At 38.1% G+C, this 42374-nt stretch carries 33 protein-coding genes; all 33 read left to right on the top strand.

All coding sequences use genetic code 11. The annotated features are described in order from the left end of the window. Positions 1 to 743: 743 nt before the first annotated feature. The 33 genes from NFS18_RS14085 to NFS18_RS13925 all read left to right on the top strand — a co-directional run bounded on the left by NFS18_RS14085 (position 744) and on the right by NFS18_RS13925 (position 42278). The gene (locus tag NFS18_RS14085) at positions 744 to 1574 is read left to right on the top strand and encodes a hypothetical protein (protein ID WP_251391286.1); all 831 of its coding nucleotides are present in this window, start codon (positions 744 to 746) and stop codon (positions 1572 to 1574) included. A gap of 435 nt (positions 1575 to 2009) precedes the next feature. Then, the gene (locus tag NFS18_RS14080; RefSeq protein ID WP_251391284.1) at positions 2010 to 2321 is read left to right on the top strand and encodes an eCIS core domain-containing protein; all 312 of its coding nucleotides are present in this window, start codon (positions 2010 to 2012) and stop codon (positions 2319 to 2321) included. A 430-nt stretch (positions 2322 to 2751) separates the two neighbouring features. Then, positions 2752 to 3924, top strand: a complete 1173-nt coding sequence (locus NFS18_RS14075; protein ID WP_251391282.1) for a DUF262 domain-containing protein — start codon at positions 2752 to 2754, stop codon at positions 3922 to 3924. After that, positions 3908 to 4942, top strand: coding sequence for a DUF3696 domain-containing protein (locus NFS18_RS14070; protein ID WP_251391280.1), 1035 nt, complete (start codon positions 3908 to 3910; stop codon positions 4940 to 4942). The genes NFS18_RS14075 and NFS18_RS14070 overlap by 17 nt, the downstream gene beginning before the upstream one ends. Before the next feature lie 36 nt (positions 4943 to 4978). Beyond that, positions 4979 to 5839, top strand: coding sequence for a hypothetical protein (locus tag NFS18_RS14065; RefSeq protein WP_251391279.1), 861 nt, complete (start codon positions 4979 to 4981; stop codon positions 5837 to 5839). A 166-nt stretch (positions 5840 to 6005) separates the two neighbouring features. Next, positions 6006 to 6176, top strand: a complete 171-nt coding sequence (locus NFS18_RS19760) for a hypothetical protein (protein WP_334301866.1) — start codon at positions 6006 to 6008, stop codon at positions 6174 to 6176. Positions 6177 to 6353: 177 nt separating this feature from the next. After that, on the top strand, positions 6354 to 7793 hold the full coding sequence (locus NFS18_RS14060; RefSeq protein WP_251391277.1) for a hypothetical protein: 1440 nt from the start codon (positions 6354 to 6356) through the stop codon (positions 7791 to 7793). Between the two features lie 14 nt (positions 7794 to 7807). Further along, positions 7808 to 10330 carry a hypothetical protein gene (locus NFS18_RS14055; protein ID WP_251391266.1) on the top strand — a complete coding sequence of 841 codons (2523 nt, stop codon included), beginning with the start codon at positions 7808 to 7810 and terminating at the stop codon, positions 10328 to 10330. 342 nt (positions 10331 to 10672) lie between these two features. Next, positions 10673 to 10828, top strand: coding sequence for a hypothetical protein (locus NFS18_RS14050; RefSeq protein WP_251391265.1), 156 nt, complete (start codon positions 10673 to 10675; stop codon positions 10826 to 10828). 383 nt (positions 10829 to 11211) lie between these two features. After that, the gene (locus NFS18_RS14045; RefSeq protein ID WP_251391263.1) at positions 11212 to 13731 is read left to right on the top strand and encodes a YfhO family protein; all 2520 of its coding nucleotides are present in this window, start codon (positions 11212 to 11214) and stop codon (positions 13729 to 13731) included. A gap of 13 nt (positions 13732 to 13744) precedes the next feature. Then, complete coding sequence (locus NFS18_RS14040; RefSeq protein WP_251391261.1) at positions 13745 to 14689, top strand: glycosyltransferase family 2 protein; 945 nt, start codon at positions 13745 to 13747, stop codon at positions 14687 to 14689. A 21-nt stretch (positions 14690 to 14710) separates the two neighbouring features. Next, positions 14711 to 15145, top strand: a complete 435-nt coding sequence (locus NFS18_RS14035) for a GtrA family protein (protein WP_251391259.1) — start codon at positions 14711 to 14713, stop codon at positions 15143 to 15145. 364 nt (positions 15146 to 15509) lie between these two features. Then, a complete protein-coding gene (dltA, locus tag NFS18_RS14030) occupies positions 15510 to 17024 on the top strand; it encodes a D-alanine--poly(phosphoribitol) ligase subunit DltA (protein WP_251391257.1) in 1515 nt (504 codons plus the stop codon). Continuing rightward, positions 17024 to 18178 carry a D-alanyl-lipoteichoic acid biosynthesis protein DltB gene (gene dltB / locus NFS18_RS14025; protein WP_251391255.1) on the top strand — a complete coding sequence of 385 codons (1155 nt, stop codon included), beginning with the start codon at positions 17024 to 17026 and terminating at the stop codon, positions 18176 to 18178. Before dltA ends, dltB begins: the two co-directional genes overlap by 1 nt. Positions 18179 to 18206: 28 nt before the next feature. After that, positions 18207 to 18449 carry a D-alanine--poly(phosphoribitol) ligase subunit DltC gene (gene dltC / locus NFS18_RS14020; RefSeq protein ID WP_251391248.1) on the top strand — a complete coding sequence of 81 codons (243 nt, stop codon included), beginning with the start codon at positions 18207 to 18209 and terminating at the stop codon, positions 18447 to 18449. 3 nt (positions 18450 to 18452) lie between these two features. Continuing rightward, on the top strand, positions 18453 to 19658 hold the full coding sequence (gene dltD, locus NFS18_RS14015; protein ID WP_251391246.1) for a D-alanyl-lipoteichoic acid biosynthesis protein DltD: 1206 nt from the start codon (positions 18453 to 18455) through the stop codon (positions 19656 to 19658). Positions 19659 to 19786: 128 nt separating this feature from the next. Beyond that, the gene (locus tag NFS18_RS14010) at positions 19787 to 20884 is read left to right on the top strand and encodes a DUF3048 domain-containing protein (RefSeq protein WP_251391244.1); all 1098 of its coding nucleotides are present in this window, start codon (positions 19787 to 19789) and stop codon (positions 20882 to 20884) included. 303 nt (positions 20885 to 21187) lie between these two features. Then, positions 21188 to 22441: a CDP-glycerol glycerophosphotransferase family protein gene (locus NFS18_RS14005; protein WP_251391237.1), complete on the top strand. Its 1254-nt coding sequence runs from the start codon at positions 21188 to 21190 to the stop codon at positions 22439 to 22441. A 1-nt stretch (position 22442) separates the two neighbouring features. Further along, on the top strand, positions 22443 to 25205 hold the full coding sequence (gene yidC, locus NFS18_RS14000) for a membrane protein insertase YidC (RefSeq protein WP_251391235.1): 2763 nt from the start codon (positions 22443 to 22445) through the stop codon (positions 25203 to 25205). A 23-nt stretch (positions 25206 to 25228) separates the two neighbouring features. Further along, positions 25229 to 26104, top strand: a complete 876-nt coding sequence (locus NFS18_RS13995) for an NTP transferase domain-containing protein (protein ID WP_251391233.1) — start codon at positions 25229 to 25231, stop codon at positions 26102 to 26104. After that, positions 26104 to 27006 (top strand): choline/ethanolamine kinase family protein, encoded by a 903-nt coding sequence (locus tag NFS18_RS13990; RefSeq protein ID WP_251391231.1) that lies wholly within the window; start codon positions 26104 to 26106, stop codon positions 27004 to 27006. The genes NFS18_RS13995 and NFS18_RS13990 overlap by 1 nt, the downstream gene beginning before the upstream one ends. A gap of 28 nt (positions 27007 to 27034) precedes the next feature. Then, a complete protein-coding gene (locus NFS18_RS13985) occupies positions 27035 to 27298 on the top strand; it encodes a hypothetical protein (RefSeq protein WP_251391229.1) in 264 nt (87 codons plus the stop codon). 129 nt (positions 27299 to 27427) lie between these two features. Continuing rightward, on the top strand, positions 27428 to 28351 hold the full coding sequence (locus tag NFS18_RS13980) for a site-specific integrase (protein ID WP_251391228.1): 924 nt from the start codon (positions 27428 to 27430) through the stop codon (positions 28349 to 28351). A 136-nt stretch (positions 28352 to 28487) separates the two neighbouring features. After that, complete coding sequence (locus tag NFS18_RS13975; RefSeq protein ID WP_251391220.1) at positions 28488 to 29522, top strand: S-layer homology domain-containing protein; 1035 nt, start codon at positions 28488 to 28490, stop codon at positions 29520 to 29522. A 136-nt stretch (positions 29523 to 29658) separates the two neighbouring features. Beyond that, on the top strand, positions 29659 to 31059 hold the full coding sequence (locus NFS18_RS13970; RefSeq protein ID WP_251391218.1) for a CAP and S-layer homology domain-containing protein: 1401 nt from the start codon (positions 29659 to 29661) through the stop codon (positions 31057 to 31059). Positions 31060 to 31237: 178 nt separating this feature from the next. Then, positions 31238 to 32275, top strand: a complete 1038-nt coding sequence (locus NFS18_RS13965; RefSeq protein ID WP_251391216.1) for a glycosyltransferase family 2 protein — start codon at positions 31238 to 31240, stop codon at positions 32273 to 32275. Further along, the gene (locus NFS18_RS13960; RefSeq protein WP_251391214.1) at positions 32256 to 33854 is read left to right on the top strand and encodes a glucosyltransferase domain-containing protein; all 1599 of its coding nucleotides are present in this window, start codon (positions 32256 to 32258) and stop codon (positions 33852 to 33854) included. The genes NFS18_RS13965 and NFS18_RS13960 overlap by 20 nt, the downstream gene beginning before the upstream one ends. Positions 33855 to 33874: 20 nt before the next feature. Continuing rightward, positions 33875 to 34927: an acyltransferase family protein gene (locus NFS18_RS13955; RefSeq protein WP_251391212.1), complete on the top strand. Its 1053-nt coding sequence runs from the start codon at positions 33875 to 33877 to the stop codon at positions 34925 to 34927. Between the two features lie 80 nt (positions 34928 to 35007). Continuing rightward, positions 35008 to 36711, top strand: coding sequence for a dTDP-4-dehydrorhamnose reductase (gene rfbD / locus NFS18_RS19545; protein WP_331477702.1), 1704 nt, complete (start codon positions 35008 to 35010; stop codon positions 36709 to 36711). A 75-nt stretch (positions 36712 to 36786) separates the two neighbouring features. Next, positions 36787 to 37863 carry a dTDP-glucose 4,6-dehydratase gene (rfbB, locus tag NFS18_RS13940; RefSeq protein ID WP_251391210.1) on the top strand — a complete coding sequence of 359 codons (1077 nt, stop codon included), beginning with the start codon at positions 36787 to 36789 and terminating at the stop codon, positions 37861 to 37863. A 190-nt stretch (positions 37864 to 38053) separates the two neighbouring features. Next, a complete protein-coding gene (locus NFS18_RS13935) occupies positions 38054 to 39934 on the top strand; it encodes a rhamnan synthesis F family protein (RefSeq protein WP_251391208.1) in 1881 nt (626 codons plus the stop codon). A 20-nt stretch (positions 39935 to 39954) separates the two neighbouring features. Beyond that, on the top strand, positions 39955 to 41058 hold the full coding sequence (locus NFS18_RS13930; RefSeq protein ID WP_251391206.1) for a polysaccharide pyruvyl transferase family protein: 1104 nt from the start codon (positions 39955 to 39957) through the stop codon (positions 41056 to 41058). A 5-nt stretch (positions 41059 to 41063) separates the two neighbouring features. Beyond that, positions 41064 to 42278: a glycosyltransferase gene (locus tag NFS18_RS13925; protein WP_251391204.1), complete on the top strand. Its 1215-nt coding sequence runs from the start codon at positions 41064 to 41066 to the stop codon at positions 42276 to 42278. Positions 42279 to 42374 lie beyond the last annotated feature (96 nt).

The raw sequence follows: 42374 nt of genomic DNA, 5'->3' as shown, positions 1-42374 counted from the left end.
TTCCAATCTTTTTTGAATACGTAAAATTTTTATATTTTATACCTTTTCAAAAATTTCCTTAAGTTGCCAACTTAAGGGTGGGGGAGTAGTGGTGGGCACAGACAGGACAGATTTGTTCTATGGAAGCGCCGCGGTTATTATACAGTGTCTATAAAATGATTGGTGTTCTTTTATGCTATATAATAGGTATATTGAGAATAGAAGAAAAGCTAAGCAAGAGCTCTGGAAAGGTATGACAAAAAAATGTAAAATGCGAAACTTAAAACAAGAAGTGATGAACATGCTTTATTATAAATTATGTAAACACTATTTTAAAATTTTGCCAGAAAATATAGGGGGTCAAAATAAATATGTATCAATATGCAAAGAAAGAACGGAGAAAAGAGAAACAAATTATTCAAAGGAAAGTTGGCATGGAATTTCAAACAGTTGAAGGGGAGCCAAATATCATTAAATCAGGTATGAAAAAAGTTATCCCTTTTGAAGAGAATATAATTCTGAGAAAAAATGGTTTTAGAGTTACCTGTGACGGTAATGATTTAGAGTACGTAACAGATCCTGTTAATCCGGATACAGATCTTGTGACCATAGTAAGAAATATTGTGTTTTTCCATGATAATATTTATAAAGATGATAAGAATGCGGATAGGACAGAAATTTTAGGCACACTGAACGAACATGGATTTGTATTGAATCCTCTGGGAGAGAGAACGGCCCATCCACAGGCAAGCATGGGTGTCCGTATGGAAAAAATAGATGAATTCATAAAGAAGGTTCTGGAAGAAAACATCCCTAAATTTGGATGTTCCATTCCTAATCCGCAGAACAGCACAATACAAAGAGATGTACATAGTAGAATCTATAAAGATATTGAAGAAAAGTTTGCAAGAGAAAATCCCAATATTAAAGGATTTGTACAGTTGTTTTTTCAATATTATGCGGGCACTGCTATAAGAGCTATTAATGAAAATATAGCAAAAATAAATAATAAGGAAATAAAAATAATGTATGCAAAATCCTTTTTGCCCGTTATGTCGCGAACATCGTTGTATAATTTATACCAACTGCTAGGTGGGGATGGGGCACGGGCTATTGAAATTATAAGAAGTTGCATTAGGGAAAATACTTTGGACAGCAGTGAGACATCCGATTCGTCAGGAAAGCAAAGTACAGGAAGTGGCATAGAAAGAGTACATAATCTTTCAAAAACGAATTTTTTTATGCAGTGCGGCGCTAGGGAAGGTGAGGAGGATAAACCATACATTATGTTTGAGGATATGTTGGGTGCGCTGGAAACAGGGAAGGATTTGATAGTAGAAAGGGGAATCAGGGGCGTATCTGAACTGTATAAACCTGCAGAGGGGGCTACTTTACTAGAGGAAGCTCAACTGGAATATAGACAAGAACGAATGCAACAGGTCTTTCAAATGGCTTCACCAACGGAAATCAGCGCAAATCCTCAAATTGAAGGCGCAATTATCGAACTGAGGGCATTGGAACGAAAGGTTCAGCCGGACAAATGGGTGGAGATCGCCACACATGTGGATCATTTGGCAAAATGGGCGGAAAGCTAAAGCCGGAGTGAAAGATCCGTCTAATAACGGTTTAGCAAATCATAATATTATTCACAAATAAAAATTCCAAAGATACCTGCAATTTGGTGGTATGCCCGTTCTAAGAGAATATCATTTCAACGAGACGAGAAGTAATCAGGTGCCGGAAGGCATCTATTCAACAGTTATATTGTGTGATGTTCTGCAGTGCAACAAGCAAGCTAATCAGGGAATGCTGCAGAAATCATAATGTTCCTTTGAAATATTATTGAAAATATTGAGCCAAATGATAAGCTGTATATCCAAGCAAAGAAGAACTGCAGTAGTTAATGAATAAGAAAAAAGAGACGGAAATATTAAAAATATGAATATGGGAAATGTGTATTTTTACTTTATTGTATAATGTTATTAGATATAAAAAAGTTAAGGAATTCACCTCATAAGGAGGAGACAATCATGTATGAATATCAAGAAAAAAATAAAACGGGCATTCCATCTCCAATGAAAAACTATTTTGAAAATAAAAGCGGCTACTCTTTTGATGATGTACGCATTCACTATAATTCCTCAAAACCTGTACAGCTTCAAGCACTTGCTTACACACAGGGAACCGACGTCTATATCGGTCCCGGGCAGGAGCGGCATCTAAGTCATGAACTGGGACACGTTGTCCAGCAGATGAAAGGCATCGTACCTTCTACTTGTACCATTAACGGACACCAAGTGAATGATGACGCCAGAATGGAACTGGAGGCAGAACGATATTAATAGTATTCCGTTAAGTGTGAAAGAATTTATTTCCCGTACATCGAGCATGATTTCAAGGCAAGCCTCAGGAAGTGTATCCAGAGTGACGTTTTGCCGGAGATTTCTAAATTCAAGCGGAATGCCTTTCTGATTTCTGTTTAATGGATCATACGTTTCATCTGGATTGGCAAAGGTATTGCCGCTGGACAAGACTTGCAGTTCTTTTTGGGTTCCGGTCAGTACACTTCGAATACTGTCAATATCTATTACAGTTACTCTTGGAGATCTGAAATTTATGGCTTTCGGATCAGATATCCCGGTTATTTTTTGAAAGAGTTCTGTGGAAATGTAATAGAGAAAACCTGTTGTACTTTTAAGAATACCAAAGATATGTTATGATATAATACATAGGTAAGAGTAAAGGTATTATTAGAATAAAAGAGGGAATCCTATGTGTAAGTATGAAGATAAAAAAACAGAAGAAATCAATGATTTAGAAGATTACAATACTGTTGAGGTTGAAAAGGAAGAATCACAAATTGAGAGTCAAGAAGATTATCCTAATCTGAGCATTAAAATCGAGCAAGTACAATATTCTATATTTGAATTGAAGAGAAAGTATGATCGTAACTTAATCTGTATAGATCCGGATTTTCAGAGATTGGATGTGTGGGGGAGTCGGCAAAAGTCAGAGCTTATTGAATCGGTGATTATGGGGATTCCATTACCGCTGATATATCTTGCAGAAAATGCAGATGGAAAACTTATTGTTGTTGACGGGCGTCAGCGGTTAAATACTTTTTTTGAGTTTTTGGATAATAAATTTAAACTGAGAAATTTGAAGATTTTGAAGCAGGTTAATGGGATGAATCTTCAGGAATTAAGTAATAATATTCACTATTCCAGATATGTGACGATGATAGAGGATACGCAGTTAGTCATTCAGATTATAAAGTATCCTACAAAAGACAGGGTTCGCTTTGATATTTTTGACAGAGTTAATCGAGGAGGAACTCCGTTAAACAAGCAGGAGATGCGTAATGCTTTGTATCAGGGAAATGCAACTAATCTATTAAATCGTTTAGCGGCAATGGATAGTTTCAAAAATGCAACAGGCAATGCGATTTCAACAAAGCATATGAAAGATAAATATATTATACTCCGTGCGCTTTGTTTTTATCTTTTATACACAGGGGAAATGTTGGATTCAGAGAAGAAAAAGATAGAGTACCGCAGTGACATGGAAGAATTTTTAGGAGAGGGCATGCAGTTTTTTAATGTTATGTCTTCCGAACAACTGCAGAATCTTGAAAGACTGTTTGATCAGACGATGGAAAGGGCGTATGAGTGTCTTGGAGAGGATGGATTTCGTATTCCATCAAAAGGAAAGTTGAAAAGACCGATTAGTATGACTTTGTTTGAAACATTATTTTATTATTATGCATTGTTTGATGATGGTAATATTAGTTATGGAGAAATGGCAAGAGGTATAGATGAATTATTATTGGATGAAGAGTATCTACGGAGTCTCCAGCACTCAGTGGACAGTTCAACAAACGTGAAAATAAGATTTGGAAAGGTATTTGGAAAATATAAGGAGATTAACAATGCTCAAAAAAATTAAAATCAATGGCTTTAAATGTTTTGATAATGAAGAAATTTTATTGAAAAATTTCACATTGTTAACGGGAGTGAATTCATCGGGGAAATCCTCATTGATTCAATCTATATTATTTTTGCTGCAGCAGAAAGAAAAGGGGCAGAATCCTTTAAATGGGAAATATGTACGTTTGGGATTGATTCAGGATATAAGAAATACAATTACGAATTCTAAGGCGATTGAGATTACAGTTGAGAATGAAACTGGTGATATATGCAAGGTCAGTCTGAATACAGATGGAAAATGTGAGATTAAGAAAGATAAGGTTCTTGATGATGTGGATTTTGTTTACTTATCAGCAGAGAGAGTAGGAGTAGAAGATGTTTATCAGCAGAATTTGACAAATGAGTATAGAATTGGTATTCATGGAGAATATTCTTTTGATTATTTGAGTCAGGAACGTATGAACGAATTGGCAGAGCCTGCATTCCGATTTCCGGGTACGGGTGCCAATCTGGGAAATCAGGTGGACTCTTGGTTGAATTACATTACCGGATATTATGTAACATCAGAACAGGTTGCGGGAACGGAAGTAGTAAAGGTTTCTTACCGCAAGAGTATAAATGGCAGTAGAGAAGCCAAGCCACATCATGTTGGTACAGGAGTGAGTTATGTGGCCAATATAATTACAGCAGCGTTGTCCTGTAAACAAGGAAGCCTTTTTATAGTGGAAAATCCGGAAATACACCTGCATCCGGGAGCGCAGTCAAAATTGTTAGAGTTTTTCTGTTATTTGTCAGCGCGTGGACTCCAGGTTATCGTGGAAACGCATAGTGATCATCTTTTTAATGGCTTGCGGAAGAATGTGAAAAGAAAAGTTATATCAGTTGAACAGGTAGGAGTGTACTTTTTGAAACTGGATGAAAATTATTTGAGCAGACCGGTTCTTATTAGATTGGATGAGAATGGAAGTGTAGGAAACCATGAAAAAGGGCTTTTCGATCAATTTGATAAAGATCTAGATGATTTGCTTGGACTATAATGGCAGTTGCACATATGATAAATGCGGAGGGTGAATATGGAGAAGGTTTATATGAACGAGTTGTCTATAGATGGACAGTTTGAAAGTATGGACGAATTTTCAGAAGCAGCAATTCCGGTGATGAAGTGTTTAAAGTATATCAAAGAACATGAAGGAAAGATATATAAATATTCTGGGTTTTTTAATTGTAATATAACAAAGACTGAGACATGGAATGACCTGAGAAAAATACGTGGCGATAAATTAACACGGCTGAAGAGTCTGTTGCTCAGTACTACAGAAGAACCGCCATACTGGGATTTGCAAGATGATTGGCTGCAGGACGTGGAAGCACAATATAAGTGTGATGGTATAGATGTTACGATGTCTTCTATTGCAGAGGCAGCAGAGGCGGGAGCATTGTTGGTTTCTTTTCCAATGGAAAGATATCAGGACAAAAAATTACAGGTTGTGAAGAATGATAATAGGGAATTTGAGCTTCCATCAGCGGTTACATTAAAATTTTTAGTAGATTCTCTTAAAGATAAAAATCAGATAGATATTGATGAGTATCTTTGCGACAAATATGCAGGAACTCGATTGGATTTTTCAAAGATGGAATCGCGGTATGGACTACATAAATTTGAAAAAGAGGAAATAGAAGATTGTTTGCGAACGTTTGATAAATTTGTACAATTGGAGAATTGGAACGCTGTTTTTAGAGATGAAAGTTTGAAATACAAAAAATATTCTCCCTCATCGAAAGATGATGACTGGTTTTTAAACGGTGAATATGCGGATAAAGAAATAGATAAATTCCGCTGTGTAAATCCAAAGCGTTGTTTTGGATACAGAGAGGGAGAAGTGTTTTATGTTTTAAGGATGGAACGTGATCACAAAATAAGCGATAAAGGATAAATATATATTTGATAAGGCGGTAAAAGATGGATAATGGTAGATAAAATAAGAAAATATCTAACTATGTGGTGGGAAGTATAGTCAGTTATTTCCTGAATAAGTATTTTACATTCCAGAGTAAAGAAAATCATGGAAGCAGATAAGCAAGTTTGTTTTGAATATTACGGTGTGTTATTTATTGGCTTATGGAATGGCGAAGCCGTTGGTTTCCTTTGTTTTAAGCGGCTTTAATGAGAAAATCCAAGGTAATGTTTTGATGTTGTTTGGAATGGGATTTTTTGTTGTTTTGAACTATTTGGGACAAAGATTATTTGTTTTTAAGAAAAGTCAGGAGTGATTATAAAATAGTTCATGAAACAGGTTCATGAAACAACCCTGAGCTCAAGAAAAATATCTAGAAAAAAATGTAAAATAATGATATTATAAATATGAGGTGAAGTTTTCTGGCAGGTGATAGGAGAACTTTGCCATTTTTTGCTTCCAGGCATGCGAAGGAAACGTCCAGTGGACGTTTTTGAATTGTCATGAATGCGATACAATTTACCGGACTGCTTTGAGTTCTGAAGAAGAGGATAGAAATATACAGAGACTGAGGGAGTATGGGGCAGAGATGAAAATAAAGAAAATATGTAGAAAAATATGGAATAAAGTAATATATTATGCATTTCCAACGATATATTCTTGGATATTATTTGGAGTGCTGTTAGTGGGCGGCTTGCTTTTAGTTACATTGTATAATGAAGACGGGGGACAAGTCCTCAAAGCAGAAGAATTATTAGTTACGTATACGGACTTAGGCGGAAATCATTTAGAGATGCATTTAAGCCAAGAGCAAGGATCGTCAACATGGATTGAATTATATTCTGGGTTTTGGGGAATCGTGATTGCTATCGTAGTTTTTTTGCTTGAAATTAGCGGGAATTACAAGTATGGGATAACCTTGAAAAGGATTGTGATTTTTTCCATAGGTCATTTTATGCCAGTGGGTGTCGGAATCGTTTTTCTCTTGTTGTGTCCTTTGGCATATAAATGTCAGGATACATATAGATATAAAACATTATTTGCAATTATTGTTTTTTCTTTTGTGTTTTTTTGCTTGGGTATAGGGTTTCTGGTAAGGATTTCTATGAGAAAATATATTCGAAAGTTAATTGAAAAACGTTCCAGACAGCAGATTCTTCAAATTAGAGGGGACTTTTCTTCAGAGAGTATTCCGCGTTTAAATGATTCATTATTACTTCGCGAAGTGATTGAACATACGGAGTATTCAAATATCAGCGAGTGGGAAAATATGACAGCGGTTATAAGTCGGTGTATAACGAATAGGAATGTGAAAAGTTGTTTGATAGGAACATTGGCTGAACATACTTTATTAAAGGCAATGACAAAGCATATCATATATAAATCAGGGTTAGAATCGGAATATGTATTGATTCAGACGGTAGATATTTTAGACAGACTTTTGGAAAAATTAATCCGAGAGCTGGAGAATAATTTTTGTAAACAATCGAATAAAGGTTTATCGGAAAGAGAGAAGGAAAAGACTATTATTTCTTTTACATTACAGGTGATGCTGCCTTTGTTTGATTATAATTCCCATAACAGTATAAAAGCATTTCTGGATTTATGGGGAAGGTATGGGCAATATCAGATGGATATAATTTCATATATATATCTTTATTTGTATTATAGAAGTCTTTATGGGAATGGTATTTCAAAAGGGTACTGGGAGATGATTTGTCAGAATAGAAACTGGAAAGATTGTCTGGAGCATCGTAATTACTGGAATATAGACGAAGTGTTAGCATTGGAATTATGGATGGATTGGGAGCAGTATAATGGAAATGGAACGGTGAAAGGTCTGATGGAATGTTATGATTTTGTGAATAAATTGAAAGATCTTCAGATTTGTTCAAATAAAAATATTAACATTATTATACCAGAATACCTGTAAAGGGGGAATGAGGAATGATGATTAAGATAAGAAACCTTAAGAAAAGAAAATATACAACATTTAAGAGAAGTATATATCGAAGGATAGATATGATGACATGTTGTTATAAAAAAGAAACAGATACCGGGAATTCACGTTTGGAATATATTTTTATAGATAAAGTCAAAAGTCATAGAGATAAGAAGCTTTCGAAATCTTATGGGAACATTAATTTTGCAGATTTCTGGCTTGAAACTGTAATAGATAATTTGGAAGACCGAAACAGGGATTCAGGCGATGAGTTCCACTTTAAAAGATATATCAGTCTTTTGAGTGATGAAAAAACGGAGAACCAGCAACAAAATTTTGGGACGTCTTTTCTAAAAGAAAATGTTTTGTTTATTGAAATATGTTTAAATGAAACTAATCATCAGACTGAACTGGGGGCAGAGCTGCAGGAGTTGATAAATAAAACAGGCAGAGTGTTTTATACACTGGGAAATGCAGATTTAATTATAGCTTTAGCCCATGATAAAAGTTCAGGGGAGGAACAGATCATTCAGAAAATTTCTGGAATAGTTCATAGAGATTATGTTCATAGTTGTAATGTATTATTTGGGAAAAGAAGATATATCAATGACGAAGGAAGAATACGAATTAGTACAGATTCAGAATATGCGAAAGAACAGAAGCGCATAAAGAACAGACTAGAAATAAAGAATCCCGGGGATAGAAATCCTGTCCTGAAATTGCAGGGTATTGAATTAGATTTAATGGATAATATGAAAAAATATTCAGATAACCGGAATAAAAAAATGCTGGCATTCTCACAATCGCTGCTCCGAATTATTCATATTATGAGGCAGCAATATAAAAAGGGAAATCATAAAAATATTTTTTACATTTTTTATCCCCAGGTGGTATTGTTTGTACAATTATTTGGAGAAGGAAAGAAACAGCTGGAAACAGAGAAGGAACAACATTTAAGGAATCTGGAGAGTATTAATAGGCTTCCATACGAAGAATGGCAAAAAAAATCTGAAGCAGAAGCAGAAGTAAGACTGTATAATGAAAAAAAGTATCAGATCATAGGAGAAATCGAACAGGCTTTTCGTGACTTTATTGATATAACGGAAATCCTTTTACATCAAATAGGACATAGCAGTGAAAGTGTATTTGAAGATAAGAGCCAAGATTTATTTCTGGATGATATTCCAATTAAATTGTGTTTTTTATATATAGCATATATGCATGAGGTGACATATCTTTTAAATGATAATCCCCAAAATGAATATCGGTACTGTTTGTCACCGCTTGCATATTCTGTTCCGGAGACAGAGTGCTTTGAGTTCGGATTACTGCCTGAAAGCCGCTTAATCAAAGTGATGATCTCCAGGCATATGATGTTTACTCCAAGGTCTTTATTTATTATACTTTCACATGAGGTGAGTCATTATGTGAATGATCGAATTAGAAGCCGTGTATTTCGTTCCAGGTGTATGGAAAAGATACTGGGAATAGTATTTACAGAAATTTTTTATAATATAGATATATCAGAGAATGTTCCAGAGGATGTTAAGAAGTATTACAGGTGGTCTAAAAAAAATACGAAAGAATTTATCAACAAAAAGATAGATGCTTTGATGAAGGAAAAGAAAAATGCAAGCAATCTTGAGGCGGTATGGTATCACTTTCGATATTATTATAAAGATCTAATCCGTACGGAGAAAGAAATCTGGTATGATAAGGATTGGGAGTTAAAAAATATTATAAATGAATTGCCGCATGAGCTTGCATCGAATATCAGAGCAAATCCTAAGATGGATTCTATTATGGTAGAAATTATAAAGATCCAGCAGGATGTTCAGAGACAGGTTGACAATATGATGGCGGGCGCCGATGATGAAGTGCAAAAATTTTTGGAATCTATGAAGAGGATTATGAAAGAAGTAGTTGCAGACATGAGTGGGATTATGCTTTTAGAGAATTCTGTTTATGATTATTTGGAAGCATTTGTTACATCAGAGGGAGAAGTGCCGGATAAAGATACTATTACAGTAGAGCTTATTAATCGTATTGCTATGGTCGTAACTGTTTTAACTGAAAATGATTATAAAAGATGGAGAAAAGATTGTGGTAATCTAGAGGCTGTTTTATTGGAAGACTACATGAATGGGAACAATAAGGAAGCAAGTACTTATTTAAATGATTTATGGGAAAAAGTAAAAAGGTTTAGTGATCAAATTGTTTCGAGGATAAAAGGACCAGATGAAGAGCCTGAGAAAAATAATACGGAAGAAGGTCTCCATGCAGATGATTTTTTTGGTAATTTAGGGATAATAAAAGCGGAGAAAGAGTATTTTCAAAAATGTTATGAAAAAGCAGCTGACCATTTAAAAAAAATAGGAAAGGATTCGGAAAAGAAACGTAGAAGAGAAGAAATATTAACTCTTTATAGAGACTTTGCTGCAAAAGAAAAGGGAAAAGATAACAGTATCGATTTATTCTTTCAATCATATAATAAAATTGTCAAGGAATATATAAATCATATTGTTTAAGGACTGAATAAGTAACCGGAGCAGCCATAGGGTGCTCCGATTACAGTGTAACAACGCATTCGTAGAACTGCATCTACGGTGATTTTCGCTGTTTTACAGCTGTTTTTGTTCATAAATGGGCGAACTGTTACTGAAATATATGTAACAGTTCAGCCATAACAGCTCGAATAAGCTTACCAATTCGTTTTTGCAGATTTGTGCATGGCTGAACTGTTGCGAAATATTAAGAAATTCATATATTTCTATTGAAAAAAAATGGAAAGATAATTATAATGAGATAGGTAGGTTTGGTTTATTATACGAATTTAAAGTGCAAGCACTATTTCAGGTGGAGGAAGGTCGATGAAAAAGTTTAATGTTGGACGGAAGTCCAAAAAGGAACCGAAATTTTCTGTTCACGCTTTAAAAGACACAGAAAAGAGTTCGTTTTCAAATCTCCAAAGGGGAGCTGTGAGATATGCCCCGGCTAAGGAAATCAAGATATGGGGAAGTAAATAAAACGGAGCTGTTACGTTGATCAAATTTTGGCGTGACAGTTCCGTTTTATTTACTTCCCATGACCTTTTGACTGATAGAAGTAACAGTTCAGTATAGGAGTTTGCACTTGCTGCAAACTCTGTAAAAATGTATGATGGGAAAACAGAATCCGCCCTTTCACCGCAGGTGAATTTAAAATAGGGTGGATTCAGTAACAGTGCAGCCGAAAGGCTGAACTGTTACTGACATATGTTACTGACATAAAAATATATCTTGGGCTAAATCATTGTGTTTTGACCAGTGATGCTTTATAATGTTCAAGAAAAATTATATAAAGAGGGGAAATCAATAGGGGATTAGTATTTATTAAATGCCTGTGTATTGATACAATTAGGAGAATAAGAATGGAAAAAAAGATTTCATTAAAACAAAGTGGAAAAATTTTATATGGCATAATAAGTATAGGGATTGTATTGACAATTATCTGTATGGTGTTTTGGAAACAGGGAATTTATCCATTTGGAGACCGGACACTTGTATATAATGATATGCAATATCAATATTTGGATTTTTTTATGTGGTTTCGTAATGTTTTGCATGGAGAAGATAGCTTTACATATTCTTTTTATATGGGACAGGGTGGAAATAGTGTTTCATTGGTTGCATATTATCTTGCATCACCGCTCAATTTGTTATGTTTTTTTGTTAAGCCGGAATATATAGCGGAATTTCTTACGTTGCTGGTTTCATTAAAACTGGCTCTTTGTAGTCTGGCAGCATATATATACCTTGAAAAGAGATTTCAATTGGATTCATTTTATAATTGTATTATTGCTGTAAGTTATGGTTTGATGGGATATAATATATTGCAGTGCAGTAATGTTATGTGGCTTGATGGAGTAATAGTACTGCCTTTTTTAGCTTTGGGAATTTATACATATATATGGGAAAAGCGGTCTGTTCTTTATTTTGTTTCATTATTTTATGCTGTTTTTAGTAATTGGTATATAGGTTATATGCTGTGCCTTTTTGCTGTCCTTTATTTTTTATTCGAATTTATATATCGTAGTTTTGTAATTAGAATGCTTCATATATTAAAAGAGTTTCTAAAGTTAGTATTAGGATTTGCAGCCATCTCTTTGCTGGCAGTTGGAAGCACTTTTTTCTTGTTCTTACCACAGACATTGCATATGGTGAATGATGGTGAAAAATTTGATACCTCTATTTTCATACCTCAATTTGGTTTTTCTGTTTTGGATGGATTTAGAGATTTTTTTCTGGAGCCTGATAAGCTTACTTGGAGCGAGGGAAGTCCGCCGATTTTTATAGGAAGTTTTGTATTGGCTTTTGCAGTACTTTTTTTTGTGTCAAAGAAAATTAATTATAAGAAGAAATATCTGGGAGGAGTTTTTCTTGGCGGATTAATGCTTGTATTCAACTTTAGACCATTAAATTATGCATTTACTCTTTTTAAGATACCATCTTCACATACTTATAGATATGCGTTTATATTTTCTTTTTTTATGATAGTTGTTGCGGCGCTTTGTATAAAAGAAATTGGTGAGATTTATAGCATAGAAATTCAGAAGGCAGTTTGCATTCTCATAAGCATATTGATATTACTAGATTATGTAAAGCCATATTTAATCAGGGGAAAAGCATATTTGAGTGGATTGTTAATAATATTGGTAGGAGCAGCAGTATTGGGATGCGTCAGAAAGAAAGCTTTATTGTTAGCCAATATTGTCATTTTGGTTTGCACTGTTACAGAATTTTATCAAAAAATGAATATGGAATTTGAAGATCATAATTTTCAGGCATCAGTGTCCAGTGAATATAATAGGTGTATGCAAGAGTCTGTTGCGGATGTGAAAAAGCAAGAGGGTGGTTATTACCGCATAGATAAAACATTTTCAAGAATGCTCGGCGGTGGAGAGTGCAATAATGAAGGGATGGCATTTGGTTATAGCTCTATATCAAGTTATACTTCTACCAATAATGTGAAAGTTGCAGAGATGATGAAAGCATGCGGATACACAGGAGATACGACGGTAGTGTCTTATATGCCTATTCTTGCAATGGATTCATTGATGGGAGTGAAATATATTTATTCTGATCGGACTTGGCCGGGATGTGAGCTCTTTCAGGAAAATATTATGGAAGGAAAAAATCTATATAAAAATCCGTATGCACTTTCTATCGGGTATTCTGTGGCTGGCCGGCAGGATATTATTCAGTGGGAAGAAAACCCGCTGCATAACCAGGAGCTTCTTTATGAAAAAATCTTAGGGAAAAAGACAGATTTGTATGTTCCCGCAGAAGTGCTTTCTGTAAATACAGATTCCTTGAATTATGTACAGTGGAAACTTCAAGTAAATGAAACTGGTCCATTGTATGTATATTTTTCGAATGGACAGAGTGGAATGCAGGTTTATGTAAATGATCAATATGTATCTACTAATACATGGTATAATAATCAGATTGAATATATGGGTGAGTATAAAAAAGACGATATAGTAACAGTAGAGGTAAAAGTGGGCGCTGGAGAATATCAAGAGGATTATGGAATCTGCTCAGGAACATTAGAGATGGAGGAGTTTCAAAATTCTATTAAGGCAATTCAGGCAGGACAACTGGAGGCGAAAGAAGTTGAGAAAAACAGGGTTGTATTAGAAAAAGAAAGTTCTGACAGAGAAACTGCAGTGCTGACGATTCCGTATGAAAAAGGATGGGAGATTAAAGTCAACGGAAAAGATATATCATATTTTAAAGGACTGGATTCTTTTATAGGATTAAACCTTCCATCTGGCAAGTGCGTAATTGAAATGGAATATAATGTCCCGGGACAGAAAGCGGGAATGTTGATTTCCGTTTTCTGTATAATGACTTATATGATTTTGAGAAAGAGCAGTAAAAATACATAGGAGTAAAGAGGAAATGTTATCAATTGTATTACCGGCTTATAATGAAAATACAAATGTTGTAAGGGCTTATCATGCAATAAAAGAAATTTTAACTAAAGAGGAGATTCCATTTGAATTAGTTTTTGTAAACGATGGATCAAAAGATGACACATGGAGTGAAATCCGTAAAGTAGTGGAAACAGCTAAAAAAGAGAAAACAAACGAAATAGTAGTAAAAGGTGTTGATTTTTCCAGAAATTTCGGGAAGGAAGCTGCAATACTTGCAGGACTCGCTAATGCACAAGGAGATGCCGCTGTGGTTATGGACTGTGATTTGCAGCATCCACCACAGGTTTTAATAGAAATGTATAAACTTTGGCAGAATGGATATGAAGTTGTAGAAGGTGTAAAGAGAAGCAGGGGAAAAGAAAATCCGGTTTATAAAGCTGGAGCAAAAATTTTCTATGGTATGATGACAAGGGCAACGAAAATTGATATGTCCAGAGCTTCTGATTTTAAACTTCTGGATAAAAAAGCAGTAAAGAGTATTCTATGTATGCCGGAAAGAAATATGTTCTTCAGAGGCCTTTCAGCATGGGTGGGATTTAAAAAGACAGAGATAGAATTTGATGTACAGGAAAGAGTGGTAGGAGAATCAAAGTGGTCAAAGTGGTCATTGGTAAAGTATGCAGTGAAGAACATAGCGGCATTTTCTACAGCTCCTATGCAATTAGTTACGATAGCCGGAGGACTGACCTTTATAGGAGCAGTCATTCTTGGAATACAGACATTGGTAAAATATTTTATAGGACATGCAGTACAAGGGTTTACAACTGTAATATTGCTGCTATTGATTATAGGAAGTGTAATTATGATGAGCCTTGGAATCGTGGGGTATTATATTGCTAAAATTTATGAGGAAGTAAAGCGAAGACCGGTATATATTATCACAGAGATAATACAGAATCAAAATATGTGAAAAGGCGGTAAAAGTTGGATAATGGTAGATAAAATAAGAAAATATATTGATATCACAACGGTTAAGTTTTTAATTGTCGGCGTTATTAATACGATGGTAGGAACAGGGGTTATGTTTGTTTTTTACAATGTTTTTTCTTTGAGTTACTGGATCTCTTCTGCATCTAACTATGTGGTGGGAAGTATAGTCAGTTATTTCCTGAACAAGTATTTTACATTTCAGAGTAAAGAAAAATCATGGAAGCAGATAAGCAAGTTTGTTTTGAATATTACGGTGTGTTATTTATTGGCTTATGGAATGGCGAAGCCGTTGGTTTCTTTTGTTTTAAGCGGCTTTGATGAGAAAATCCAGGGTAATGTTTCGATGTTGTTTGGAATGGGATTTTTTGTTGTTTTGAACTATTTGGGACAAAGATTATTTGTTTTTAAGAAAACTCAAGATGTAAGTCCTGTTTAGGGTGAAGGAATATTACTCAGAAAAAAGAGGAAGGTCGATGAAAAAGTTTAATGGTGGACGGCAGTCAAAAAAGGAAAGATACAGAAAAGAGTTCGTTTTCCAATCTGCTAAGGGGAGCTATGAGATATGCTCCTGTTAAGGAAATCAGGATATAGGGAAGTAAATAAAAAGGAACTGTTACGTTGATTTTTTTTACGTAGCAGTTCCTTTTTATTGTAATGAAGTGCAAGGTGTCGTGTGAACAGCAACCGATCATCATCATTTCTTTGTTTGCCGGCAATGGATTCATTGACACAAATTTATCTGAGTGCTAAAATATATCTGATATACACGTATGAAGATGAATTATTGGAGGAATGAGAACATGTGGATTCTGGACGAGCTTAAAAAGCGCTCAGACAGTGATGTAACTGCATTGATTCACAGAGAGAGGGATATATCTTTTCAAGAGCTATGGAAGCAGTCAGAGATTATGGCAGAGTATTTTAAACAGCATTGTCAGACGAAGGCTCCGATTGTGATATATGGGAATAAAGATATTGAGATTACTGTTTTGATGTTAGCGGCATTGAAGTCCGGGCGGGCGTATGTGCCGCTTGATATTACATTTCCCGCTAATCGTGTAGAGACGATTATGCAGGATGTGGAAAATGAATTGTTATTTAATTTTTCCGGGGAAACGGTGAATTTACCGGAAGAGTGCCGGGAGATTGGAAAAAGGGAGCTGCTGAGTTTGCTGCAGGGAAACCCTGAGGGGACTATCATACCGGAACAGGATTATGTTCAGGGTGAGGATAATTGTTATATTCTTTTTACTTCGGGAAGTACGGGTAAACCGAAAGGGGTACAGATTAGTAAGAAGAATATTGTGAATTTTACATCATGGTTTGCAAAAGCGTGTGAGTTATCAGCAGATAAGCAGGTTGTGCTGAATCAGGTGTCATATTCTTTTGATGTATCTGTGATTCCGCTGTATATTTATCTTGCCATGGGTAAGACCTTATTTAGCATTGATAAGGAGATGCTGGATAATACAAGGCTGTTGTTTCGTTATTTGAAGGAAAGTCATATTGCGGCATGGGTATCAACTCCGGCATTTTTGGAAATCTGCAGTTTTGATGACAGTTTTGATGAAAAGATGCTGCCGGAATTGGAAAATATTATTCTGGCAGGAGAAGTTCTGACTAAAAAGCTGGTATCGGTATTACATAAAAAGTTTAGCGGGGCGAAAGTAATCAATGGATACGGACCGACGGAGGGAACTGTACTGTTGAGTGCTTGTGAGATTACGGAAGAGATGCTTGCAAATGAGAAAAGTCTGCCTATTGGCATGATTCTGGATGACGGATATTATGAAATCCAAGATGACAAAAATCATCCGGTTGCTGTTGGTGAGTCCGGGGAGCTTGTTGTTGTAAGCGACAGCATCAGTAAGGGATATTTTAAAAATCCGGAGCAGACTGCCAAAGCGTTTTTTAAAGCAGAAGATGGACGGATGGGATATCGGACAGGTGATCTTGTATTTGAGGAAAATGGTCTGCTGTACTATATTACACGTAAGGATACACAGATTAAGCTGAATGGATTCCGAATCGAACTGAATGACATTAGTTCTAATCTGAATCTTTTGGATATTGTTAATAACAGTGTAGTATTGCCTGTGTATAAAGAGGGAAGGGTTGCTTATCTTACAGCTTTTGTAGTATTGAATTACAAATCAGAGCTGTCAGATTTGAAAACAGGAATTGCAATTAAGAAAGAATTGAAAGAGAAGATTCCATCTTATATGATTCCGAGAAAGATTGTCATCTTGGAGAAGTTCCCGATGAACATCAACGGTAAGATTGACAGAAAAAAATTAGCGGAGGATTATTTGTAATGATTTTTTCACAATATGGAAGTATATTCAGTGTTGTGATGTTCTCACTTCTTTTGATTCCAGCAGTAATTATGAATCTGTCTGGAAAGAGGATTAAGTATTATGGAATCTTGCTGAATATTCCTATGTTGATTTTTCTGTTTGGATTAAAAAGCTTGCAGATGCTTCAGTTTGTTGTATTTATTGTATGCGAATTTATTCTTTTATATGGATTTTACTATCTGCGGAAGAAGGTGAAAGCAAACTGGCTGTATTATATTGTGCTTGCATTGTCTATGGTGCCTATTATTGTGATCAAATTATGTGTATACACACCATTTAATATGCTTGGATTTGCAGGGATTTCTTATATAAGCTTCCGAATCTGGCAGTTGGTCGTAGAGATGCATGATGAACATATAGAAGAGTTGAAGTTTCTGGATACGATATATTTTGTGACTTTTTTTCCTACGTTAAGTTCAGGACCGATTGACCGGTATCACAGATTTTTACAGGATCTGAATAAGGTGGTTCCGCAAAACGATTACATTGAGAATTATCTGATGTTTGGTCTGGGAAGAATTGGGAAAGGAATGATCTATAAGTTCGGACTGGCGTTCATGATTAATCAATATGTTATGACACCGCTTCCAGAGGAACATACGATCTGGAGTACGATTGTGTACATGTATGCTTATACATTATATCTGTTCTTTGACTTTGCGGGATATTCACATTTTGCAATTGGAACGAGTTATATTCTGGGTATTAAAGTGGGAGAGAACTTTAATATGCCGTTTCTGGCACATAATATGAAGGAATTTTGGGAAAGATGGCATATCTCCCTGTCGCAGTGGTTTGGGGATTATATATATAAAAGATTTGTTCTGAATACATTGAGAAACAAAGTATTTAAGAGCCGTAAGACGGCGTCTCGTGTTGGAAATATGGTTACAATGCTTGTGATGGGAATCTGGCACGGTCCATATTTGTTTTATATCGTGTATGGACTTTATGAGGGGGCGGCGCTTGTCGTAACGGATATTTATTTGAAGAGCAAAACATACCGGAAGTTTAAGCAGATGAAATGCTATGATTTTGTCAGCAGAGTTGTGTGCTTTCAGGTGATTGCATTTGGTATGTTGTTGTTTTCAGGATATTTATTTTCTTTTTAATTAATTGGAAATATGGGAGGAAATTGACATGGAAAATCTAAAAGAACTGGCGCTGGATATTATGGAGGCGGCATGTGAAACAGATGAAGTGAGAGAAGATCTGGATCTTGACTTGTTTGAGGCGGGACTGATTGATTCACTGGCGGCGGTTGTTGTGCTGGTTGAATTAGAAGAAAGAACAGGAATTAAGCTTCAGCCTACAGATATGGAACGTGAGGATATCAGTACAGTGAATCATTTTATTGATTTTCTGGAGAAAAAGGTGGGCTAACCTGTGAAAAAAAGAGTAATGAAAAAGCTGATCGTTGTGACAGCAGCGATTGCTACAGTAATTGCTGCCGCGATGATATTTGAATCATGGCTGGATAATCAGATTGATAAAATATATAATGTATCGGCGTATACGAAACCAATCAATCTGCAATATGATGATTATTCAAAAGATAAAGGTCAGTTGATTCTGGAAAAAAGCGCAGAGAACGGCAATGTGATTTTAATGGGATCTTCAGAGCTGAATTCCTGGGTGGGGCAGAATCCGGTTAATATGTTCCCAAATACAACTCTGAATGATGATCTGACAATTGTTGGACAGGCATATGTACAAAGTCTTCTTCATTCAATGAAAGCAGGAACTCCGGCATTGGAAGGCGCAAAAAAATTGGGGATTGTTGTTTCATTGCAATGGTTCTATGGGGACGATATTGATACAAATGGATTTGCGGCGAATTTCTCAGAATATCAGTTTTATCAGTGTATGAAGAATGACAGGCTGAGTGAAGAAAGTAAGAATTATATTTGCAGCAGAACAAGTGAGCTTCTGAAAGAGGTTGAAGGATATGATGATATCAAGGTCTATGCATGGCTGCATTCACGGGATTCGATATTTGCAAATGCAGCATTTACAGTTCTGAGTCCGTATTATAATCTGCGTGAAAAAACACTGGAAATCAAAGACAAGTGGGATACATATCAACTGCTTAAGAAAACATCAGGTGATGCAAGGGAACCTGATGTTCTGGATCTGGACTGGGATAAATCAATGCAGGATGCGAAGGCAGAGGGTGCGGCATTTTGTACAAACAATGAATATTATGTGGCGGATGAATACTATGACACTTATCTGCGGGACACAATTGATACGTTAAGAGATGCTGAAGCAGAGACAACATTGAATTCTAAGGAAATGCAGGATTTTGAAATGTTTCTTCAAATCTGTAGAGAGAATGGTGTCCGGCCATATGTCATTATTATGAATACCAATGGTCTGTATTATGATTATGTAGGCATGGACGGGGAACGAAGAAACGGTCTGTACGATGAAGTGGAAAAGAGGGCAAAAGTACAGGGCGCAGAGGTTCTGAGATTATCCGAGTATGAATATGAACCATACTTTATGTTAGATGTCATGCATCTCGGATGGAAAGGGTGGTTGTATGTGGATGAGCAGATTTCAAAGCATTATGCTGAAATTAAAGAGTAGCGCTGTAGGTCAGTATCTGCTTCTCGTGATAGTTCTTCTTGTGTTGGCATGGGGATTTATGGAAGCAGATGGAGCAAACGTATCATTTGTATACAATAATTTTTAAGAAAGAGAAGAGGAAAAAGCAAATGAAAAAAATGAGAGTAGTTCTTTTATTGGCAGCGATTCTGGCACTGGGAGTTACAGGCTGTAAGAAAAAAGAGGTTGTTGAGGAACCAAAAGAGCCGGAGAAAAAGGTTGTGAAAGAGGTTGAAGAAGAGCCGGAAGAGCCAGAGGAAGAGATGCCGGCTAATCAGAATCTTTTAACAGGAATTGGAGATTTATCGGAGGGGGCAATAGGAAAGCGCCCTGTTGCAGTTATGGTAAACAATGTTCCAGATGCGATGCCGCAGTACGGTGTTCAGGAGGCTGATATTATTTTTGAAATGCCGGTAGAGGGTGATGCAACCAGATTCATGGCGATGTATGCGGATTATACGCAGGTACCGAGAGTGTGTGCGGTAAGAAGCTGCCGCTATTATTTCCCGGTATTTTCGCAGGGGTTTGACGCATTTTATGTGAACTGGGGAATTGATGACTCTGTAGCTGATTATCTGGCCAGTCTGAATCTGGATCAGTTTGATGGAATGTATGATGGCAATGGATTGTTTGCAAGAGATCAGTCAAGGCTTAATGCCGGATATGCTCTGGAGCATACAGCTTATTTTGAGGGAACTGCATTTGCAAATGTAGTTCAGTCACAGGGAAAAAGACTGGAGCTGGCAGATGATAAGAAGAGGACTGCTTTTAAGTTTAATGGTTTGAATGAACAAGTGAAACCAGAAGGAAAAGATTGTACAAAGGTAGATATTAATTTTGGTGCACAAAGTTCTACATTTACATATGACGCAGAGAAGAAAGTATATCTGAAACAGATTAATGGAACACCTCAGATAGACGGAAATACTCAGGAGCAGCTTGCATTTACAAATGTATTTGTACTGGAAACAGCCATTACTGTGCGGGATGCGGTCGGTCATAAAGATGTAGAATGTATGGGGGGACCTGGTTTTACCGGATATTATGTTTCTAACGGAGGCGTTCAGAAGATCACTTGGGCAAAAGAAGGCGGTATGGGAGAAAAATCGCCGTTGATATTCCGGGATGAAAATGGTGATGAAATCAGAGTAAACAGAGGTAAAAGTTATATTGCTATTAACTATTCATCTCAGACTACATTTCAATAAGAGCTTATAAAGCGGCAAAAAGTTAATTATTTTAGAGATAAGATGGTTTTTAGCGCTGATATAAGACCAGATTGTTAATAAAAGAAAAAGAGTGTGCTTGGAGTATATTTAAGAGTAATCTATAAAAATATACAGTATACAGCACACTCTTTTTGACAGAGGGGCAGGGAATTGACAGGATATGGGGCTGACCAGCGGGAACTGGCAAAGAAATAATCCAAAATATGAATATGTGAGTAAGTAAGTGATGAGATTAGTAACAGAGTATGGCTGTTACAGTGAGGAAACAAAGGAGAAGAGAAGATGGCACTTTATATTGACCCGGGAACCGGAAGTATGCTTTTTGCAATACTGATTGGGCTCATTGGCGCGGCGAATTATCTGTTAAAGGATTGGCTTGTGAAAATTCGTTTTCTGTTAAGCGGCGGCGGACAGAAAGTGGAGGCAGGCGCAACGAAGATTCCCATTGTAATTTTTTCTGATGACAAAAGATATTGGTCAGTATTTGAACCAATCTGTCGTGAGTTCGACAGACGCGGCGCAGATATTGTTTATATGACAGCTTCTTTAGATGATCCGGCATTGGAGAATTCGTATGAACATATCAAAGCGGAATTTATCGGAGAAAATAACAAGGCTTTTGCAAAGTTAAATTTTCTGAACGCAACGATTGTGCTTTCAACAACACCCGGGCTGGATGTCTACCAGTGGAAACGTTCAAAGAAAGTTCAGTATTATGTTCACATGCTGCATGCTGCAAACGAAGTAGCAGGATACCGCATGTTTGGGCTGGATTATTATGATGCTTTGATGTTATCCGGAGAGTATCAGGTGAAGGATACAAGATATCTGGAAGGTATCCGGAATCTTCCAGCTAAGGAACTGGTAAAGATCGGTATTCCTTATATGGACGAAATGTATGCGAGACTGCAGGCTGATAAGGAAAAGAACATACAGTCAAAGAATTATGAACGGACGGTGCTTCTGGCGCCATCATGGGGAAAAAGCGCGATTTTATCAAAATTTGGCGGAAGGATCATTGATATTCTTATAGATACAGGGTATCACATCATTATCCGTCCGCATCCACAGTCATTTACGGCGGAAAAGGATTTGATGGATAAGCTGATGAAACAATACCCAGATTCCGAACAGATTGAATGGAACTGCGATAATGATAATTATGAAGTGCTGAAACGTTCTGATATTTTAATTTCTGATTTTTCAGGTGTTGTTTTTGATTTTGCGCTTGTTCATGAAAAACCGGTGATTTATACAGATACAAAGTTCGATAAGGGACCATATGATGCATGGTGGCTGAAGACGCCATACTGGACTTTTACGGCATTGCCGCGTATTGGAAAGGAATTGAATGAAGATAATCTGGATTCCCTGAAGGAAATGATAGATGATTGTATTTCTGATGAAAAGTATGCGCTTGGACGCAGGGAAGTAATCCAAGAAACATGGGAGCACAGGGGAGAAGCGGCAGTACGTGCAGTGGATTATCTGATGAATAAATATGAGCAGCTTGCAGCGGCAGAGGAGGTAAAATAGCATGTCAATTGGGGCGATATTAGATACACTACTATTCAAACCACTCCAGCTGGTATTTGAAATGATTTATATGATTGCAAACCGTGTGATTGAGAATCCCGGCTTGTCAATTATTGTTCTGAGCCTGGTTATGAATTTTCTGGTTCTTCCACTATATAAACGTGCAGATGCTATGCAGGAAGAAGAGCGGGATATGGAAATGAGGCTCCGTGATGGTGTGGCGCATATCAAGAAAACGTTCAAAGGCGATGAACGTATGATGATGCTTCAGACATATTACCGGCAGAATGATTATAAGCCCACATATGTTTTAAAAGGGGCAGTCTCTCTGTTTCTAGAGATTCCATTCTTTATTGCTGCATATCGGTTTCTGTCAGAGCTTCAGCTTTTAGAGGGGGTATCCTTCGGGGCGATTTCTGATTTGGCAAGTCCAGACGGCCTGCTGGTTATAGGAGGGGTGACAATCAATATTCTGCCGATTATTATGACAGCAGTGAATATGGTCTCTTGTGTAATTTTTACAAAAGGCAGCTCTATGAAACAGAAGATACAGCTGTATGGAATGGCAGTCTTTTTTCTGGTATTTTTGTATACATCTCCGTCAGGGCTTGTATTCTACTGGACATTAAATAATTTGTTTTCTTTAATAAAGACGATTTTTTATAAAATAAAGAATCCAGCCAAAATACTAAGTGTTATGTTTTCAATTACAGGAGTCTGTGTGCTGGTATATGGTCTTTTTTTCTATCATATGCCGACGGTGAAGAGAACATTATTCTTTATAATTTGTAGTGTGCTTCTGCAGATTCCGATTCTTTATACAGCTGCCAAGGATAAGGTACAAGGCAGGTTTAAAATCAATATTGGGAAGCCGAACCGAAGTGTATTTTTTGCAGGGGGATGTTTTATGTCAGTATTGACGGGACTTTTGATTCCCTCAGCTGTTATTCAGGCATCGCCGCAGGAATTTATTGATGTTAATTATTATTATAATCCACTTTGGTTCGTTGTCAGTGCACTTTGCTTTGCCATAGGAGTTTTTGTTATCTGGGCGGGGGTTTTTTACTGGTTGGCAAAGCCAGAGGTAAAGGTTCTGTTTGAACGGGGGATTTGGATTATTGCCGGAATCTCGGTTGTAAACTATATGTTTTTTGGAAAGAACTTGGGGATTCTGAACTCGGAATTAAAATATGAACAGGGGCTTGGCTTTGGCTTCAAAGCACAAATATGGAATGCAGCAGTTATGACGCTTGTAATTGTATTGTTTTGCTTTATGGCAGTACGCGTGAAGAGAATGGTTTTGAATATGCTGGTGATTGCAGCACTTGCGGTTGGCGGAATGAGTGTGATGAATATGGTTCATATAGATTCCGCAATGGAAAGCATAAAAGAACAGGCTGCTGCAAATGGTGAAATACCGGAAATTAGTTTGAGTAAAAATGGAAAGAATGTTGTTGTATTTATGCTGGATAGGGCAGTGGGTGAATACGTGCCGTATATTTTTAATGAAAAACCGGAACTTCAGGAGAAATTTGCGGGATTTACTTATTATCCGAATACAATATCATTTGGTGGATTTACGAACTTTGGGGCGCCGGCATTGATGGGCGGATATGAATATACTCCAATGGAAATGAATAAAAGAAGTAATGAATCTCTGGCTTCAAAACAAAACGAAGCGTTAAAAGTGATGCCGGTATTATTTGATGAGAATGATTTTGACGTTACGGTGTGCGACCCCACATATGCAAATTATCAATGGATTCCGGACTTGAGTATTTATGATGATTATCCGGATATTAAAAGCTATATTACAAAAGGGAAGTTTTCAGATCAGTCAACGAAAGAATACAAGGTGGAAAATAGTAAGAGAAGATTTTTCTGCTATAGTATTATGAAAGTGATACCACTTTGTTTTCAGCAGATGGTCTATGATGAGGGAAATTATAATCAGAGTAATGATGGTTTGGAGGCAGACGGGCTTTATGTGGGACAAACAATAACTGGAATTGCTACAGCAGAAGGATTATATTCGGTTTTTATGGATGCGTATAATGTTCTGGATAATCTTTCTGAAATGACAAGAGTGGAAAATACGAGGGCAGATAAATTTTTACTTATGACAAATGATACAACTCATGAACCAATACTTCTGCAGACACCGGGCTATATACCGCAGGAACAGGTAGACAATACAGAGTATGACGCGGCAAACCAAGAGAGGTTTACTGTTGACGGTGTTACCCTGGATATGGGAACAGACTGGCAGATGACTCATTATCATGCGAATATGGCCGCAATACTCAGGCTGGGAGAATGGTTCGACTATTTACGGGAAAATGATGTATATGATAATACGAGAATTATACTGACATCTGACCATGGACAGAATCTGGATCATGCGAATGAATTTTTACTGGAGGATGGACAAGACAAGAGTCTGTTTAATCCTATATTAATGGTGAAAGATTTTGGCGGAGAGGAGTTTGCTGTTTCAAAAGAGTTTATGACAAATGCGGATGTTCCAAGTATGGCATTGGAAGGGATTATAGATAATCCAGTTAATCCATTTACCGGAAAGAAGATAGACTCCAGTGAGAAGACGTCCCATGAGCAGTATGTATTACTGTCATATGAGTGGGATACAGAGGTGAATAATGGCAATACATTTTTACCAGGAAAATGGTATTCGGTTCATGATGATATGTGGGATAACAGTAATTGGAAAGTGGCAGAAGAGAACGGAGTACTAATGGCAGAATAAACTGTCAGAGAAAGGACGAACAAATGGGATATAAGGTAGACAATGCGATTATCATGGCTGCAGGTGCATCCAGCAGATTTGCGCCGTTGTCATATGAAATTCCGAAGGCTTTGATCACTGTAAAAGGTGAAGTACTGTTAGAGCGGCAAATCAGGCAGCTGCAGGAAGCGGGGATTTCAAAGATCATTGTTGTAGTCGGTTATATGAAAGAACGGTTTTCCTATCTGACAGAGAAGATGGGAGTGAAAATTGTAGAGAATAATGCATTTAATGTTCGGAATAATAATTCCAGTATTTATGCGGTCAGGGAATATCTGGGAAACTCGTATATCTGTTCAGCTGATAATTATTTTACAGTGAATCCGTTTGAAAAGGAAGTAGACGATGCATATTATGCGGGTGTGTATGCGAGTGGAGAAACAAGAGAATGGTGCATGGAAACAGGCAGTGATGGCTATGTGAATCATGTAGAGATCGGGGGTGAAAATGCATGGTATATGTTGGGACATGCATTTTGGAATGAGACATTTAGCAGGAAGTTTAAAGAGATCCTTTTGAGAGAATACGATCTTCAGGAAACTGCAGACAAACTCTGGGAGGCTATATATAAGGAACATTTGGATGAGCTGAAATTGAAAATCAGACATTATGCAGATGATTTTATTTTTGAATTTGACAGCCTGGATGAGCTCAGAACATTTGATTCCAGCTATATCAATGATACGCGTTCAATAATCTTGAAGAGGATTGCATCAGAGCTTGGATGTCTGGAAGGTGAAATTACTGATATTCGTGAGATTAAAGATGAAGCAGGCATACAGGCAGTTGGATTTGAATTTATGTATGGTTCTGATATATATGAATATTTCTACGGGCAGAAAAATTGGAGGAAACGATAATGGCTAAACAAATTGAAACAAAAGATATCAGTGTGGTGAAAGAACTGCTTCAAAAGGTAGCAGGAAAGTCTGAATATGCAGAGATAGAACGTATGGGTGGATTGACCAACCGTACATATAAAGTAATGTTTGCAGATGGGGATCAATACATCGTACGAATTCCGGGTGAAGGGACTGAGAAAATGATCGTCAGAGGTGATGAGCGAGTCAGTACAGAGCTGGCATGTGATTTGGAGATCGATGCTAAATTGTTATATTTTGGCGAAGATGGAGCTAAGGTTACAGAGTTCATTGAGGATGCGGTTACGATGTCGGCGGAGACGATGCGTGAGAAGGAAAATATAAAAGAGGCCGCTGTCATTTTTAGAAAACTTCATACCTGTGGCGTAGATACAAAAGTACCGTTTGAAGTCTTTGATATGGCAAAGTCATATGAGAAAATCATATTTTCTAACAATGTTGATATGTTTGATGACTATGAGGAAATTAAGATAACGGTTATGAAAATAAAGGCAGAGGTTGACAGCATGTGCGATATTAGAAAGGTGCCCTGTCATAACGATGCTTTGTGTGAAAACTGGGTGAAGTCAGGTTATGGACGTATGTATTTGATCGACTGGGAATATGCGGGTATGAATGACGGACTTTGGGATCTTGCGGAAGTTTCGATTGAAGCAGCATACGGGCATAGTCATGATGAGTTGTTTTTAACTGAATATTTCGGAAAAGAGCCATCGGATGCTGATTGGAAACATTTTCTTGCTAATAAGCTGTATGTGGATTATTTGTGGACTTTGTGGGCAAAGACAAGAGTGCCCTTTGACGGACAGCCGATGGAGGACTGGGCAGAAGAACGGTATGAGCGCTTGAAGAAAAATATTGACATTTTTAATGAATTGTAGGGAAGTGTGATGAGGAGGGAAATAGAAAATGGCAGCGGGGATTATTGTGTTGGCAGCTTTTTTTGCTACGGTATCATACCTTTGTTATTATAGGGCAATATCTGAGATCGGAGCATCTAAATCTATGGCGCTGAATGTTACCTATGCTGCATGGGCAATTGTTTTTACTGTTGTGATTTTAAGAGATACAAGTGTTATTACTCCGGTAACAGTTATCTGTTCGGTTGTAGTTATTGTATGTGGGATTTTTGCAGCGGCAGATTTTAAGGAATTGTTTGCAAAAAGAAAATGAATCTGGTTATTATGATTAAGACAACTCCGGCGGTTAGTGACTGCCGGGGTTTTTCTGCAAATCGTGCCAATAGATGTCTTGTTCTGATACGTTATACTGGTAAGTAAAAACGTCAGGAGAGTGGTGGCAATGAAATTTGAGCAGTGGGCAGCAATCTGGCTGGAAAACAAAAGGAATTATGTGAAGGAATCGACATATGCAAATTATCTGGTTGCGATGTATAATCACATTATTCCCGCATTTCAAGGAATTGAGATAGGGGAGATTTCCAATCGTATGCTTCAGGAAAGGATTATATTCTGGTCGAAAAACGGGAAATTGAATGGAAGTGGCGGACTAGCAGTCAAGACAGTCAAGGATATGATTGTGATATTGAAGATGTGTCTCAAGGATTATGAGGAATGTTATGAGCTGGAGGTACGGAACCGCACGATGAAGTATCCTCCCAGTAGGGAAAAAAGTGGAATTAAAGTATGGTCCGGCGAGCAGCAGAAGCAGGTGATGAGGCTGATAAGAAGGCATTTGGATTGCGAAACGCTGGGATATGCAATTTCCTTGTGTACAGGCATGCGAATCGGGGAATTGTGTGCTTTAAAGTGGGAAGATATTGATCTGGCGAATCGATTAATTCATATTAATAAAACACTGCAGCGTATTTATCTAAAGACAGCAGTTGGAAAAGGGGTTACAAAGATAGTGATTACTACACCCAAGTCGGAAAAATCTGTGAGAAATGTACCAATCTCAAATGCCTTGTTAGAGCTATTAGAACAGATGGGAAAGCAGCGGGGAAAATATGTTTTGACAGGCACAACTTCTTATATTGAGCCTAGAGCCTACAGGGAGCATTATCAGAAATTTGTGGAGCAGCATGGAATTCAGCCAATCAAGTTCCATGCACTGCGGCACACATTTGCTACAAGGTGTATTGAAAATGGGGCGGATTATAAAATTGTCAGTGAGCTTCTGGGACATTCGTCTGTCAACCTGACATTGAATCTGTATGTGCATCCGAATCTGGAAGATAAGCGAAGGTGTGTGGAATTGCTGTAATTCCAAATTGACACAATCCCCAAGTAGTGTTATGATACAATTGTTACAGAAAGATGAATAATTATTAAGAAAATACGAAACTGGTAATGTTGCATGATGTGATATTATCAGTTTTCTACAAGAAGAGGATAAATTGATGAAAATACAGAAGTTGTTGAAAACAGCGGGGGCAATTATTTTAGCAGCGGGGTTATCAGTAAACGTCGTTCAAGCGGCGGTATATACAGATGTGAATATGGCAGACTGGTATTATGAGTCTGTTCAATATGTTTCTGATAAGCAGATTATGACTGGGCTGGATTCCGCAACATTCGGACCGGGGCAGCCTTTGGCACGTGCACAGTTTACAGTGATCCTGCATCGTATGGCAGGCTCACCGGAGCCGGCAGTGCCGAGTACATTTTCAGATGTGGAGGCGGGAGAGTGGTATTCAGATGCAGTGGCATGGGCAAGTTCAGCAGGAATCGTAACGGGATATATCGATACCAATACATTTATGCCGGGGCAGTCTGTTACAAGACAGGAAATTGCAGTCATGATGTACCGGTTTGCACGTTATACAGGAAAGGAATCTAAGGCGCGTGCAGATATCAACAATTATCCGGATGCATTGCAGGTCAGCAGTTTTTCTTATGAGGCAATGCAGTGGTCAGTCGCACATGAGCTGGTAAAAGGGGATAAGGGAAACTTGAATCCGCAGGGAACAACGAACAGAGCAGAATGTTCTACGATTATTCAGCGATATCTGGAAAATGACTGGATTCCGACCGGAACTGAAAATAACAAACCGGGGAATCCGTCAGTGCCGGAAGGAACGGAAAAGGGACAGGCTGTTGTGAATTATGCAAGACAGTGGGTAGGAAAGACACCGTACCAATATGCCGGTAATAGTCTGACAACCGGTACGGACTGTTCTGGATTTGTAAAGTTGATTTATGCAGAATTTGGAATTACATTGCCGAGATCTACATGGGAGCAGGAGGTAATCGGGATTGAAGTGGAAGAAAAAGATATGCAGCCAGGGGATCTGGTGTTTTTCAGCGCCTATGAACATGTGGGGATTTATTCCGGTAACGGGAAATTAATTCATATGGCAACAATGGAACAAGGAACTGTTGAAGATGAATTAAAATGGATGGGACCGATCAAGACAATTAGAAGAGTGTTGTGAAAAGTAACAGGGTATTGTATTTATCTGATAAAAGTATTAAAATATCAACAAGATGGTCTGTGCGGATGTGAAGGCACGGAGTGTGCAAATGTATTTGCATCGGTAGAACAATATTAAAAAATCAGGAGGAAAGAAAATGAGAAGGCACAAGAGTATTGCGGGACTGGCGGCGTTCAGCTTATTGTTAGGCTGTGTCACTTTACCGGTGAAGGCAGCAGACATGGAAATCGGAGAAGCATTTACTACGATTCCAGAGGAGGAAGTTCAGGCTTTTAGCGAAGCAGTAATACCGGAAGATCTGGAAGGATTTTCAAGTGAGTTGATCGAGGCGTATGATGCTGAAGAATTCAGTCTCAATGAATATGAGTTGGGAGTACTTTATCTGACGAATAAGATTCGTATGGCAAATGGAATTGCACCTTTATCCATGCAGGCAGGCTTACAAAAAGCGGCAGATATCCGTGAACCAGAGCTTTGGGTCAAGTTTGCTCATGAAAGACCAAATGGTACGGAGTGTTTTACGGCGCTTGATGAGTGTGGAGTAAGCTATGGAACAGCCGGAGAGAATATTGCAGCGGGACAGTTTAATCCCCAAATGGTAATTACCAGCTGGTGGAAAAGTGATGGTCATCGGGAGAATATGCTTACGCCGGGGTTCAGCCATCTTGGTGTGGGATATACTTATAAGGAAGACAGCGAATACGGTCATTACTGGGTGCAGATGTTTACAGGTACCTGTGAGCCGGATAGTATTTCGCTGACAGAAGATGATTCTATTCCGTTTATTATGAAAAATGATCAGACGATAGATGAACTGGGGCTTATGCTTCAGATTGAATGTCATCATGGCACATCCTATATGCCGGTAACGGAGGAGATGTGCAGCGAGGTTGACATGAGTCTGTTAAAACAGAAGCAGACAGTTACTATCAGTTATAAGGGGAAGTCTACAACAGTTGATATTATGCTGCATGAGCCGATGCCGTTTGGCGATGTCAGCCCGGAAAGCTGGTATTATGATTACGTAGAAGAAGTGTATTATAATGAGATTATGACCGGACTGGACGGAACAACTTTCGGACCGGAACAAAATCTTGCCCGTGCACAGTTTGCCGTTATTTTGCATCGTCTTATGGATGTTCCGGAAGTGGAATATAAGGCTGTTTTCCCTGATGTGAAAGATGGTGAGTGGTATACAGACGCAATTCTCTGGGCAAGTGAAAACAAGATTGTGACAGGATATAGCGACACTGGAAACTTCGGACCTGGGGATAATATCAACCGGGAACAGATGGCAGTTATGATGTACCGTTTTGCAAAATTCCTTCAAGAGGATGTAAGTCAGACGGCGGATTACAGCAGATTCAGTGATGCGGGTTATGTAAATGAATTTGCTCAGGAAGCAATGAGTTGGGCAGTCGGTATGGAGATCATCAGCGGTAAGGATGACGGAACGCGGCTTGACCCACAGGGGAATGCAAGCCGTGCGGAATGCGCAACAATTATTATGCGGTTTTTGGAAAAATATGTATTCTAAAATGAAATGGGTAAAAGGGGCATGTCTTGATGATATGCCCCTTTTACATTGTTGTAAAGCACGTAAAAACATATGAAAAGTGTGATATCGAATATATTAGATTGTAATTTTGGCTGAAATGGACTAAAATGTAACAAGATGGTTTTTAGACAAGAGTGAACAGGAAGGATAAGTATAGATGAAACAAAGTATTACACTGGTAGTACCGTGTTATAACGAGGAAGAGGTACTACCGCTATTCTATAAGGAATATTGCAGCGTGGCTGAACGATTGCCGGATTATATCGTTGAGGTTTTGTTTGTTGATGATGGATCGAAGGACAGAACAATTGAGATTGTAAAGAAACTGGCAGAGAAGGATAAGAGGGTGAAGTATTTGTCTTTTTCGAGGAATTTCGGAAAAGAGGCAGCAATCTATGCGGGGCTCCAAAATGCTGATGGTGATTATACAGCGATTATGGATGCGGATTTGCAGGATCCGCCGGCATTGCTTCAGGAGATGCTGGATGCAATTGTAAAAGAAGGCTATGATTCTGCTGCCACGCGCAGAGTGACCAGAAAAGGTGAACCGCCGGTACGTTCTTTTTTTGCAAGATGTTTTTACCGTCTGATGAATAAAATCTCCACAACGGAGGTTATGGACGGTGCCAGAGATTATCGTCTGATGACAAGACAGTTCCGGGATGCAATTCTGCAGATGGGTGAATACAATCGTTTTTCCAAGGGGATTTTCGGCTGGGTCGGATTCAAGACGAAGTGGATTGAGTTTGAGAACGTAGAGCGGCAGGCGGGGGAGACAAAATGGTCTTTCTGGAAGCTGCTTGTATATAGTATTGAGGGAATTCTCGGATTTTCTACTGTGCCGCTGGCGCTTGTTTCGGTGCTGGGGCTTCTTGTTTGTTTTGCGGCATTTGTATTTCTGGCAGTGATATTGGTGAAGACGCTGTGTTTTGGAGACCCGGTAGCAGGATGGCCTTCTACGGTGTGCATTATACTTCTGCTGGGCGGTATCCAGCTGTTTTGCATGGGAATTCTCGGCATGTATTTGTCCAAGGCTTATCTGGAGACGAAGAAACGGCCAATTTATATCTGCGGAGAAACGAATCTTTCTGGAAAGGATGAAGGATATTTACCGGAATTACAACACACTAAGATGAAAAAGACTATACATGCATGCGCAGAATCAGGAGAAGAGAATGAAACAGAAAGAGATTAGTAAGAAGAATTATCTTGGGAAAATGCCGTCAATTAAGAGCTTTATAAAAGAAAATCAGATAAATTGGTGGATTATAGCTGTTTTTTTGCTGATGGTGTATGGAATTAAGATATTTAATGTATCTATATCCCATGATACAGAGGCGATCATTGCAGATGCTAATGGAATCTATGGGAGCTGGTATTCTATTGGCAGATTTGGTTTGGTATTTTTAAAGAAAATTTTAGGAACATATGTGTTTAATCCATATATTGCAGCGTTTTTAATGGTATTTGCAATGTTGTTAAACAGTGTGGTCTGGACATATTTATTTGGATGGCTGGGGAAAAAGGAAACCAGTATTACAGGATGGATTTTTCCTTCTTTTTTCTTTACGTCTATGATTATGGCAGAACAGTCGGGATTTTTGCTGCAGGCATATGAAGTCAATATTGCTCTTTTGATGGTGGGAGCTGCTTTGATATGTTTATTTAAGGCTTTTGGTGAAACAAGCAGCATATTATGGTGTCTTCCGTCTATTTTTTGTTGTGTAATCGCTTTTTCTGCATATCAATCATTGGTTCCGATGTTTACAGCAGGAGCAGCGTTGTGTTTCATTACATTCTATGATCGTCTGGAGAGAGAAAGAGAAGTACAGCTTGAATATAAGTTTTGTTTAGCATTGATTATAAAAATGGTTGTGGCTTTTCTTTTGTCGTTTATAATATACCAGATTGCCAATAAAGTGGTACTTCTTGCAATAGGAGCAAGTACTAATCCCTATATAACAGAGCAGATCATGTGGGGAAAACTACCGATATCAGAATGTATTTATAATATTCTGAGGCATATTTACCGGGCATATTTTGGAAAACTGCTTTTTTATAATAAAGCAAACTTGTTTATTTGCTTAGGTATAGTTATATATGTACTGAATGGCATACGAAAGAAAAAAACATGCTATCTGTTATATGCGGCAGCGGCTCTATATTGTCTGATAAGTCCTTTTTTAATGACGATTCTTATGGGGAATGAACCGACAATGAGAACGCAGATAGTTCTTCCTTTTGTGATGGGATTTTTTTTACAATATCTTGTAGAAAATCTTTGGGAAAACAGGGGGAAGGTTATGCTCCGTTTGAATTGTATTATTATGATAGCGGTTATCGTTGTAACTATGAATCAAAGTATTATGAGTGCGCGGTTATATTATACTCAATATGTGCAATATGAGTCAGATGTGGCATTAGCTGTTAAAATTACAGATCGTATAGAACAACTGAATTTGGGGGAGATTCCGCAGGAACCGGTTGTATTTATAGGGGCAAAAGGAGCATGGAGAAATCCGGCATGTATTGATAGTACTCAATTGGAATTGATAGGACATTCATTCTTTGAAGTATCTTACTATACAGCGCATGGAACAAAGGTAATGCTTAATTTTCTGAAAACGCAGGGATATCCATATATGCAGCCCACAACTGAACAGATGGAACAGGCAGAGAAAATAGCTGAGTCTATGCCTTCATGGCCAGATACAGGAAGTGTTATGGAAAAAGACGGTATTATTATCGTGAAGCTGGGAGCATCAGAAAATTAAGAAATAAAGGCTGGTAAGGAATGAAGAAGGAACGATTATTTTATTTGGATTTTGTGCGTGCAATTGCTGCGCTGGCTATTGTAATTACACATTTTAATGCGAGATATCTATATTTGAACCCACCGGCTCCGGAAAAGGCGGTATTTATAACTTTTATCGGCAATTTATATATTGGTGATTGGGGAGTATCACTATTTTTCATCATTTCCGGTGCAGCGCTTATGTATGTTTATGAAGAAAAGTGCCAATTAAAGACATTTTATAAAAAGCGGTTTTTATCAATATATCCGATGTTTTGGATCGCATATATTACCGATTTTTTGTTTATTATGTGGCAGACGCATACACTACCCGGAGAAGGAATTCCAAAATGGCGGATTCTATTTTCAGTAATTGGTTTTGATGGATTACTCCTGACAAACGGGTATCCTACGTTTTATCTGTTGGGAGAGTGGTTTCTCGGTGTCATTGTATTGATTTACCTTGTATTCCCATTGCTTCGGGCGCTATTGAATAAAAAGCCGGTATTACTTCTGATATTGACGGCAGTTGGATATGCAGGCGGTCTTGTATTGTGTACTCAAGTACCATATCCTCTGGCTCCTGCCACATTGTTGTTTGTGCGTATACCGGAACTTGTTTTCGGAATGTTTTTTGTGAAATATAAAGGAAAAGTAACGTGGAAAACCGCTGCACTGGCTTTGGCGGTAGTATTGGTGAATTGGATTGTGAAACCGGGATTTTCCGCTAGCATCCAGACAACCTATGTGGGGATCACTTCGTTTCTTGTATGTGTGTATGTGTCAAATATTGTAAGATGTGCACCGGTGGAATATATCTGTGGGAAGTTGAGTAAATATTCTTATGCAGTCTTTTTAGTCCATCACGTTATAATTGCAAAGGTTATGGGGAAATTTAATTTAACGGAAATCAGTGTGGGAGAGAGTTACTTGCTGTTTATGGGTGTATGCTGTGTGATTACTCTGTTTGCAGGGATCCTTTATCTGGCACATTATTTTGTTATGAAAGGGATTGCATGTATGATACAGAGAGTGAAAAGTAAAGTCAGGTGAAAGAGAAATGATTGAAAGAAACGGAAAACTGGTGTAAAATAATAGCATTAAGCGAAAAAGGAGATTTTGATTTGAAAAAAATGTTTATTACAGGATGTCAGGGACAGCTGGGCAGGGCGCTGAATGTTTTTTATTCCGGACACTCTGACATACAACTGATCAATACAGATGTGAACGATTTGGACATTACAGATGAACAAGCAGTACTCCAGAAAGTTCTGGAAATAAATCCCGATATTATCATCAACTGCGCCGCTTATACAAAGGTGGACGAGTGTGAAGAGCATGAAGATGAGGCATATCAGATTAATGTAACCGGTGTTCGGAATCTGTGTCACGCAGCAAATGAGGCGGGGGCGGTTATTGTGCATATTTCTACGGATTATGTATTTAACGGTGAGAAGAAAACACCCTATGTGGAAAGTGACGCGTATGATCCTCAGTCTGCATACGGCAGGACGAAGATGGCGGGAGAGCAGATGGTATGCCAGATAGCAGAGAAGTATTTTATTGTGAGAACGGCATGGCTGTATGGAGAAGGCAAGAATTTCGTGGGTACCATGCTGCACCTTTCTGAAAGCAGAGATTGTGTGCGGGTGGTCAACGACCAGTTCGGTACGCCCACAAGTGCAGAGGAACTGGTGAAGGTGATTGATCTGCTGATCCAGTCCGACAGATATGGTATCTATCATGCGACATGCGAGGGAAGCTGTGACTGGGCAGAGTTTGCAACAGAGATATTTCGGCTTTGCGGCAGGAATATGAAAGTGGAACCGGTGACAACCGAAGAATATGGCGCCAAGGCAAAGAGACCCGCCTATTCGGTGTTAGAGAATCGGAGACTGACAGAAGAATTCGGATATAGAATGCAGGAGTGGAAGCCTGCATTGGAGAAGTATTTGGCAGACAGAGGATTGATGAAAAAGGAACTGGTATATTCTATGAATAAAAAGAGAGTATTGGTAACAGGGGCAAATGGCTATATCGGAAGACATGTAGTTTCTGCACTTCTGGATATGGGACACGAGGTCATCGCATCGGACTTCTCTTATGACGGCGTGGATGAACGTGCGAAGAGAACAGATGTGGATCTGTTTAGCGGAGATACAGATATCTACGAGCAGTATGGCAGACCGGACTCCTGTATCCATATGGCATGGAGAAATGGATTTGTACACAATGCAGAGTCGCATTTGACGGATTTGCCGAATCATTATACATTTATCAAGAACATGATCGAAGGCGGACTGCCTCAGCTTGCGGTTATGGGAACCATGCATGAAATCGGATATTGGGAAGGGGCGATTGTAGAAGATACGCCGGCTAATCCCACCTCTCTTTACGGGATCAGCAAGAATGCCCTTCGTCAAATGACGTTCCTCCTTGCCAGTGGGAAGGGTGTAAAGATTGACTGGCTGAGAGCATATTACATTCTTGGGGATGATGAAAAGAGCAGTTCTCTGTTTGGGAAGATCGTGGGCTGGGAGAAGGAAGGGAAGGAGACGTTCCCGTTTAACTCCGGTAAAAACAAATATGATTTTATTACGGTAGATGAGCTGGCAAAGCAGATTGCGGCATCTGCCACACAGGATGTGGTACATGGTGTGATCAACTGCTGCACGGGCAATCCGGTAAGTCTGGCAGATAAGGTGCAGGAGTTTATTGCTGAGCACGGATTCAAGATCCGGCCTGAGTTCGGAGTATTTCCAGACAGACCTTACGATTCACCGGGAGTCTGGGGAGATGCGGAGAAGATTCAGAAAATTATGAAGGGTCTTGAGTAGTGCCATAGGAAATATATAAACGGAAAGAGTACCTAAATAAAGAAGAGATGAAAAGGATAAAGGAGAGAAAGAACCATGAGAACTTATTTAGTAACGGGAGGAGCAGGATTTATCGGCTCAAATTACATTCACTACATGTTTAAAAAGTATGATAATGAAATCCGCATTATCAATGTGGATAAACTGACATACGCAGGGAATCTGGAGAATTTAAAAACTGTAGAGAACCGTGATAACTATACGTTTGTCAAAGCGGATATCTGTGACGCAGACGCTGTTAATAAGATTTTTGAGGAAAATGATATTGACAGAGTTGTTCATTTTGCGGCTGAAAGCCATGTGGACAGAAGTATTAAGAATCCGGATGTGTTTGTAAAGACAAACGTACTCGGGACACTGGTGATGCTGAATGCTGCCAAGGCAGCGTGGGAGCTGGAGGACGGAACCTTTAAGGAAGGCAAGAAGTTTTTGCATGTTTCTACAGATGAGGTGTATGGCTCCCTGGAGGAAGAGGGAGAATATTTCTATGAGACAACGCCGTATGACCCGCACAGTCCGTATTCTGCAAGTAAGGCTTCTTCCGATATGCTCGTGAAATCTTATATGGATACGTATAAATTCCCGGCAAATATTACGAATTGCAGCAACAACTACGGTCCGTATCAGTTCCCGGAGAAGCTGATTCCGCTGATTATCAACAATGCGCTGCAAGGTAAGAATCTCCCCGTATACGGAGACGGCAAGAATGTCCGTGACTGGCTCTATGTAGAAGATCATGCAAAGGGAATCGATATGGTGCAGGAGAAAGGTCGTCTGTTTGAGACATACAACATCGGCGGACACAATGAGAAACAAAATATTCAGATTATTCATATCATACTGGACACACTTCAGGAAATGCTTCCAGAGGGAGATCCGAGAAAAGAACTGGTAAGCGAGAAATTGATTACTTATGTAGAAGACCGTAAAGGGCATGACAGACGTTATGCGATCGCGCCAGATAAGATTAAGGAAGAAATTGGCTGGTATCCAGAGACAAAGTTTGAGGATGGAATTAAGCTGACGATCAAATGGTTCTTTGAAAATGAGGATTGGATGAAGAACGTGACAAGCGGTGATTACCAGAAATACTACGAAGAGATGTATAAATAAGTAAGATGAGTATATAGGCATAAATCAAAAGGCATTTATGCCTATATTTTCTATTGTTATGGCAAAATCGTAACAGTTCAGCCATAACAGCTCGAATTGTTGATTTGTAGTTTGGAAAGGACTGGTATAGTAACTGAGTGTTTGCTATAATAAACTGAGTGTGACAGATATTTAAGGAGAATGGCAAGAAATGAAGTTAAAAAATAATCCGAGAAGATTAGTGATATATTTTTTTTACGATAAGAGAGGCATTGTAGATCGTTACGTTCCTCACTTCTTGAAAGATTTAAAAGAAAATGCAGAGGAAATCATGATTGTTTCTAACGGAGAGATAGAGCCGGAGGGCAGACAAAAGTTAGAACAATATGGAAATGTCTTTGTTCGGGAAAATAAGGGATTTGATGTCTGGGCATATAAGGAATCACTTGAACAATATGGCTGGGAAACGCTGGAGCAATATGATGAAGTGATCATGATGAACAGTACTATTATGGGACCGGTGTTTCCACTGAAAGAAACATTTGATAAAATGGATGGACAAGATCTGGATTTTTGGGGATTGACAGAATATTATGAGCAGAATGTAGATCCTTCCGGTTGTTGTGTATATGGGTATATTCCAGATCATATTCAGTCCCATTTTATTGCATGCAGAAAAAATTTGGTGCAGAGTGAAGAATTCCATAGGTATTGGGACGAAATGCCAATGATTCACACATATTGGGAAGCTGTTGGGAAGCATGAGATGATTTTTACGAAGCATTTTCGTGATCTTGGATTTAAAAGTACAGTGTATGTGGAGACAGAAGCACTTCGGTCATATAGCGGATATCCCTTGATGATGTGCCCGACTAAGCTTATAAAGGAACAGAGATGCCCCATTTTTAAGAGGAGAATGTTTTTCCATGACCCAAAAGATTTTATGAGCCAAACGGCAGGAGAGGCAGTTAGTGAGCTATATCGCTATCTTGAGACACAGACTGATTATGATGTGGATTTTATATGGGAAACAATTCTGAGAAATTATAATCAGGCGGATATTGTGAAAAATATGAATCTGCATTATATTCTTTCAGAAGAATATGCAGACGCAGGTAAAAGGCAGCAGGCACTTGAGAAAAATAAAGTGGCACTTGTTATGCACCTGTATTTTGAAGATTTATTGCAGGAGTCTTTGCACTATGCGAAAGCAATGCCTGAGACTGCTGATGTTTATATTACGACAAACAGTGAAGAGAAAAAGATAGCAATTGAAAAGGTATTTGCCGGGTTGAAGTGTAATTATCTGGAAGTCCGTGTAATTGAAAACCGGGGAAGAGATGTGAGCAGTCTTTTGATAGGTGTTCGTGATGTAATTATGGATTATGACTTGGTTTGCTTTGTTCATGATAAAAAGACTGCACAGGTGATCCCTGGAACTGCCGGGGCAAGTTTTTCCTATAAATGTTTTGAAAATACACTTGCAAGCAGAGCATTTGTTGAAAATGTCGTTACGACATTTGAAGATAATCCAAGACTTGGCTTATTGACTCCTCCAGAGCCGAATCATGGTCCTTTTTTTACAACGCTAGGACGAGAGTGGCGGGGGAATTATGATATGGTAAAAAAATTGGCGGAGGAGTTGAAGATTTATGTGCCAATTGAAAAAGAAAAACCGCCGATAGCGCCTTATGGGACAATGTTTTGGTTCCGCCCGGAGGCAATGAAACCTTTGCTGCAGAAAGAGTGGATATATGAGGATTTTCCGGAAGAACCTAATGAAATGGACAATACAATACTGCACGCAATAGAAAGAATATATCCATTTGCAGTACAGCAGAGCGGATATTATCCAGGGATTGTGATGTCTCATACTTTTGCGGGAATTGAATATGGTAATTTGAAATACTATGTGCGGGAATATAATGAAATTATGATGAAACATCATATTGAGCATTTTCATCAGTATATGTGTGCTGAATTACAGGACAGGTTAGATGCTTATGATGATCGGGATTCCTTAAAAGGAGTATTGAAGCGAAGAATGAAAAATCGGGTAAGGGCAATATTACCAGGCGCTTTTGATAACTAAAATAATAAAGGGAAAATATAATGAAAAGAATCTTGATATATGCATATATGGCAGGTAATTTCGGTGATGATCTGATGGTTTGGCTTTTATGCAGGAGATATCCGGAAGTGAAGTTTGTGTTGTGGGCAGATTCTTCTTACAGAGAACGTTTTCAGGGGATAAAGAATGTACGCATTATTTCACAAAAGGATAAGGTGAATCGGGTTTACAATTATTTGATTCGGAATATACTGAAAAGAGAAGACGATTACTTTCAATATCTTGTGAGAACTTCTGCCGCAGTGATTCATATAGGCGGTTCAATATATGTACAACATGAACAGTACGAAATAACGATGGCCATCGACAGAATGCTGCGAAGGAACAGTAAAAAAATGTATGTATGCGGGGCGAATTTCGGACCATATGAAGACCAGGGATTTTTACGGGAGTATTACAACATATTGAAGCAGGATGATGGAGTGTGTTTTAGAGACCGTGCATCTTACGAGTTGTTTCAGTCACTTCCAAATGTCAGGTATGCTCCGGATATTGTGTTTGGCTGTCCGGTTGATTTGGATATGACAGAAAAAAATAAAAGTGTTCTGATATCTGTGATTGATCTGGAAAGGCGAAAGGGACATTACGGAATCAGCCAATATGTGGATGTGTATAATTCGTTTATACAAAGTGCAGCACAATGGTATATTGAAAATGAGTATCAGGTTAATTTTCTTTCCCTTTGTGATGAACAGGGCGACAGGAAGGCTGCAGAAGATATAGCGGGTAAATTACCGGAAACGATGCATAACAAAGTTAATATTTATTCATATCAGACAGATATTATGCAAATACTGTCATTGTTTGCAGAAACAGAAATTGTGATTGGCACAAGATTACACAGTATTATACTTGGCTGGGTGTATGGGAAAAAAGTACTTCCGATAGTTTATGACCTGAAAATACGAAATTTATTGTCTGATTTGAAATGGGATGCATATTTGGAGTTAGACAATTTGGGAAAGCTTGATATTCCGGCAATGTTAGAGGGGATAGAAAAGATGCCTGAAAATAAACTGCAGGAATTAGTTTGTAAATCAGAAGAGCAGTTTTTGGATTTGGACAGGCTGGTTAAAAATTCATGAGGCAGATGAGAAAGGGGGCGGTTGGTTTTATGGATCCGTTGATTAGTATTGTAATGGTAAATTATAATAAAGAAATGTATATTGAAGAGGCTATAAAAAGTGTTCTGGAACAGACATATACAAATTGGGAACTGATTATTGTGGATGATGGTTCTACGGATGATTCTGTTAACATTATAAGAAAGTATCAGGGGATGGATGACAGGATAAAGGCAATTTTCAGGAAAGAGAACAGTCAGATATGCGTTGTGACAAATATTGGGTTCGGACAAGTGAAGGGCGAGTTTGTTGCACGGATAGATAGTGATGATGTATGGCTTCCACAAAAGCTTGAAAAACAACTTGCGTATTTGGAAGTACATCCGGAAGGTGGATTGTGCTTTACCAAGTTAGATATTATTGATGAGAATAGTAAAAATATCAATGATGAATTACCAGACTTGTACAAGGCATATAATAGCAGAAGGAATCAGGAAGAGTGGATTCGGCATTTCTTTTTCTGCGGAAATACATTGATCCAGTCGTCTCTTTTAATGAAAAGGGAAGTTCTGGATAGTATTGGGAATTTTAATGTGGCTTATATGCAGGGGCATGATTTCGATTTCTTTACAAGAGCAATCCGAAAGTATCAATTTATATTTTTGGAGGAACCATTAACCTGGTATAGAAGGACAGGGAATCAGAATAGTGGAAGTAATGAGACAAATGACAGAAGATTTTTCAATGAAAATATGAATATCCGATATCATTATTTTGATGATATGGAAGATGAACTTTTTATAAGATGTTTTCATGGGGATTTTGTGAATCCAGAGTCGGTATCGCATGAGGAAATTTTATGTGAACAAGCATTTCTTTTATGTAAATGTATACAGGGAGAAGTAGATAATCCGGTTTTGGGACTTACAAAGCTTGAAAGACTTTTAAATGATCCTAGAACAGGAGACATTTTGCAAAATAAATTTGGATACTGTCCGAAGGATTATTATAAACAATCAGTACAGAAGCTGTTTTATACGGAAGAAGTGCAGAAGAAGATAAACATTCTTTCCTATGATTTAAATGTACAAATGCATATTAATAAAAGCCTGGAGGCTAAGAATGCAGAATTATATGCTGAATGTGAAGAACTTAAACAACAAGTGCAAGGTATGTTAAATTCCAGAAGTTGGAGAGTGACAAAACCGCTTCGCAAAGTGAGTAAAATGGTGGGAAAATAGGGCAGATAGTAAGGTTATTTGTAACAGTTCAGCCCAGGACTTTGCACTGGCTGCAAAGTCCGTGAAATAACGTATAGGTAGAGATGCATCAAGCCA

Source organism: Mediterraneibacter agrestimuris (assembly GCF_943193195.1).
In the GTDB taxonomy this organism is placed as follows: Bacteria; Bacillota; Clostridia; order Lachnospirales; family Lachnospiraceae; genus Schaedlerella; species Schaedlerella agrestimuris.
Note: the sequence above shows the minus strand (reverse complement) of the source record. Positions and strands in the feature narration are given on the sequence as shown.

Excerpts from the sequence above, each read along its gene's own strand:
- rfbD (WP_331477702.1), top strand. The coding sequence starts at position 35,008 with ATGTTTATTACAGGATGTCAGGGACAGCTGGGCAGGGCGCTGAATGTT.
- NFS18_RS14070 (WP_251391280.1), top strand. The coding sequence starts at position 3,908 with ATGCTCAAAAAAATTAAAATCAATGGCTTTAAATGTTTTGATAATGAA.
- NFS18_RS14035 (WP_251391259.1), top strand. The coding sequence starts at position 14,711 with ATGGTAGATAAAATAAGAAAATATATTGATATCACAACGGTTAAGTTT.
- dltB (WP_251391255.1), top strand. The coding sequence starts at position 17,024 with ATGATTTTTTCACAATATGGAAGTATATTCAGTGTTGTGATGTTCTCA.
- NFS18_RS14085 (WP_251391286.1), top strand. The coding sequence starts at position 744 with ATGGAAAAAATAGATGAATTCATAAAGAAGGTTCTGGAAGAAAACATC.
- NFS18_RS14040 (WP_251391261.1), top strand. The coding sequence starts at position 13,745 with ATGTTATCAATTGTATTACCGGCTTATAATGAAAATACAAATGTTGTA.
- yidC (WP_251391235.1), top strand. The coding sequence starts at position 22,443 with ATGTCAATTGGGGCGATATTAGATACACTACTATTCAAACCACTCCAG.
- NFS18_RS13930 (WP_251391206.1), top strand. The coding sequence starts at position 39,955 with ATGAAAAGAATCTTGATATATGCATATATGGCAGGTAATTTCGGTGAT.
- NFS18_RS14055 (WP_251391266.1), top strand. The coding sequence starts at position 7,808 with ATGATGATTAAGATAAGAAACCTTAAGAAAAGAAAATATACAACATTT.
- NFS18_RS13975 (WP_251391220.1), top strand. The coding sequence starts at position 28,488 with ATGAAAATACAGAAGTTGTTGAAAACAGCGGGGGCAATTATTTTAGCA.
- rfbB (WP_251391210.1), top strand. The coding sequence starts at position 36,787 with ATGAGAACTTATTTAGTAACGGGAGGAGCAGGATTTATCGGCTCAAAT.
- NFS18_RS13955 (WP_251391212.1), top strand. The coding sequence starts at position 33,875 with ATGAAGAAGGAACGATTATTTTATTTGGATTTTGTGCGTGCAATTGCT.
- NFS18_RS14065 (WP_251391279.1), top strand. The coding sequence starts at position 4,979 with ATGGAGAAGGTTTATATGAACGAGTTGTCTATAGATGGACAGTTTGAA.
- NFS18_RS14050 (WP_251391265.1), top strand. The coding sequence starts at position 10,673 with ATGAAAAAGTTTAATGTTGGACGGAAGTCCAAAAAGGAACCGAAATTT.
- NFS18_RS14080 (WP_251391284.1), top strand. The coding sequence starts at position 2,010 with ATGTATGAATATCAAGAAAAAAATAAAACGGGCATTCCATCTCCAATG.
- NFS18_RS13970 (WP_251391218.1), top strand. The coding sequence starts at position 29,659 with ATGAGAAGGCACAAGAGTATTGCGGGACTGGCGGCGTTCAGCTTATTG.
- NFS18_RS14075 (WP_251391282.1), top strand. The coding sequence starts at position 2,752 with ATGTGTAAGTATGAAGATAAAAAAACAGAAGAAATCAATGATTTAGAA.
- NFS18_RS13990 (WP_251391231.1), top strand. The coding sequence starts at position 26,104 with ATGGCTAAACAAATTGAAACAAAAGATATCAGTGTGGTGAAAGAACTG.
- NFS18_RS13965 (WP_251391216.1), top strand. The coding sequence starts at position 31,238 with ATGAAACAAAGTATTACACTGGTAGTACCGTGTTATAACGAGGAAGAG.
- NFS18_RS14005 (WP_251391237.1), top strand. The coding sequence starts at position 21,188 with ATGGCACTTTATATTGACCCGGGAACCGGAAGTATGCTTTTTGCAATA.
- NFS18_RS14010 (WP_251391244.1), top strand. The coding sequence starts at position 19,787 with ATGAAAAAAATGAGAGTAGTTCTTTTATTGGCAGCGATTCTGGCACTG.
- dltA (WP_251391257.1), top strand. The coding sequence starts at position 15,510 with ATGTGGATTCTGGACGAGCTTAAAAAGCGCTCAGACAGTGATGTAACT.
- NFS18_RS14045 (WP_251391263.1), top strand. The coding sequence starts at position 11,212 with ATGGAAAAAAAGATTTCATTAAAACAAAGTGGAAAAATTTTATATGGC.
- NFS18_RS13925 (WP_251391204.1), top strand. The coding sequence starts at position 41,064 with ATGAGAAAGGGGGCGGTTGGTTTTATGGATCCGTTGATTAGTATTGTA.
- NFS18_RS13935 (WP_251391208.1), top strand. The coding sequence starts at position 38,054 with ATGAAGTTAAAAAATAATCCGAGAAGATTAGTGATATATTTTTTTTAC.
- NFS18_RS13995 (WP_251391233.1), top strand. The coding sequence starts at position 25,229 with ATGGGATATAAGGTAGACAATGCGATTATCATGGCTGCAGGTGCATCC.
- NFS18_RS13960 (WP_251391214.1), top strand. The coding sequence starts at position 32,256 with ATGAAACAGAAAGAGATTAGTAAGAAGAATTATCTTGGGAAAATGCCG.
- NFS18_RS13985 (WP_251391229.1), top strand. The coding sequence starts at position 27,035 with ATGGCAGCGGGGATTATTGTGTTGGCAGCTTTTTTTGCTACGGTATCA.
- dltC (WP_251391248.1), top strand. The coding sequence starts at position 18,207 with ATGGAAAATCTAAAAGAACTGGCGCTGGATATTATGGAGGCGGCATGT.
- NFS18_RS13980 (WP_251391228.1), top strand. The coding sequence starts at position 27,428 with ATGAAATTTGAGCAGTGGGCAGCAATCTGGCTGGAAAACAAAAGGAAT.